General features: G+C 63.8%; 53 protein-coding genes, 3 tRNA genes, 3 rRNA genes and 1 pseudogene (2 of these 60 cut by a window edge). 14 read left to right on the top strand and 46 right to left on the bottom strand.

The genetic code is table 11. The features are described from left to right. Positions 1-362: the 5' portion of a LysR family transcriptional regulator gene (locus WJ35_RS01075; RefSeq protein ID WP_060238314.1), read on the bottom strand. 610 nt of this gene lie to the left of the window's left edge; the window shows 362 of its 972 coding nt (coding positions 1-362); it begins with the start codon at positions 360-362; its stop codon lies off the left edge, out of view. Between the two features lie 122 nt (positions 363-484). Here WJ35_RS01075 and WJ35_RS01070 point away from each other — a divergent pair, with 122 nt between their 5' ends. From WJ35_RS01070 to hemP, 3 genes are all read left to right on the top strand, one after another. Further along, entirely contained in the window at positions 485-1,357 is an 873-nt protein-coding gene (locus WJ35_RS01070) for a pirin family protein (RefSeq protein WP_069238624.1), read from the top strand. A 99-nt stretch (positions 1,358-1,456) separates the two neighbouring features. Continuing rightward, positions 1,457-1,939 carry an SRPBCC family protein gene (locus WJ35_RS01065; RefSeq protein ID WP_069238623.1) on the top strand — a complete coding sequence of 161 codons (483 nt, stop codon included), beginning with the start codon at positions 1,457-1,459 and terminating at the stop codon, positions 1,937-1,939. Positions 1,940-2,090: 151 nt separating this feature from the next. Next, positions 2,091-2,339 carry a hemin uptake protein HemP gene (gene hemP / locus WJ35_RS01060; protein WP_060238058.1) on the top strand — a complete coding sequence of 83 codons (249 nt, stop codon included), beginning with the start codon at positions 2,091-2,093 and terminating at the stop codon, positions 2,337-2,339. Between the two features lie 253 nt (positions 2,340-2,592). Here the strand turns inward: hemP and WJ35_RS01055 are convergent, their stop codons facing one another. From WJ35_RS01055 to uvrB, 5 genes are all read right to left on the bottom strand, one after another. Next, complete coding sequence (locus tag WJ35_RS01055) at positions 2,593-3,999, bottom strand: 4Fe-4S binding protein (RefSeq protein ID WP_010090022.1); 1,407 nt, start codon at positions 3,997-3,999, stop codon at positions 2,593-2,595. After that, positions 3,996-4,838, bottom strand: a complete 843-nt coding sequence (locus WJ35_RS01050) for an FTR1 family iron permease (protein ID WP_060238054.1) — start codon at positions 4,836-4,838, stop codon at positions 3,996-3,998. Before WJ35_RS01050 ends, WJ35_RS01055 begins: the two co-directional genes overlap by 4 nt. 56 nt (positions 4,839-4,894) lie before the next feature. Then, the gene (locus tag WJ35_RS01045) at positions 4,895-5,227 is read right to left on the bottom strand and encodes a cupredoxin domain-containing protein (RefSeq protein WP_060238047.1); all 333 of its coding nucleotides are present in this window, start codon (positions 5,225-5,227) and stop codon (positions 4,895-4,897) included. Positions 5,228-5,285: 58 nt separating this feature from the next. Next, positions 5,286-5,837 (bottom strand): iron transporter, encoded by a 552-nt coding sequence (locus WJ35_RS01040; RefSeq protein WP_029226248.1) that lies wholly within the window; start codon positions 5,835-5,837, stop codon positions 5,286-5,288. Positions 5,838-6,059: 222 nt separating this feature from the next. After that, positions 6,060-8,150: an excinuclease ABC subunit UvrB gene (gene uvrB, locus WJ35_RS01035; RefSeq protein ID WP_045567431.1), complete on the bottom strand. Its 2,091-nt coding sequence runs from the start codon at positions 8,148-8,150 to the stop codon at positions 6,060-6,062. A 245-nt stretch (positions 8,151-8,395) separates the two neighbouring features. On the opposite strand from uvrB, the gene WJ35_RS01030 reads away from it, so the two are divergent. Next, positions 8,396-9,595: an amino acid aminotransferase gene (locus tag WJ35_RS01030; RefSeq protein WP_069238622.1), complete on the top strand. Its 1,200-nt coding sequence runs from the start codon at positions 8,396-8,398 to the stop codon at positions 9,593-9,595. Positions 9,596-9,744: 149 nt separating this feature from the next. Here WJ35_RS01030 and WJ35_RS01025 read toward each other — a convergent pair whose 3' ends face one another. Then, on the bottom strand, positions 9,745-10,533 hold the full coding sequence (locus WJ35_RS01025) for a 3-hydroxybutyrate dehydrogenase (RefSeq protein ID WP_069238621.1): 789 nt from the start codon (positions 10,531-10,533) through the stop codon (positions 9,745-9,747). A 162-nt stretch (positions 10,534-10,695) separates the two neighbouring features. On the opposite strand from WJ35_RS01025, the gene WJ35_RS01020 reads away from it, so the two are divergent. Beyond that, positions 10,696-11,667: a potassium channel beta subunit family protein gene (locus WJ35_RS01020; protein WP_069238620.1), complete on the top strand. Its 972-nt coding sequence runs from the start codon at positions 10,696-10,698 to the stop codon at positions 11,665-11,667. Positions 11,668-11,808: 141 nt separating this feature from the next. Next, positions 11,809-12,654: a 23S rRNA (adenine(2030)-N(6))-methyltransferase RlmJ gene (locus tag WJ35_RS01015; protein ID WP_069238619.1), complete on the top strand. Its 846-nt coding sequence runs from the start codon at positions 11,809-11,811 to the stop codon at positions 12,652-12,654. Positions 12,655-12,668: 14 nt separating this feature from the next. Here the strand turns inward: WJ35_RS01015 and WJ35_RS01010 are convergent, their stop codons facing one another. The 8 genes from WJ35_RS01010 to WJ35_RS00980 all read right to left on the bottom strand — a co-directional run bounded on the left by WJ35_RS01010 (position 12,669) and on the right by WJ35_RS00980 (position 19,613). After that, entirely contained in the window at positions 12,669-13,043 is a 375-nt protein-coding gene (locus WJ35_RS01010; protein WP_011885503.1) for a hypothetical protein, read from the bottom strand. A gap of 115 nt (positions 13,044-13,158) precedes the next feature. Beyond that, positions 13,159-13,305 carry a DUF3563 family protein gene (locus WJ35_RS29335; RefSeq protein WP_010090032.1) on the bottom strand — a complete coding sequence of 49 codons (147 nt, stop codon included), beginning with the start codon at positions 13,303-13,305 and terminating at the stop codon, positions 13,159-13,161. A 215-nt stretch (positions 13,306-13,520) separates the two neighbouring features. Continuing rightward, positions 13,521-13,925, bottom strand: a complete 405-nt coding sequence (cueR, locus tag WJ35_RS01005) for a Cu(I)-responsive transcriptional regulator (protein ID WP_069238618.1) — start codon at positions 13,923-13,925, stop codon at positions 13,521-13,523. A 468-nt stretch (positions 13,926-14,393) separates the two neighbouring features. Beyond that, positions 14,394-14,506 (bottom strand): 5S ribosomal RNA (gene rrf / locus WJ35_RS01000). Between the two features lie 154 nt (positions 14,507-14,660). Then, a 23S ribosomal RNA gene (locus WJ35_RS00995) occupies positions 14,661-17,542 on the bottom strand. A 284-nt stretch (positions 17,543-17,826) separates the two neighbouring features. After that, a tRNA-Ala gene (locus tag WJ35_RS00990) sits at positions 17,827-17,902 on the bottom strand. A 38-nt stretch (positions 17,903-17,940) separates the two neighbouring features. Beyond that, a tRNA-Ile gene (locus tag WJ35_RS00985) sits at positions 17,941-18,017 on the bottom strand. Between the two features lie 63 nt (positions 18,018-18,080). Continuing rightward, a 16S ribosomal RNA gene (locus tag WJ35_RS00980) occupies positions 18,081-19,613 on the bottom strand. The 16S, 23S and 5S rRNA genes sit together here with 2 tRNA genes alongside, the layout of an rRNA operon. A gap of 565 nt (positions 19,614-20,178) precedes the next feature. Here WJ35_RS00980 and WJ35_RS00975 point away from each other — a divergent pair. From WJ35_RS00975 to WJ35_RS00960, 4 genes are all read left to right on the top strand, one after another. Next, on the top strand, positions 20,179-21,396 hold the full coding sequence (locus WJ35_RS00975; RefSeq protein WP_069238617.1) for a DUF2863 family protein: 1,218 nt from the start codon (positions 20,179-20,181) through the stop codon (positions 21,394-21,396). Positions 21,397-21,595: 199 nt separating this feature from the next. After that, positions 21,596-22,432 carry a response regulator transcription factor gene (locus WJ35_RS00970; RefSeq protein WP_069238616.1) on the top strand — a complete coding sequence of 279 codons (837 nt, stop codon included), beginning with the start codon at positions 21,596-21,598 and terminating at the stop codon, positions 22,430-22,432. A 75-nt stretch (positions 22,433-22,507) separates the two neighbouring features. Further along, positions 22,508-23,182 carry an energy-coupling factor ABC transporter permease gene (locus WJ35_RS00965; RefSeq protein WP_069238615.1) on the top strand — a complete coding sequence of 225 codons (675 nt, stop codon included), beginning with the start codon at positions 22,508-22,510 and terminating at the stop codon, positions 23,180-23,182. Between the two features lie 122 nt (positions 23,183-23,304). Further along, positions 23,305-23,961: a BspC domain-containing protein gene (locus WJ35_RS00960; RefSeq protein ID WP_080434793.1), complete on the top strand. Its 657-nt coding sequence runs from the start codon at positions 23,305-23,307 to the stop codon at positions 23,959-23,961. An 85-nt stretch (positions 23,962-24,046) separates the two neighbouring features. Here the strand turns inward: WJ35_RS00960 and WJ35_RS00955 are convergent, their stop codons facing one another. Both WJ35_RS00955 and yaaA read right to left on the bottom strand, forming a co-directional pair. Continuing rightward, positions 24,047-25,201: a M14 family metallopeptidase gene (locus tag WJ35_RS00955; RefSeq protein ID WP_060231898.1), complete on the bottom strand. Its 1,155-nt coding sequence runs from the start codon at positions 25,199-25,201 to the stop codon at positions 24,047-24,049. A gap of 55 nt (positions 25,202-25,256) precedes the next feature. After that, on the bottom strand, positions 25,257-26,039 hold the full coding sequence (gene yaaA / locus WJ35_RS00950; protein ID WP_010091218.1) for a peroxide stress protein YaaA: 783 nt from the start codon (positions 26,037-26,039) through the stop codon (positions 25,257-25,259). A gap of 57 nt (positions 26,040-26,096) precedes the next feature. On the opposite strand from yaaA, the gene WJ35_RS00945 reads away from it, so the two are divergent. Beyond that, positions 26,097-26,594, top strand: coding sequence for a putative toxin-antitoxin system toxin component, PIN family (locus WJ35_RS00945; protein ID WP_029226397.1), 498 nt, complete (start codon positions 26,097-26,099; stop codon positions 26,592-26,594). Between the two features lie 33 nt (positions 26,595-26,627). Continuing rightward, entirely contained in the window at positions 26,628-27,800 is a 1,173-nt protein-coding gene (locus WJ35_RS00940) for a pyridoxal phosphate-dependent aminotransferase (protein WP_069238614.1), read from the top strand. A gap of 41 nt (positions 27,801-27,841) precedes the next feature. Here WJ35_RS00940 and WJ35_RS00935 read toward each other — a convergent pair whose 3' ends face one another. Continuing rightward, positions 27,842-28,498 carry a glutathione S-transferase gene (locus tag WJ35_RS00935; RefSeq protein ID WP_069238613.1) on the bottom strand — a complete coding sequence of 219 codons (657 nt, stop codon included), beginning with the start codon at positions 28,496-28,498 and terminating at the stop codon, positions 27,842-27,844. Between the two features lie 200 nt (positions 28,499-28,698). Here WJ35_RS00935 and WJ35_RS00930 point away from each other — a divergent pair, with 200 nt between their 5' ends. Together WJ35_RS00930 and WJ35_RS00925 are read left to right on the top strand one after the other, a co-directional pair. Next, on the top strand, positions 28,699-29,490 hold the full coding sequence (locus WJ35_RS00930; RefSeq protein WP_060231907.1) for an oxepin-CoA hydrolase, alternative type: 792 nt from the start codon (positions 28,699-28,701) through the stop codon (positions 29,488-29,490). A gap of 138 nt (positions 29,491-29,628) precedes the next feature. After that, positions 29,629-30,321: a glutathione binding-like protein gene (locus tag WJ35_RS00925; protein WP_042586835.1), complete on the top strand. Its 693-nt coding sequence runs from the start codon at positions 29,629-29,631 to the stop codon at positions 30,319-30,321. A 45-nt stretch (positions 30,322-30,366) separates the two neighbouring features. Here WJ35_RS00925 and WJ35_RS00920 read toward each other — a convergent pair whose 3' ends face one another. The 28 genes and pseudogenes from WJ35_RS00920 to WJ35_RS00785 form a co-directional block, all read right to left on the bottom strand. Then, positions 30,367-30,843, bottom strand: a complete 477-nt coding sequence (locus WJ35_RS00920) for a MaoC family dehydratase (RefSeq protein WP_069238612.1) — start codon at positions 30,841-30,843, stop codon at positions 30,367-30,369. Further along, positions 30,840-31,301, bottom strand: a complete 462-nt coding sequence (locus WJ35_RS00915) for a MaoC family dehydratase (RefSeq protein WP_010091210.1) — start codon at positions 31,299-31,301, stop codon at positions 30,840-30,842. The genes WJ35_RS00920 and WJ35_RS00915 overlap by 4 nt, the downstream gene beginning before the upstream one ends. A gap of 43 nt (positions 31,302-31,344) precedes the next feature. Beyond that, positions 31,345-32,478, bottom strand: coding sequence for an acyl-CoA dehydrogenase family protein (locus tag WJ35_RS00910; RefSeq protein WP_069238611.1), 1,134 nt, complete (start codon positions 32,476-32,478; stop codon positions 31,345-31,347). A gap of 10 nt (positions 32,479-32,488) precedes the next feature. Beyond that, positions 32,489-33,685 (bottom strand): acyl-CoA dehydrogenase family protein, encoded by a 1,197-nt coding sequence (locus WJ35_RS00905; protein ID WP_060231916.1) that lies wholly within the window; start codon positions 33,683-33,685, stop codon positions 32,489-32,491. Positions 33,686-33,739: 54 nt separating this feature from the next. Beyond that, positions 33,740-34,162, bottom strand: coding sequence for a DUF1178 family protein (locus WJ35_RS00900; RefSeq protein ID WP_010091207.1), 423 nt, complete (start codon positions 34,160-34,162; stop codon positions 33,740-33,742). A 136-nt stretch (positions 34,163-34,298) separates the two neighbouring features. After that, positions 34,299-34,889 carry an NUDIX domain-containing protein gene (locus tag WJ35_RS00895; protein ID WP_042585910.1) on the bottom strand — a complete coding sequence of 197 codons (591 nt, stop codon included), beginning with the start codon at positions 34,887-34,889 and terminating at the stop codon, positions 34,299-34,301. A gap of 51 nt (positions 34,890-34,940) precedes the next feature. Beyond that, complete coding sequence (locus WJ35_RS00890) at positions 34,941-35,237, bottom strand: DUF2818 family protein (RefSeq protein ID WP_010091205.1); 297 nt, start codon at positions 35,235-35,237, stop codon at positions 34,941-34,943. Then, positions 35,237-36,691, bottom strand: coding sequence for an NADH-quinone oxidoreductase subunit NuoN (nuoN, locus tag WJ35_RS00885; protein WP_010091204.1), 1,455 nt, complete (start codon positions 36,689-36,691; stop codon positions 35,237-35,239). Before nuoN ends, WJ35_RS00890 begins: the two co-directional genes overlap by 1 nt. A 39-nt stretch (positions 36,692-36,730) precedes the next feature. Continuing rightward, positions 36,731-38,221: an NADH-quinone oxidoreductase subunit M gene (locus WJ35_RS00880; protein ID WP_060231918.1), complete on the bottom strand. Its 1,491-nt coding sequence runs from the start codon at positions 38,219-38,221 to the stop codon at positions 36,731-36,733. A 14-nt stretch (positions 38,222-38,235) separates the two neighbouring features. Then, positions 38,236-40,290 (bottom strand): NADH-quinone oxidoreductase subunit L, encoded by a 2,055-nt coding sequence (gene nuoL, locus WJ35_RS00875; protein ID WP_010091201.1) that lies wholly within the window; start codon positions 40,288-40,290, stop codon positions 38,236-38,238. Between the two features lie 17 nt (positions 40,291-40,307). Beyond that, on the bottom strand, positions 40,308-40,613 hold the full coding sequence (gene nuoK / locus WJ35_RS00870) for an NADH-quinone oxidoreductase subunit NuoK (RefSeq protein ID WP_004185739.1): 306 nt from the start codon (positions 40,611-40,613) through the stop codon (positions 40,308-40,310). A 17-nt stretch (positions 40,614-40,630) separates the two neighbouring features. Further along, positions 40,631-41,284 carry an NADH-quinone oxidoreductase subunit J gene (locus tag WJ35_RS00865; protein WP_010091200.1) on the bottom strand — a complete coding sequence of 218 codons (654 nt, stop codon included), beginning with the start codon at positions 41,282-41,284 and terminating at the stop codon, positions 40,631-40,633. A 114-nt stretch (positions 41,285-41,398) separates the two neighbouring features. Further along, the gene (nuoI, locus tag WJ35_RS00860; RefSeq protein ID WP_010091199.1) at positions 41,399-41,887 is read right to left on the bottom strand and encodes an NADH-quinone oxidoreductase subunit NuoI; all 489 of its coding nucleotides are present in this window, start codon (positions 41,885-41,887) and stop codon (positions 41,399-41,401) included. 15 nt (positions 41,888-41,902) lie between these two features. Further along, on the bottom strand, positions 41,903-42,967 hold the full coding sequence (nuoH, locus tag WJ35_RS00855; RefSeq protein ID WP_060231922.1) for an NADH-quinone oxidoreductase subunit NuoH: 1,065 nt from the start codon (positions 42,965-42,967) through the stop codon (positions 41,903-41,905). After that, positions 42,968-45,311, bottom strand: a pseudogene (gene nuoG / locus WJ35_RS00850) (NADH-quinone oxidoreductase subunit NuoG). A gap of 86 nt (positions 45,312-45,397) precedes the next feature. Beyond that, positions 45,398-46,720, bottom strand: a complete 1,323-nt coding sequence (gene nuoF, locus WJ35_RS00845; RefSeq protein ID WP_010091195.1) for an NADH-quinone oxidoreductase subunit NuoF — start codon at positions 46,718-46,720, stop codon at positions 45,398-45,400. Beyond that, positions 46,717-47,202 (bottom strand): NADH-quinone oxidoreductase subunit NuoE, encoded by a 486-nt coding sequence (gene nuoE, locus WJ35_RS00840; RefSeq protein WP_010091194.1) that lies wholly within the window; start codon positions 47,200-47,202, stop codon positions 46,717-46,719. Before nuoE ends, nuoF begins: the two co-directional genes overlap by 4 nt. Positions 47,203-47,380: 178 nt before the next feature. Further along, positions 47,381-48,634 (bottom strand): NADH-quinone oxidoreductase subunit D, encoded by a 1,254-nt coding sequence (locus WJ35_RS00835; RefSeq protein WP_010091193.1) that lies wholly within the window; start codon positions 48,632-48,634, stop codon positions 47,381-47,383. Positions 48,635-48,643: 9 nt separating this feature from the next. Beyond that, a complete protein-coding gene (locus tag WJ35_RS00830; protein WP_010091192.1) occupies positions 48,644-49,246 on the bottom strand; it encodes an NADH-quinone oxidoreductase subunit C in 603 nt (200 codons plus the stop codon). Positions 49,247-49,269: 23 nt separating this feature from the next. After that, complete coding sequence (locus WJ35_RS00825) at positions 49,270-49,749, bottom strand: NuoB/complex I 20 kDa subunit family protein (RefSeq protein WP_006398799.1); 480 nt, start codon at positions 49,747-49,749, stop codon at positions 49,270-49,272. Between the two features lie 62 nt (positions 49,750-49,811). Then, positions 49,812-50,171 carry an NADH-quinone oxidoreductase subunit A gene (locus tag WJ35_RS00820; protein WP_010091191.1) on the bottom strand — a complete coding sequence of 120 codons (360 nt, stop codon included), beginning with the start codon at positions 50,169-50,171 and terminating at the stop codon, positions 49,812-49,814. Positions 50,172-50,327: 156 nt separating this feature from the next. Beyond that, positions 50,328-50,412, bottom strand: a tRNA-Leu gene (locus tag WJ35_RS00815). A 111-nt stretch (positions 50,413-50,523) separates the two neighbouring features. Continuing rightward, positions 50,524-50,901, bottom strand: a complete 378-nt coding sequence (secG, locus tag WJ35_RS00810; protein WP_059726210.1) for a preprotein translocase subunit SecG — start codon at positions 50,899-50,901, stop codon at positions 50,524-50,526. A gap of 75 nt (positions 50,902-50,976) precedes the next feature. Then, entirely contained in the window at positions 50,977-51,732 is a 756-nt protein-coding gene (tpiA, locus tag WJ35_RS00805) for a triose-phosphate isomerase (protein WP_060231926.1), read from the bottom strand. A 153-nt stretch (positions 51,733-51,885) separates the two neighbouring features. Continuing rightward, positions 51,886-52,905 (bottom strand): NAD(P)H-quinone oxidoreductase, encoded by a 1,020-nt coding sequence (locus WJ35_RS00800; protein ID WP_060231929.1) that lies wholly within the window; start codon positions 52,903-52,905, stop codon positions 51,886-51,888. A 112-nt stretch (positions 52,906-53,017) separates the two neighbouring features. After that, complete coding sequence (gene pnp, locus WJ35_RS00795) at positions 53,018-55,165, bottom strand: polyribonucleotide nucleotidyltransferase (protein WP_060231932.1); 2,148 nt, start codon at positions 55,163-55,165, stop codon at positions 53,018-53,020. A 291-nt stretch (positions 55,166-55,456) separates the two neighbouring features. Continuing rightward, complete coding sequence (rpsO, locus tag WJ35_RS00790) at positions 55,457-55,726, bottom strand: 30S ribosomal protein S15 (protein ID WP_006398792.1); 270 nt, start codon at positions 55,724-55,726, stop codon at positions 55,457-55,459. 105 nt (positions 55,727-55,831) lie between these two features. Beyond that, on the bottom strand, positions 55,832-56,157 hold the 3' portion of the coding sequence (locus WJ35_RS00785; protein WP_069238610.1) for a branched-chain amino acid ABC transporter substrate-binding protein. Its footprint extends 934 nt past the window's final position; 326 of the gene's 1,260 nt are visible here — the last part of the coding sequence; its start codon lies beyond the right edge, outside the window — the gene reads right to left on this strand; its stop codon occupies positions 55,832-55,834.

Raw genomic sequence — 56,157 nt, 5'->3', positions numbered from 1 at the left:
CGATGCAGGAATTCGGGCAGGATCCGCGACAGCATCGTCTGCGACACCGTGACCGGCACGCTGACCCGCACCGAGCCGCGCGGCGACGCGCGCAACTGCTGCACCGCGTTCATCGCGGCCTGCGCCTCGGCGAGCATCGCCTGACAGTGCTGATAGAACAGCTCGCCCGCCTCGGTCAGCGCCAGCTTGCGGGTCGAGCGCTGCAGCAGGCGCACGCCCAGCGACGCCTCGAGCTCGGTCAGGCGCCGCGACAGGCGCGACTTCGAGATCCCCAGCACACGTTCGGCCGCCGAGAAGCCGCCGTGCTCGACGACCTGCGAAAAGTACATCAGGTCGTTCAGGTTATGTGCGTCGATATTCATGTCATCGTTCCAATTCCAGAACAATCCATTGCGGAGCACCGCAAATCGGACCGGAAAACGCCCAATATAATAGCGCCATGTTTCAAAAATAACGCTATTCCGATATCACCGAGGGCTACTGCATGACGACCGATCGCTCCCTTGACCGCACCTACCCCGCCCTTCGCACGACCGAAGGCGGCGGCTTCGTGGTCCACCGGCCGTTTCCGACCCGGCTGCTGATGGATTTCGATCCGTTCCTGCTGCTCGACGAAATGGGCCCGGTCGACTACGGCCCGGACGAGGCCAAAGGCGCGCCCGACCATCCGCATCGCGGCTTCGAGACCGTGACCTACGTGCTCGACGGACGCTTCCGGCACCGCGATTCCGCCGGTCACGCGGGCGCGCTCGGCCCGGGCGACGTGCAGTGGATGACGGCAGGCGCCGGCGTCGTGCACAGCGAGATGCCGGACCCGGCGTTCGCCCGCACCGGCGGCCGCTCGCACGGCTTCCAGCTGTGGGTCAACCTGCCGCGGCGCGACAAGCTGATCGCGCCGCGCTACCAGGAAATCGCCGCAGATCGCATTCCGCGCGCGAAGTCGCCGGACGGTCGTGTGGAAGTGCGCGTGATCGCCGGCGAAGCGTTCGGCGTCAAGGCGGCCATCGAGACGCGCACGCCGATCCTCTACCAGCATTTCACGCTCGAACCGGGCGCCACCGTCGCGCAGCCGGTGCCGGCAGGCTATCGCGTGTTCGCCTATGCGCTCGAAGGCACGGGCCGCTACGGCCCCGAGCGGCGGCCGGTCGAGGCGCGGCACATGATCGTCTACGGCGACGACGGCGACGCGGTCACATTCGAGGCCGGCGACACGCCGCTCGACCTGCTGCTGATCGGCGGCGTGCCGCTCAACGAGCCGGTCGTGCGCTACGGTCCCTTCGTGATGAGCACCGAGGATGAGATCCGCCAGGCCGTCGTCGATTACCAGACGGGCCGGATGGGCACGATTCACGCGTGACGCCGCGCGACGGGCCGCAGGCGCCGCGAAGCGATTCGTTTTGCGTCACAATAGGTTCTTGAACCACGTGGCGCCCGCCATTACCAGGAACCCGTCCCCTTGAACTTCGAACACCTGATCCAGATCAACGCCGACGATCCGGCCGTGCCCACCCTGACCCGCGACCAGCTGTGGGAAGGGCTCGTGCTGCGCGCCGAGCAGCCGCAACTGTTCGTGATCGGTCTCGACAGCTGCGTCGTCCACGAACGGACCGAGACGACGCTCGAGCGCGAACTGCACTTCGGCAACGCGACCGTGCGTGACCGCGTGACGTTCACGCCGAACCAGCAAGTCCGCTACGACATCCACGCGTCGGATGGCGAGATCGGCGGCTCGCTGACGATGACGATCGAGGAACGCGAAGACCAGCAGCTCTTCCTGCGTTTCGAATACCGCACGACGCTGGCTGTCAGCAACGACACCGAAGACGCGCGGCAGACCCACGAGATCGTCAAGGAAGCGTATCGCACGTCGGATATCGACACCGTGCGGCTGATTCGCGAATACGCACAGGGCCGCAAGGCGCCCGACCCGCTTCACTGATTCACCGGCTCATCGAGCGCGGCGGCCTGCGGGCCGCCTCTTTGGCTTTGTCTATCGAGCGACCCTTCCCGATCGCGAAAGAGTTCTTTTCAATGGGAATGGTTATCATTTAGAATTCATTCCATCGCATCGACATTGACCGATCAACCGAATGACCGACACCACTCGCTCGAGCACGCTGACCTTGCGTCGTACCACCGGCGCCCCGGGCGGCAGCCGCCAGAAGACGGCAGCGGTCACGACGCCGGCGAAGCCCGTCGTCGCAAGCCGCGACGCCAGCACGCGAGTCGTCAGCAGCGATACGTTGCTGCAGGGCCGCAGCCACGTCAGCATCGCGCACAACGGGGAAACCTATCAGTTGCGCGCCACGCGCCTCGGCAAGTTGATCCTGACGAAGTAGTACGCAGTACAGAGTATTGTGGGGACCACCTCCCTGAGAGGTGTTGGGCATTAGCCAGCGTAACGGCTTGCACGCGAGATCTAGACCCCTTCGTGCAAACACACTCAAGCAGCCGTTGCAGCAAGCCAAGCCACTTTTTTTGGTTCTCGCAGCAAAGACAAAAGCGACACGTCGAAGGACGTGTCGCTTTTTCATTTCATGCACGGCATGCGGCGCGGCGGTCTGCGCACACGCCTGATTCGGTCATCTTCGGTCAGAAACGCGCGAAGCCCCAGAACATCAGCCACCACGCGCTGTCGATGACGGCGAGCGCAACGGCAAACCACGCGAATGCCGCCGCGCGGCGCGGCCAGGCCGCATAACGCCCCGTCACCTGCCACGCCAGCCACGCGCTCCATGCGTTTGCCGCGACCAGGATCGCGATGCGCACGTCCGACGCCCAGCCGAGCGGCACGTGCTCTGCACGCAGCAGCGACAGCGTCGTCGCCGACAGGCCGAGGAACACGCCCGCACCCGCGATCGGAATCAGCGACTGCGCGAGATGGTGGACCCGCACGCGATCGAAACGGCCGAGCATCAGCGTCGCGCAGGCCAGCACGACGAGCAGCGCCGTGCCGTATACGAGCCCCGTGCCGACGATGTAGCTGACGATGAGCCCGCCGTCGAGCCACGAGAACACGTCGTTGCGTTCCGGATAGTGCGTGAGCAGGAACCACGGCGCATTGGTTTCGAGCGGCCACGTGATGTCGCGATCGATCAGCCAGCCCGCGAGCCATTGCTTGATCTGCACGAACCATGGGCTGACGGTCCAGTGGAACGCGCCGATCGCGACGCCGAGCAGGCCGTACAGGATCAGCGCGGTGTCCCACGGGTTCGCCTGTTGCGCGCCGAGCTTCACGACCTCCTCGGATGGCGAGCGCCACGACAGCGAGATCGCGTCGCGGTGCCCGCTGCAGCGGCCGCACATATGGCACGCCGCCGCGCCCTTCATGTTGCGCAACGGCACGAGCGGCGCGCAATTGATCGGAATCACGCGATGCCCGTGCTCGCCGTTCTTGTACGAACGGCGCCATGCGTCCTCGTCGACCTTGTAGCGCATCGGCGCGAGCCGCGCGAGCAGCCCGAACACGCCGTTGACCGGGCACAGGTACTTGCACCACACGCGCTTCTCGCGGCCGTACAGCACGCCGATCACGATCGCGCCGACGGTCGAGCCGCCGAGCACGAACAGCACCGCCAGCGGATACTGGTACACGCTGACCATCTGCCCGTAGATCGTCGTGAGCCCGAACGCGACGAACGGCCAGCCGCCCCACCGCATCCAGCGCGGAATCGCGCCGCCGCGGCCGAACTTGCTCGCGTATTCGGTGAGCGCGCCCTCCGGACACAGCACGCCGCACCAGACGCGGCCGAGCATCACCATCGACAGCAGCACGAACGGCCACCAGATGCCCCAGAACACGAATTGCGCGATGAGCGTGAGGTTGCTCCACAGATGCGCGGAATCGTCCGGCAGCGGCAGGATCGCCGGCACGAGAATCAGAAACGCATAGACGGCCACGACGCCCCACTGGACGCCGCGGATCAGCGCGCCGTGACGCTGCATCCATTGGCCGGCCCGGGCGAGCCAGCCCGGTCTTGCGCCGGCGACGGTACTCATGCGGCGCGCCCCGCGGCTGCGGCCGGACGCCGGCTCGCGCGCTTGAGCAGCAGCCAGACGGCCGCCCAGTACACCGCGTACGCGATCAGGTTCATCAGCGCCGGATGCGCGCGATAGCCGGTCAGCGTCGCGACCAGCGAACCGAACGTGCCGGAATCGTCGAGGATGGCCGACGTATCCCACACCTGCGACATGCCGAGCGGCAGGATTTCCTTGTCGATCAGCTTGTCGACGCCGGTCTGGAACAGGCCCGCGCCGAGGAACAGCAGCATCACTTCAGTGACGCGGAAGAAATGCCGCCACGAGAAGTACTTGCCGCCGAGCTGCAGCAGATAGAACGTCAGGAACGCGAGACCGAGACCGATCACGACCGCGAGCATCTGGCTGCCGTCGACATGGCCCGACTGGCCGAACCCGAGGCCGTACAGGAAAATCACCGTTTCGCTGCCTTCGCGCGCGATCGCGAACGCGACCAGCACCGCGACGCCCCACCAGTTCGAATCGCGCGTGCTCCGCTGCAGCGACTGCTCCATGTCGCGCTTCAGCGTGCGGCCGTGCTGGCGCATCCACAGCACCATCTGCACGATCAGCACGCACGCGATGAGCACCATCGCCGTCTGGAAATAGTCCTGCGCGTCGCCGGACAGCACCTCGGTGAACCCGACGAGCGCAGCGCCGAGCCCGACGGCCATCAGCAGCCCGACCGCGACGCCTGCCCACAGATACGGAATACCGCGACGCGCGTCGTCGTCGCCGTTCTTCAGCCACGCATAGAGAATGCCGACGACGAGCAGCGCCTCGACGCTCTCCCGCCAGACGATGAACAAGATCTGACCCATCGATACCTCCCCTGACATGCGGGACACGCAAACGCCCGCACGCAGACAAAACTGCATTACTTCGCGACGATCACGCCCTGCGCCTGCTGGTGGAAATCGTCGAAAAACTTGTATTCACCCGGCGAAAGCGGTGCGACGACCACGAACGAGTCGGCGCCCGGCGCGAGCACCTTCTCCTTGCGCAATTGCACGCTTTCGAATTCGGCTGCGCCCTTGCCGGTGTTCCTGATCTCGATCTTGAAGCGCTGGCCGGCCGGCACCTCGATGCGCGCCGGATTCAGCTTGCCGTCCGCCATCTCGAGCTTGAACGTCGGCAGATCGGCGGCCTGCGCGGCGCCGGCGAGCAACAGCGCGGCGGCCGCGGCGACGAATATCTGGGGGAATTTCATTCTGGGTTCTCTACGACGACGGCGCGCCCCCGAGGCGCGCCGTCCGTTATGCCACCGATCAGTAACCGCCCTTCTTGCCGATGCCGGCGAACGGGAAGTCGTATTCGAGCGTGATGGGCTTGAACCACTGGCCCACGCCGGTTTCCTTGTCGACGTGGCGGCCGAAGGCCATGTGGCCCGTCTGCATCGGCGCCTTGACGACCATCGTCAGGTGGTACTTGCCCGGGCCGTTCAGCTTCACGTTGTCGCCGTAGTGCGGGCCGTCGCTCGCGACCATGCCCATCAGGTCGCCTTCCGCCTTCCACTTCGCATCGCCCTGCTTCGTCAGCTTGTAGGTGACCTGCAGGTACGGCATCCAGTCGCCTTCGGCAAAGCCGGTCGGGTTGTTCTTGACCGCATGGATGTCGGCCTCGAGGTGGATGTCCGAATCCGATGCCTTGCGCATCATCCCTTCCGGATCCATCGTGATCGGCTGCAGGTATACGGCGCCGATTTCCATCCCGCCCTGGATCTGCTGCTTGCCGATCGGATATTCGGCGGCGGATGCCGACATGGCGGCCAGCGCCGCCGCTACCGCAACCGAAGTGCGGATGAACGAAGAACCCAACATGGACACTCCTTGTTTTTATCTGACACAAGTGATGCGGCCGCCCGGCTGGCCGGCCCACCGACGAACACTAACGCGATGAAGAACGTTAATGCGAACAATTCTCAATAATGGCGAAGTTTAGCACCGAACGCGCACGGGGACAAACCGGCAACCGCGTAAAACCCTGATACGACAAGGCTTACAGGCAGGTTACCGGCCGTCTTTGGTAACAGTTGGAGAGATTTACCGGACGCCGCTCACGTGGTCGCCGACATTCGCGCCGAACACGCGCTCGCGCAACAGCGCAAGCTGGTCGCGCGTGGCTGCCGCCTTTTCGAACTCGAGGTTCTTCGCGTAATCGGCCATCTGCTTCTCGAGGCGCTTGATTTCCTTCGCGATCTGCTTCTCGGACATGTCCTCGAACTTCGCGCGCTGCTGCGCTTCCTTCAGTTCCGCGCGCGCGTCGTCGGCGTTGTAGACGCCGTCGATGATGTCCTTGATGCGCTTCACGACGCCGCGCGGCGTGATGCCCATCTGCTCGTTGTACGCGATCTGCTTCGCGCGGCGCCGCTCGGTTTCGCCGATCGCGCGCTTCATCGATTCGGTCATCGTGTCCGCGTAGAGAATCGCCTTGCCGTTCACGTTGCGCGCCGCGCGGCCGATCGTCTGGATCAGCGAGCGCTCGGCGCGCAGGAAGCCTTCCTTGTCCGCGTCGAGGATCGCGACGAGCGACACTTCCGGAATGTCGAGCCCTTCGCGCAGCAGGTTGATCCCGACCAGCACGTCGAACGTGCCGAGCCGCAGGTCGCGGATGATCTCGACGCGCTCGACCGTGTCGATGTCGCTGTGCAGGTAGCGCACCTTGACGCCGTGATCGGCGAGGAATTCGGTGAGCTGCTCGGCCATCCGCTTGGTCAGCACGGTGATCAGCACGCGCTCCTCGGCCTTCACGCGCGCGTTGATCTCGGTCAGCACGTCATCGACCTGCGAGCTCGCCGGCCGCACCTCGATCTCCGGATCGACGAGCCCGGTCGGCCGCACGACCTGCTCCGCGATCTGCCCGGTCACGCGCTTCTCGTAGTCGGCCGGCGTCGCCGACACGAAGACCACCTGGCGCATCTTGCGCTCGAACTCGTGGAACTTGAGCGGCCGGTTGTCGAGCGCCGACGGCAGCCGGAACCCGTAGTTGACGAGGTTCTCCTTGCGCGCGCGGTCGCCGTTGTACATGCCGTTCAGCTGGCCGATCAGCACGTGCGACTCGTCGAGCAGCATCAGCGCGTCGGGCGGCAGGTAGTCGACGAGCGTCGGCGGCGGCTCGCCCGGCGCCGCGCCGGAAAAGTGCCGCGAGTAGTTCTCGATGCCCTTGCAGAAACCGAGCTCCTGCAGCATCTCGAGGTCGAACCGGGTGCGCTGCTCGAGGCGCTGCGCCTCGACGAGCTTGTTGTCGGCGTGGAAGAACTCGAGGCGTTCCCGCAGCTCGTCCTTGATCGTCTCGACCGCGCGCATCACCGTGTCGCGCGGCGTCACGTAGTGCGACGACGGATACACGGTGAAGCGTGGAATCTTCTGCCGCACGCGGCCCGTCAGCGGGTCGAACAGCTGCAGCGTCTCGACCTCGTCGTCGAACAGCTCGACGCGCACGGCCATCTCCGCGTGCTCGGCCGGGAAGATGTCGATCGTGTCGCCGCGCACGCGGAACGTGCCGCGCTGGAAATCCTGCTCGTTGCGCGTGTACTGCATCGCGATCAGCCGTGCGATCACTTCGCGCTGGCCGAGCTTGTCGCCCGTGCGCAGCGTCAGGATCATCTGGTGGTATTCGGACGGGTTGCCGATACCGTAGATCGCCGACACCGTCGCGACGATCACCACGTCGCGACGCTCCATCAGGCTCTTCGTCGCCGACAGCCGCATCTGCTCGATGTGCTCGTTGATCGACGAGTCCTTCTCGATGAACAGGTCGCGCTGCGGCACGTACGCTTCCGGCTGGTAGTAGTCGTAGTACGACACGAAGTACTCGACCGCATTGCGCGGGAAGAACTCGCGGAACTCCGCGTAGAGCTGCGCGGCGAGCGTCTTGTTCGGCGCGAACACGATCGCCGGGCGGCCGAGCCGCGCGATCGTGTTCGCCATCGTGTAGGTCTTGCCGGAACCGGTCACGCCGAGCAGCGTCTGGAACGAGAGGCCGTCCTCGATGCCTTCGACGAGCGTCGCGATCGCGGTCGGCTGGTCGCCGGCAGGCGGATACGGTTGATACAGCTGGAACGGCGACCCTTCGAAGGTCACGAATTTCGATTCGTCGAGCGCGTCGCCGACGTCGGCATGATGTTCGGACATGGAATGCGGCCGGAACCAGGACAAAAGAACATTCTAGCGCTTCGCGCACGCGCGGACTGCTGCCGGCTCCTGACGCGCGCGGACGGCAGCCGATTGCCGATCGGCGCGTCACGATGCAAAAAATAGCCGCGAATTCGCTACAATGTCGAACTGCTGCGCTTTCGGCGTCGTGCCTGTCCGCGCGCGGCCTGCCGCGCCCCCGCCCGATGAAAGCCTGACCCTCTTTTCACTACTGCCGAACCATCATGTCGCTCTTCTCCGCTGTCCAGCTTGCTCCCCGCGACCCGATCCTGGGCCTGAACGAAGCCTTCAACGCCGATACCCGCTCGACCAAGGTCAATCTCGGCGTCGGCGTGTACACGAACGAGGAAGGCAAGATTCCGCTGCTGCGCGCGGTCCGTGAAGCGGAGAAGGCACGCGTCGACGCCGGCCTGCCGCGCGGCTACCTGCCGATCGACGGCATTGCCGCATACGACGCCGCCGTGCAGAAGCTGCTGCTCGGCAACGATTCGCCGCTGATCGCGGCGGGCCGCGTGGTCACGGCCCAGGCACTGGGCGGCACGGGTGCGCTGAAGATCGGCGCCGACTTCCTGCGCACGTTGAACCCGAACGTGAAGGTCGCGATCAGCGATCCGAGCTGGGAAAACCACCGCGCGCTGTTCGAAGCGGCCGGCTTCGAAGTCGTCGCGTACCCGTACTACGACGCGAAGACCAACGGCGTGAACTTCGAAGGCATGCTGTCGGCGCTGAACGGCTACGAGCCGGGCACGATCGTCGTGCTGCACGCGTGCTGCCACAACCCGACCGGCGTGGACCTGAACGACGCGCAATGGCAGCAGATCGTCGACGTGGTCAAGGCGCGCAACCTCGTGCCGTTCCTCGATATCGCATACCAGGGCTTCGGCGACAGCATCGACGCCGATGCGGCCGCCGTGCGACTGTTCGCCGCAGCCGACCTGAACGCATTCGTGTCGTCGTCGTTCTCGAAGTCGTTCTCGCTGTATGGCGAGCGTGTCGGCGCGCTGTCGATCATCACGTCGAGCAAGGACGAAGGCGCGCGCGTGCTGTCGCAGCTCAAGCGCGTGATCCGCACGAACTACTCGAACCCGCCGACGCACGGTGGCGCGGTGGTTGCCGCGGTGCTCGCGTCGCCGGAACTGCACGCATCGTGGGTGCAGGAACTCGGCGAAATGCGCGACCGCATCCGCGCGATGCGCAATGGTCTCGTCGAGCGCCTGAAGGCGAGCGGCGTCGACCGCGACTTCAGCTTCATCAATGCGCAACGCGGGATGTTCTCGTACTCGGGCCTGACGTCGGCACAAGTCGACCGTCTGCGCGACGAGTTCGGCATCTACGCGGTCGGCACGGGCCGGATCTGCGTCGCCGCGCTGAACACGCGCAACCTCGACGCGGTCGCGAACGCCATCGCCGCGGTGCTGAAGTAAGTCGGCGGCGGCAAGGCGGCCGTCATCGCCGCCTGCTGCCGACTGCGCCGAAACGCAAAACGCGCTCCATGGAGCGCGTTTTTTTGTGCCGTCGCATATGCGCTGCGCGCGGGAGCGCCGCTACGGCCCGCGCCGTGGCGGCCGCCACGTCACTGCATGAACCACCCATGGCTGACGACGACGGACTGGCCGGTCAGCGCAGCGCTCGGGAACGCCGACAGGAACAGCACCGTCTGCGCGACGTCCTGCACCGTCGTGAACACGCCGTCCACCGTGTTGCCGAGCATCACCTTCTTCACCACTTCGTCTTCGCTGATCCCGAGTTCCTTCGCCTGCTCCGGAATCTGCTTGTCGACGAGCGGCGTGCGCACGAAGCCCGGGCACACGACGTGCGAGCGCACGTTGTGCTTCGCGCCCTCCTTCGCCAGCACGCGCGCGAGCCCCAGCAGCCCATGCTTGGCCGTCACGTACGCGGACTTCAGCGGCGACGCCTCGTGCGAGTGCACCGAGCCCATGTAGATCACGACGCCGCCGCGATCGTCCTTGTACATGTGCTTGAGCGCCGCCTTGGTGGTCAGGAACGCACCGTCGACGTGGATCGCCTGCATCTTCTTCCAGTCGGCGAACGAATAGTTCTCGATCGGGTTGACGATCTGGATGCCCGCGTTCGACACGAGGATGTCGATCGAGCCGAACGTTTCGGCCACCTTGTCGATGCCGCTGTTGACGGCGTCCTCGTTGGTCACGTCCATCGCGACGCCGATCGCCTTGCCGCCCGCCTGCCTGATTTCCTCGGCCACGGCGTTCGCGCCGTCCTGGTTCAGGTCGGCGATCGCCACCGCCGCGCCCGCCTTCGCCAGCTCCCGCGCGATTTCCTTGCCGATGCCGCTTGCGGCGCCCGTGACGACTGCGGTCTTGCCATTCAGGTCTGCTGCCATGTCCGTCTCCTTACGTTACCCGTTCGAAAAATCGCGCGCCGCAGCAGCAGCCGTCATAGCCTGTCCGTGCGGGCGAGCCAGCCGCTATTGTGCACGATCGGTCCCGCCGTTCGCGCGCAAAACGCCTAAGCTTAAGGTCGGTTACGACTCGCGGAGGTTGGTATGCACTATCGACGACTCGGCCGCGCCGGGCTGCAGATCAGCGAGCTCTCGCTCGGCTCATGGGTCACGTACGGCAACCAGGTGGACCAGCGCGCGGCGCGCGAGTGCCTTGCGGCGGCACGCGATGCCGGCGTCAATTTCTTCGACAATGCCGAGGTCTATGCCGGCGGCGCGTCCGAGGAGATCATGGGCCACGCGCTCAAGTCGCTCGGCTGGCCGCGCGTCAGCTATGTCGTATCGACGAAGTTCTTCTGGGGGCTCGCAGAGGCGCCGAACCAATACCACACGCTGAACCGGAAGTATCTGCTGAACGCGATCGACGGGTCGCTGCAACGGCTGCAGCTCGACTACGTCGATCTTGTCTACTGTCACCGTCCGGACCCGCAGACGCCGATCGAGGAAACCGTCTGGGCGATGAGCGACATGATCGCGCGCGGCAAGGCGCTGTACTGGGGCACGTCCGAATGGAGCGCGGACGAGATCCGCGCGGCGTGCGAGATCGCCGAACGGCATCACCTGCGCAAGCCGGTCGTCGAGCAACCGCAATACAACCTGTTCCATCGCACGCGGGTCGAGCAGGAATATGCACGCCTCTACGACGATTACGGCCTCGGTCTCACGACCTGGAGCCCGCTGGCATCGGGCCTCCTGACCGGCAAGTATCGACACGGAGTGCCGCCCGGCAGCCGCGCGCAAGTGCAGGGCTACGACTGGCTGCGCGAGAGGCTGACCGACCGGGCCCGAAACGATATCGTCGAAAAGCTTGGCCGTGTCGCCGCGGAGCTCGGCTGCAGCGTCGGCCAGTTGGCGATCGCGTGGGTGCTCGCCAACCCGCACGTGAGCTCGGTCATCACCGGTGCGTCGCGGATCGAGCAGATCGCGGACAACATGCGCGCGCTCGACGTCGTGGCAAAGCTGACGCCGGACGTCCTGCAGCGCATCGAGGATCTGGTCGGCAACGCGTACGAATAACAGGAGACCGTCGGCCACTCGCGTACAATACGCGGCCGCATCGACGCCCGCCTCGCCAGCAGCGCCTGGCCGACAGCACCTGGTCGGCGGTACCCGATCAACAGGTTTTCATCGATTCACTTCCGTTCCAGGCAGCCCGCCATGCTCAGTTATCGTCACGGTTTTCACGCAGGCAATCACGCAGACGTGCTCAAGCACGCCGTCGTCGTCCAGCTGCTTCGCTATCTGAACAAGAAAGACAAATCGTACTGGTATGTCGATACGCACGCGGGCGCGGGCGTGTATTCGCTCCGCGAAGGCTATGCGGCCAAGACCTCTGAATTCGACACCGGGATCGGTCGCCTGTGGAACGACAAGAATCTGCCGCCGGTGCTGGCCGAGTATCTCGATGAAGTACGGGCGCTGAACGACGACGGCGAATTGCGCTACTACCCTGGCTCGCCGTATCTTGCCTGGCGGCTGATGCGCGAACAGGATCGGATGCGGCTGTTCGAGATGCACAGCACCGAAATCGACGTGCTGCGCCACAATTTTCGTGACGCTGGCCGGCGCGCGATGATCTTTTCGGGCGACGGATTCGAGGGCATCAAGGCGTTGCTGCCGCCCGCGCCGCGTCGCGCGCTCGTGCTGATCGACCCGTCCTACGAGGACAAGAAGGATTACGCGCGCACGCTGGCATGCGTCACGGAATGCCTGAAGCGATTCGCGACAGGATGCTATGCGATCTGGTACCCGCAGGTTGCGAGAATGGAGTCGCAGCGTTTTCCGGAACAGCTCAAGCGTCTGCAGCCGAACAATTGGCTGCATTTGACGTTGACGGTGTCGAATCCGCCGGCGGACGGACTCGGGCTGTATGGCAGCGGGATGTTCATCCTGAATCCGCCGTACACGCTCGCGCAAAGCATGAAAGAAGTGCTGCCGTATCTCGTCGAACGCCTGGGACAGGACAGTGGCGCGCGGTATCAGATCGAACACCGCGGCAATTGAACGCGTGGGCCGCCTCAGGGCTGCGGTCTCGGCGCCGGGCGCGGCTGATTCGCCGGCCCGACGTTCCAGCCGGGCACGTTGATATAGGGCGCAACGAATAGCGGCACCGACGAATTCGCGCCTTGTCCTGCCGGCGCGCGTATGCCGGCGGGCTCGACGATCGGCTCCGACGACAGCGGCGCCGTTTGCAGCACCAGGCCACCCTTGCCATCGACGATTCCGCGTTGCGTGTCGAGAATCAACGCCTGGGACGCAGACGAAGCGGCGGCGCCGGCGGCCACCGCATGGATGAGCACCGCAGCGCCCAGACCGAGACGCGCGCGGGAAGCAAGGTGACGCACATCAGGATGCCAGCGCATGATCGTTTTTCCGGTGAAAAGCAGGTCCATACCATAGCGCCCCGCTGACGATTCCGCCAGATCCGCGGCGCAAAAAAGACAAAGCCCCGTCGATACGGGGCTTGCTTTTCATTCGGCGCCACGCGGCACCGGACAACTGCTTCGATTACAGCGAGTAGCCATTCGTTTCCAGCGAGCGGATACGATGCTCGAGCTGGACGATGTCCGACGACGTCGCGAGATAGGCCTCACGGCGCTCGCGCTCTGCGGATTCGAACCAGGTGCTCAGCTTTTCAACGATGTAGGCAATCATGATGTTCTCCAAGGAAGGGGGAACCCTGGCGAATCAGACTTCAGGGGTTTCCCGTATAGGGTTATCCCTGATTATAGCGATGCCGCACCAAGATGCTAGTGAAATGCGTACATGGCTGCCATTCCAATTTGGAATGGATCGTGAGGCGACATTCGTAATGCATTGATTTTTCTACGAATTGGCTTCTGGGTCTTTCGCGACCTGGAAGACATGCACTAATCTGGTTCGCCTACCGGTTCGGCCAGACGCGCCAAAATCGGGCATTCGGGTCGCCCGTCACCGTGACAGTGCGCGGCCAGGTCGACCAGCGTATTGCGCATGTCGGTCAATTCCGCGATGCGCTCGTCGAGTTCGGCGACGTGTCCAAGCGCAATCGACTTCACCTCGGCACTGGCGCGAGATCGGTCTTGCCAGAGCGTCAGCAACTTGCGGATATCTTCGACGAGAAAGCCGAGCCGCCGCGCCTGTCTGATGAAACGCAGCGTATGGATTTCGTCCGGACCGTAGAGCCTGTAACCGGCATCGCTCCGCTTGCTGGGTGCGAGAAGACCGACCTGCTCGTAATAGCGGATCATTTTTGTGCTGACGCCTGATTCACGCGATGCGTCGCCAATATTCATTGCCCCGCCCTGTTTCGATTCAAGGTAACGCCGATGGCAGCGACCATCGATCCTATTTCCATCGTATCAAATTGCATGACGGCACTCCGGCGATGGGGAGACAGCGGTTGGCGGGATGATAGTCACTGCCATAATCGCCGTGCGGGGCTGTGGCGCCCAGTAGGAGATCGTTGGCGCGTGGCCGCCGGACATGCATCGCAGATATCGCCAGCTTGATGCATCGCGCGTTCCGGCGATGAGCAGTTCCGCGGCAGCGTGACGATCAGGGGATATGGGCCGACTCGTCGTGAACCTGGTGAGCAGCGTGGCTTCTAGCGAGTCGGTCCTGGGCACATCACCAAGCTATCGCAAACCGACCGGGTTCGTTCGATCCCGCCGACTCGAGCCGATGCAACTGGCCGAGTGCTCTTTCTGCCGCGCCAATGCAAAAACCCCCGCCTGTTCAGGCGGGGGTTCTCGGCTTAGGGAGCCTGACGATTACCTACTTTCACACGGGAATCCGCACTATCATCGGCGTAGAGTCGTTTCACGGTCCTGTTCGGGATGGGAAGGGGTGGGACCGACTCGCTATGGTCATCAGGCAAAGAGGGTTGTTCTGCTGGCGTGGCCAACAGAACCAATCTTGGAAGAAGCAGTAATTTAGGTTGTGTGTATCACACACGAGAATCCAACATGTCGCTCCGGATCGCGGCCAGTGCTTTCGCACGGCGCCGATCTACAAGGCAGACTTGTTATAGGATCAAGCCTTACGGGCAATTAGTATCAGTTAGCTGAACGCATTACTGCGCTTACACACCTGACCTATCAACGTCCTGGTCTCGAACGACCCTTCAAGGGGATCTAGTCCCCAGGGATATCTCATCTTAAGGCGAGTTTCCCGCTTAGATGCTTTCAGCGGTTATCTCTTCCGAACATAGCTACCCGGCGATGCCACTGGCGTGACAACCGGTACACCAGAGGTTCGTCCACTCCGGTCCTCTCGTACTAGGAGCAGCCCCCTTCAAATATCCAACGCCCACGGCAGATAGGGACCAAACTGTCTCACGACGTTTTAAACCCAGCTCACGTACCTCTTTAAATGGCGAACAGCCATACCCTTGGGACCGGCTACAGCCCCAGGATGAGATGAGCCGACATCGAGGTGCCAAACACCGCCGTCGATATGAACTCTTGGGCGGTATCAGCCTGTTATCCCCAGAGTACCTTTTATCCGTTGAGCGATGGCCCTTCCATACAGAACCACCGGATCACTATGACCTGCTTTCGCACCTGCTCGACTTGTCGGTCTCGCAGTTAAGCACGCTTATGCCATTGCACTATCAGCACGATTTCCGACCGTACCTAGCGTACCTTCGTACTCCTCCGTTACGCTTTGGGAGGAGACCGCCCCAGTCAAACTGCCTACCATGCACTGTCCCCGACCCGGATCACGGGCCAAGGTTAGAACCTCAAACAAACCAGGGTGGTATTTCAAGGACGGCTCCACCGAAACTAGCGTTCCGGTTTCATAGCCTCCCACCTATCCTACACAGATCGGTTCAAAGTCCAATGCAAAGCTACAGTAAAGGTTCATGGGGTCTTTCCGTCTAGCCGCGGGTAGATTGCATCATCACAAACACTTCAACTTCGCTGAGTCTCGGGAGGAGACAGTGTGGCCATCGTTACGCCATTCGTGCAGGTCGGAACTTACCCGACAAGGAATTTCGCTACCTTAGGACCGTTATAGTTACGGCCGCCGTTTACCGGGACTTCAATCAAGAGCTTGCACCCCATCATTTAATCTTCCGGCACCGGGCAGGCGTCACACCCTATACGTCCACTTTCGTGTTTGCAGAGTGCTGTGTTTTTATTAAACAGTCGCAGCCACCAGTTTATTGCAACCCCTTCACCCTCCTGGCGCAGGCCAGTCAAGCTACAAGGGCGTACCTTATCCCGAAGTTACGGTACCAATTTGCCGAGTTCCTTCTCCCGAGTTCTCTCAAGCGCCTTAGAATACTCATCTCGCCCACCTGTGTCGGTTTGCGGTACGGTCATCGTTAGACTGAAGCTTAGAGGCTTTTCTTGGAACCACTTCCAATTGCTTCGCTCCCGAAGGAGCTCGCGCCACACCCTTGAATTACGCACCCGGATTTGCCTAAGTGCCTTCTCCAATGCAGCGACCGGGACTTCCAACACCCGGACAACCTTCCGCGATCCGTCCCCCCATCGCATCTAACAATGGTGCAGGAATATTGACCTGCTTCCCATCAGCTACGCATTTCTGCCTCGCCTTAGGGGCCGACTCACCCTACGCCGATGAACGTTGCGTAGGAAACCTTGGGCTTACGGCGAGGGGGCCTTTCACCCCCTTTATCGCTACTCATGTCAGCATTCGCACTTCCGATACCTCCAGCACCCTTTACAAGGCACCTTCGCAGGCTTACGGAACGCTCTCCTACCATGCGAGCAAAGCTCGCATCCGCAGCTTCGGTATATAGCTTAGCCCCGTTACATCTTCCGCGCAGGACGACTCGATCAGTGAGCTATTACGCTTTCTTTAAAGGGTGGCTGCTTCTAAGCCAACCTCCTGACTGTTTTAGCCTTCCCACTTCGTTTCCCACTTAGCTATATTTGGGGACCTTAGCTGGCGGTCTGGGTTGTTTCCCTCTTGACACCGGACGTTAGCACCCGATGTCTGTCTCCCGTGATTGCACTCTTCGGTATTCGGAGTTTGCTATGGCGGGGTAATCTGCAATAGACCCCCCAACCATGACAGTGCTCTACCCCCGAAGGTGAGACACGAGGCACTACCTAAATAGTTTTCGGAGAGAACCAGCTATTTCCAGGTTTGTTTAGCCTTTCACCCCTATCCACAGCTCATCCCCTAACTTTTCAACGTTAGTGGGTTCGGACCTCCAGTACGTGTTACCGCACCTTCATCCTGGCCATGGATAGATCACCTGGTTTCGGGTCTACGCCCAGCAACTGAACGCCCTATTCGGACTCGCTTTCGCTACGCCTGCCCTATACGGTTAAGCTTGCTACTGAACGTAAGTCGCTGACCCATTATACAAAAGGTACGCCGTCACCCCTTACGAGGCTCCGACTGTTTGTATGCATGCGGTTTCAGGATCTATTTCACTCCCCTCCCGGGGTTCTTTTCGCCTTTCCCTCACGGTACTGGTTCACTATCGGTCGATCACGAGTATTTAGCCTTGGAGGATGGTCCCCCCATCTTCAGACAGGATTTCACGTGTCCCGCCCTACTTGTCGCACACCTAGTTCTTTCATACTGTTTTCGCCTACAGGGCTATCACCTGCTATGGCCGCACTTTCCAGAGCGTTCGGCTAACAATACAAATAAAGAGTGCAAGGCTCATCCCATTTCGCTCGCCACTACTTTGGGAATCTCGGTTGATTTCTTTTCCTGCGGTTACTTAGATGTTTCAGTTCACCGCGTTCGCTTCTCTGGACCTATGTATTCAGTCCAGGATGACCCAAAAGGGCCGGGTTTCCCCATTCGGACATCTACGGATCAAAGCTCGTTTGCCAGCTCCCCGTAGCTTTTCGCAGGCTACCGCGTCCTTCATCGCCTGTGATCGCCAAGGCATCCACCACATGCACTTGTTCGCTTGACCCTATAACGAGTCTGTCTCATCGACAGTCGCTACAGGTTGAGTTCTCGCGTTGTGCCGTATTCCAATTGAGCCGAACATGAAGTTCGAATCATCTTGAGATACATCGATACAATCACAACCCGGATAGTTTTCACGTCCATCTCGAGACGCTTCCGCTATCCAAATTACTTACTTCTTCCAGATTGTTAAAGAACGACAGCCGATATGGTGTTACTCATATCACTCTGACTGGCTCAATCGCCAATGACAAAAGCTCGACGCGTCGAACGCTTGTCATTGAGGATTGGTGGAGGCAGACGGGATCGAACCGACGACCCCCTGCTTGCAAAGCAGGTGCTCTCCCAGCTGAGCTATGCCCCCATGAGTACAGATGCCTCAGGGTGTTACCGCCAGACAAATGGTGGGTCTGGTTGGATTCGAACCAACGACCCCCGCCTTATCAAGACGGTGCTCTAACCGACTGAGCTACAGACCCCTGAGTCTGTCTTTAAATTTACAGCCGATAAGCGTGAGCGCTCAACTTTGCGATAAGCTCTGGAAAGGAGGTGATCCAGCCGCACCTTCCGATACGGCTACCTTGTTACGACTTCACCCCAGTCATGAATCCTACCGTGGTGACCGTCCTCCTTGCGGTTAGACTAGCCACTTCTGGTAAAACCCACTCCCATGGTGTGACGGGCGGTGTGTACAAGACCCGGGAACGTATTCACCGCGGCATGCTGATCCGCGATTACTAGCGATTCCAGCTTCATGCACTCGAGTTGCAGAGTGCAATCCGGACTACGATCGGTTTTCTGGGATTAGCTCCCCCTCGCGGGTTGGCAACCCTCTGTTCCGACCATTGTATGACGTGTGAAGCCCTACCCATAAGGGCCATGAGGACTTGACGTCATCCCCACCTTCCTCCGGTTTGTCACCGGCAGTCTCCTTAGAGTGCTCTTGCGTAGCAACTAAGGACAAGGGTTGCGCTCGTTGCGGGACTTAACCCAACATCTCACGACACGAGCTGACGACAGCCATGCAGCACCTGTGCGCCGGTTCTCTTTCGAGCACTCCCGAATCTCTTCAGGATTCCGACCATGTCAAGGGTAGGTAAGGTTTTTCGCGTTGCATCGAATTAATCCACATCATCCACCGCTTGTGCGGGTCCCCGTCAATTCCTTTGAGTTTTAATCTTGCGACCGTACTCCCCAGGCGGTCAACTTCACGCGTTAGCTACGTTACTAAGGAAATGAATCCCCAACAACTAGTTGACATCGTTTAGGGCGTGGACTACCAGGGTATCTAATCCTGTTTGCTCCCCACGCTTTCGTGCATGAGCGTCAGTATTGGCCCAGGGGGCTGCCTTCGCCATCGGTATTCCTCCACATCTCTACGCATTTCACTGCTACACGTGGAATTCTACCCCCCTCTGCCATACTCTAGCCTGCCAGTCACCAATGCAGTTCCCAGGTTGAGCCCGGGGATTTCACATCGGTCTTAGCAAACCGCCTGCGCACGCTTTACGCCCAGTAATTCCGATTAACGCTTGCACCCTACGTATTACCGCGGCTGCTGGCACGTAGTTAGCCGGTGCTTATTCTTCCGGTACCGTCATCCCCCGACTGTATTAGAGCCAAGGATTTCTTTCCGGACAAAAGTGCTTTACAACCCGAAGGCCTTCTTCACACACGCGGCATTGCTGGATCAGGCTTTCGCCCATTGTCCAAAATTCCCCACTGCTGCCTCCCGTAGGAGTCTGGGCCGTGTCTCAGTCCCAGTGTGGCTGGTCGTCCTCTCAGACCAGCTACTGATCGTCGCCTTGGTAGGCCTTTACCCCACCAACTAGCTAATCAGCCATCGGCCAACCCTATAGCGCGAGGCCCGAAGGTCCCCCGCTTTCATCCATAGATCGTATGCGGTATTAATCCGGCTTTCGCCGGGCTATCCCCCACTACAGGACATGTTCCGATGTATTACTCACCCGTTCGCCACTCGCCACCAGGTGCAAGCACCCGTGCTGCCGTTCGACTTGCATGTGTAAGGCATGCCGCCAGCGTTCAATCTGAGCCAGGATCAAACTCTTCAGTTTAAACCTGTTACTGTTTTCGGTTCCGTTAAGAACCGGTCGCTCACTCAAAGCTGACAGGTATATGAATCTCTTCATAAACCTGACTTACTTTAGTGTGAGACTCTTGATACTTTTGCCTATCCGATCTGACGATCGGCTCGCTTCGATCAAGCGCCCACACTTATCGGCTGTTAATTTTTAAAGAACGTTGCTGCGAGAAAAGCGTCTTTCCCAGCAGCGCTGCGTTGTCAGCAGCAGAGAAGAGAGATTATGAACCGTCTTTCTTCACTCGTCAACAACTTTTTGAACTGCTTCGTTGTGACGGTGAGGGGTTCAGCTTCGTGTGCACCTGGGTCACCACATCCACCCAACCGCACCGCTTCCCTTCTTCCTTCCGCGCCGCGTTTCCGGTAGCGCGAAAGAGGCGTAATTCTATGCAGCTCACGGCAATCGCGCAAGGGGTTTGACGAACTTTTCTTCGTCTTCCCGGCGCCGGCCCGGAGGCATGCCCGGGCACGATGGCGCTTAAGGTGCGAAGAACGGACTAGAATATGAGGTTCTTCGCCCCTTTCTATACGAATTTAATATGCGCCAGCGAATCGCCAAACGTCTTCCTCCCGATGCCGACAAACTGGTCGGCCTGTCGCTTGCGCTCTTCGCCTCCGGCAGCCGCATCGAGGATCGCTTCTGGGAAGCGAAGCTCGACGCGCTACTCGCCAAGATCGTTCGCAATGGCAACCAGACCACGCTCGATGCGGCCCTCGACCATCTCCAGCAGAATCATCCGGATGCATACGGCGCGCTTGCCGACATGGCCGAGACGCACAGCGAGTCGATGGTGATCGAACACGACGGCCAACCGCACGATGCGCTGCTGATCGCAGTGCCCGTGCTGGCGTGGACGCGCTACGTGATCCCGTCGGGGCCGCTGAAGGCGGACACCGCCGAAGCCCTGCGCACGCATCTGCAGGCGCACGTCCTCGCCAACGGCACGCTCGTCGGGCTTGCCCCGTTCCTCTACAGCATCGACCAGTTGCCGCGGCATCACGTCGAAACCTACCGCCTCGCCCAACAACTCGCGCATGCCGCGCTCGGCCAGCACGCCGCCAAGCTCAACTTCGGCGACCTGCCCGAGACTTCGCCGATCCTGGCCGATCCGCGCTTCCTGCTTGCCGTCGTGGCCGCCCCGGCGGGCGCCCCGCTGTTCCGCTGGCAAGAGGAAGAGCACGGCTCCCGGATCGAACGCGGCCAGTGCCTCGAGCAATGGACTGCACAAGGCGGTCCGAACCTCGCAATCGCCCTGCCCGGATGTGAATTCGAATGCCTGCTTCCGGACGCGTACTATTCGGCCTGCCGCGATGCCGACGAAAGGATTCGCCCGCACACGGTCCGAACGGCGATTCGTTATCTTTTTGACACACTTGGTGCAGCGCCGCAGGAACTGCGCGCGGTGGTCGCCGGCTTCGGCGAACGTCGTATCGACGAGTACCGCGTGGGCTTTACGCGAAGGGCGAGCAACGACGTGATCTACGGCGTCGTCTGGCCGCTTTACGGCCGTGAGAATGGGGATGTAGCGACCGATAACGGCGCGCTCGAAGGCGACGTGCCGATCGACGGGCCGCTCGAGGAAATCGTCAGCCTGCTGAAGGAGTGCGGCGTGACGGACGTTCGCCGGCATGCGGGCCGCTTCGAACCGGAATATTGCGACGACTGCGGCGTGCCGCTCTATGCGGATCCGCTCGGCGAAATCGTCCATGCGGAAATGCCGGAAGACGCCTCTCCCGCCCAGCCGCACTTTCACTGAACCACGCCGCGGGCCACCTGCCCGAAGCCGCTCCGGTTTCTGCCGGAGCGGCTTTTTTTCGCACCGGCGCGCCTTCCCGTCCAAATTTCAGACTTCTCCTAAGCCTTTCAGCCAAGCAGACATCGTGTAAGGTCTTTGTCACTATCGGATCGAAGACATGCCGACGGCGGATCAACGACTCATCTCATGGAGGTTGGATATGCGGTTCCTGGTGCTGAACTCAGACGCCGAACGGCGTGACGGACTGAAGGTGCTGCTACGACAGATCGACCGTCACGCCACCATCAACGATGCGCCCGACGGTTTCCAGGCGCGTCGGCTGCTGCGCACCGAGCGCTTCGACCTGGTCGCGATCAACTGGCCGGATGTCGGCCGCCACGGTGAGTTGCAGGCGCTCTGCAGCGCGTGCTCGCCGACGCCCGTTGCGGTGATGGTCGACGAGTCGACGCCGGCAGCCATCCAGCGGTTCTACGACTACGGCGTCACCGGCGTGATCCCTCGCTCGACACGGCCGCACCTGATCGTCCGCGCATTCGAAATGGTGCTGCTCGGCGGACATTACATTCCCCCCATCGCGCTGAGCCTGCTGCCCTCGCCTGCCGGGACACGCAACGACACCCATTTCCAGACGCTCGCCGGCACGTTGCCGCGCCGCCCGCCGAGCGGGCTGCTATCGCCGCGGCAAGCGCAGATCATGCGTTTCGTCCACATGGGCAACACCAACAAGATGATCGCGCGCACGCTCGGCATCAGCGAAGGCACCGTGAAGATCCACCTCGCGAGCATTTTCCAGCAACTTGGCGCGACCAATCGCGCCGCCGCGGTCGCGATCTACAACGGCTGGCTGTCTCCGCACCTCGAGGTGTTGCTGGCCAACCGCGACCGGGCCGGCAAACCCGCCATCGGCGAGCGCGGCCCGATTCCGCTGCGCAAGCACCGGAACGATCGCCGCTATCCGTCGCCCGCGGCGAACGCCGGCCCCCACGATCTGCCGATCGCAGCCGAGCCGAGCGTACGGTTTCGGCGCGAGCGTTAGTCGGACAGTATCGATATTGCGACGGTCGGCATTCGCGAATTCCCAGCTTTGATGTTCAACGAGTAATATGGACGCATGGGTTTTCTCTTCACACCGCTTCCGCTATGGGTTGGCGTCGGTGGCTGGATCGCCGCCGCGGCCCTGCTCGCGCTGGCGATCTGGAAGCGCCCGTTCGTCCGTCTCCAGGATGCGACGCTCCAGCACGTATGGCTCGCGCTCATCACGGCGATCACGGTGCTCTGGGCGTCGAACGCCTGGCTCGAAGACGGACTCGTCATGCACCTGCTCGGCGCGACCCTGCTCGTCACATTATTCGACTGGACACTCGCGCTGATCGCGATGGGCGTGGTCACGTGCATCGCCGCAGTGGTCTTCGATGCGCCATGGCAAGGCATCGGCCTCACTTATCTGGTGTACGGCGCGCTGCCCGTCGCCGTGTCCGCGGTGCTGCAGCGCGCCGCGCTCGCGTGGCTGCCGCACAATCTGTCATCGTTCATTACCGGCCAGGGGTTTCTGTCGCCCGCCATCACGATCGTCGCGGTCGCCGCCGCAGCGGCCGGGGTGCAGCTCGCACTCGCGGACGGCACCGCCATCGTCATTCCGTCCGGCTATCTGTGGAACACGGCCTTGCTCGCGCTCGGCGAAGCATGGTTCACCGGCATGGCGACAGCCCTCATCGCCGTCTATCGCCCTGCCTGGGTCACGACTTTCGACGTCCGGCGCTATCGTCTCGGCGGCCCGCGCGCGTAAACGGCACGCGCCGTGCGCCGGGTCGTATTGCGCAGCGCGGCAGAGTACGGCATCTAAGGCCGCACAACTTTTTTACGCTAAGATTGAACTCCGGTTCTTCATCGGGCATCTATACGTGCCCGATGTCTTATTTGCTCCTCACCAATAACCAGATGGACAGCTCACCCGCCCCGCTCCGAATTCTCAGAGCGTTCGGCAAGCTGGCAGCCTGTGTCGCCGGTCTGTCGCTTGCACTTCCGGCGCCGGTCTTCGCCGACCTCCTCGACCAGCGCTCCGAACTGATCAACAAATTCGTCAACGAGATGCATGCCGATCCGCTCGTCGCGGACTGCGCGGCCCACGGCAGCTTCATCGCCAGCACGTCGTCGGCCTTCGATCGCGTCGAATTCCCGCCCAGTGCGTTCGACAGCGGCAAAGCGACGATCACGCCGTGGAACGACGCGTTCGACCAAGGCAAGCAGCGCGTCAAGGTCGACAACATCGTCACCGTCGACGGGCTCGGCATTCACAACGACGGCAGCGACTCGACACCGCTGAAATTCCGTTGCGGATATGTCGGCCAGCAGATGCTCGCGTTCGGCTGGAACGATCCGGTTCCGCCGCTCAAGCCACGTGCCGAACGGCCTGCGCCGTCGAAGAAGAGCTTCAAAGGCAAGTCGGCGAAGGGCAAGACCAAGGCGAAAGCATCCGGCCGCACCGCCAAGAAGGCTTCGGCAACGAAGCGATCCACGCCCCAGAAGAAGGCCGTGAAGAAGAAATCAACGGCTAAGAAGTCCTGACACGACGGGCGACAACGGCCAAGCGAAAAAAAGCCGGGACATCCAGTGATGCCCCGGCTTTCTTATTGCCCCGCCGAAAACGCGCTTACGCGAACGTCTCGATGTGTCGCAGGATCGCGGCCAGCATCGCCGCGCCGAGCGCCGCGCTGCGTTCGCCGTTCCAGCCGACGCGCTCGTCGGGCAGGTTCGCGTTGTCCTTGAACGGCATCTCGAGCGTCAACGACAGGCATCCGAACCGGTGCCCGATGTACTTCGACGCGAGCTTGAGCGCATCCTCCTTGTACTTGCTCGCCGCGTAGCCGTGCTCGTCCTGAAAGTCCGGGCTCGCAACCTTGAACGCGTCGATGAACGCCGTCTGCTCGATCCCTTGCTGCTCGGTGAAGCTCGGCAGCATTTCCGAGCCCGCGACGAACACGTACGGCAGATCCTCGTCGCCGTGGATGTCGAAGAACAGATCGCAGCCGGTCGCGTGAATCGCTTCGCGCACGACCCGCACCTCGGGGCTGCGCGCGGCATCCGGCTCCATCCATTCGCGATTCAGGTTCGCGCCGGCGGCGTTGGTCCGCAGGTTGCCGTGCGCGCTGCCGTCGGGATTCATGTTCGGCACGATGTAGAACGTCGCACGGTCGTAAAGCTTGCGCGCGACCGGATCGCCCGCCCAGTCGCCCCAACCGGCAAGACGCTTGACGAGCCCCTCGACGAACCACTCGGCCATCGTCTCGCCCGGATGCTGGCGCGCAATGATCCACACCTTCTTCTTCGGCGCGCCCTCCGTGTCCGGCGCGCCGAGCGTCAGCAGCGACATCGGCCGCCCTTCGACGGTCCGGCCGAGCTCGGTCACGCTCGCCTGCGGCAATTGCTGAACCGCGCCGAGAAACGCCGCATGACGCTCTTCCGAGTACGGCTCGAAATACGCGTAATAGATGCTGTCGAACTCGGGCGTATGGTCGATCGTCATCGTCTTGCCGTCGAACGTCGTCGGCACGCGGAACCAGTCGACCCGGTCGTAGCTCGCGACCGCGCTGTAGTTGCGCCAGCCCGACGGATACGCGCATTCGGCCGCGTTCTCGAACGTCATCACGCAACGCTCGCCGCGCACGCCCGTCACGCGGTAGTAGAACCACTGCGCGAATTCCGCCTGATTGTCGCCGCGCACGCGCAGACGGATCGCGTCCGGCCGCTCGCACGACACGACGTCGATCGCGCCGGCGTCGAAATTACTGGTGATCGAAAGGGTCATCGTCTCTCCTGTCCCATGCAAGGCTGCGCCGGCGGTCTCGTGAACCGCCCGCAGGTCACTCGCCGACTCGCCGGCGATATACGTAAGTCGAATCGTTCGATGCGGCTTCGTCGAACGCATAGCCTTCCGCCGCGAAATCCCTCAGCGCCTGCGGTTCGGCGATCCGGTTCTCGACGACATAGCGGGCCATCAGGCCGCGCGCGCGCTTCGCATGGAAGCTGATGATCTTGTAGCGGCCGCCCTTCCAGTCCTCGAACACCGGCGTGACGACCGGCGCGGCCAGCAGCTTCGGCTTGACCGACTTGAAATACTCGGTCGACGCGCAGTTGACCAGCACCCGCGACGCGCCGCTGCGGGTTTCCAGCTGCGCGTTCAACGCGCGGGTGATCCGGTCGCCCCAGAACGCATAGAGATCCTTGCCGCGCCCGTTCGCGAAGCGCGTGCCCATCTCGAGCCGGTACGGCTGCAACAGGTCGAGCGGGCGCAGCAGCCCGTACAGTCCCGACAGCACGCGCACGTGCTGCTGCGCGTAATCGAGGTCCGCCGCCGACAGCGACTTCGCGTCGAAGCCTTCGTACACGTCGCCGTTGAACGCGAGCACCGCCTGCTTCGCGTTCGCGGGCGAGAACGCCGGCGACCAGTCCGCGTAGCGCTGGAAGTTCAGGCGCGCGAGCGGATCGGAGATGTCCATCAGCGTCGCGATGTCCTGCGGCGACAGCTTGCGCAGCCCGTCGATCAACTCCGACGCGTCGTCGACGAACGCAGGCTCGGTGTAGGTCGCGACATGGGCAGGGGTGTCGTAGTCGAGGGATTTCGCGGGAGAGAGAACGATTATCATAGAGGCTCGCTGGCACGCCGTGCCGTGCGGTCAGACGAAAACCACCGATTGTAACGAATGCCCAGCTCCCCCGCCCCGCGCGCCGCATGTCGCGTCGTGCTCGATTCGAACGTCTGGATCGACATCCTCGTCTTCGACGATCCCGCCACGCGCCCGATCCGGGCCGCGCTAGAGCGCGGCGCGCTCGTCGCGCTGATCGACGGCCGCTGCCTGACCGAGCTCGAGCACGTGCTCGACTATCCGCAGTTTCAGGCGCGCGCGGTCGACAAGGCGGCCGCGCTCGCAACCGTCGCCCGCCTCGCGCAAAGGGTCGAACCGCCGCCGGTCGCCGCCGACGCGCCGCCACTGCCGAAATGCAAGGATCGCGACGATCAGAAGTTTCTCGAACTGGCGCGCGCCGCGCAAGCCGAGTGGCTCGTGTCGAAGGACCGGGCGCTGCTCAAGCTCGCGAAGCGCACCGCGCGCGACTTCGGCTTCCGGATCGCCCAGCCCGCGCCGTTCACCGACGCGTGCACGCTCGACGTCGCCATCGCCGACGCGGCCACGCCGGCCTGAGCCGCCGGCGCCCTTCACTTCCGACAGCCACCGATGAACGCTCCCTCCGACATGCCAACGACTCCCGTTTTCCCCTCGCGTCTGCCGAACGTCGGCACGACGATCTTCACGGTCATGAGCGCGCTTGCCGCCGAGAAAGGCGCCGTCAACCTCGGCCAGGGCTTCCCGGACTTCGATTGCGACCCGCGGATCGTCGACGCGGTCGCCGCCGCGATGCGCGACGGCCACAACCAGTATCCGCCGATGGCCGGCGTCGCGCCGCTGCGCGAAGCGATCGCCGACAAGATCGCGCAGGTGTACGGCCGCCGCTACGATCCGGCGACCGAGATCACGGTGACGGCCGGCGCGACGCAGGCGCTGCTCACCGCGATCCTGTGCGCGGTGCACCCGGGTGACGAGGTGATCGTCGTCGAGCCGACCTACGACAGCTACCTGCCGTCGATCGAACTCGCGGGCGGCAAGCCGGTATTCATCACGCTGGAAGCGCCGGACTACGCGATCCCGTTCGATCGCCTCGCGGCCGCGATCACGCCGAAGACGCGGATGATCCTGATCAACACGCCGCACAATCCGACCGGCACCGTGTGGCGCGAAGCGGACATGCGCAAGCTCGAGGAGATCGTGCGCGGCACCAACCTGCTGATCCTGTCGGACGAGGTGTACGAGCACATGGTGTACGACGGCGCGCGCCATGAAAGCGTCGCGCGCTATCCGGAGCTGGCCGCGCGCAGCTTCATCGTGTCCAGCTTCGGCAAGACCTATCACGTGACGGGCTGGAAGGTCGGCTACGTGGCCGCGCCCGCCGCGCTCAGCGCGGAGTTCCGCAAGGTCCATCAGTTCAACGTATTCACGGTGAATACGCCGATGCAGTTCGGGCTCGCCGACTACCTGCGCGACCCGGCGCCGTACCTGACGCTCGCCGGCTTCTACCAGGACAAGCGCGACTTCTTCCGCGCCGGCCTCGAACGCACGCGGTTCAAGCTGCTGCCGTGCTCGGGCACGTATTTCCAGTGCGTCGACTATTCGGCAATCAGCGACCTGCCCGAAGCGGAATTCTCGAAGTGGCTCACGACGGAAATCGGCGTCGCGGCGATCCCGGTGTCGGCGTTCTATCACGCGCCGCATGAATCGGGCGTCGTGCGCTTCTGCTTCGCGAAGCAGGAGCGCACGCTCGCGTCCGCACTGGAACGGCTGGCGCGCCTGTAACCGGGGCGCCGCCGCGAGCCGCGCGGGCGGCCGGGCCGTGCTTACGAACGCGCGAGGTTTGCCGCTTCAACGTACGCCTTGCGGTCGGCGGCCACGCGCTGCGCGGCGGGCCGTGCGCCGACCAGCTTCGCGTGCGCCTTCCAGTCGATGCCCGCTTCGAGCAGGAAATCGCGGCCGTAGACCGTCTTCGTCGCCATGCCGATGACCGGCAGGTGGATCGACGCGGCGATGTCCGCGAGACCGAACGAATCGCCGAGCACGTAGGGCGAAAAGCGCGTCATCGTCTTGAACGCGTCGATCGCGCGCGGCAGGCGCTTCTCGACGTGCGCCTTCATCCCGTCGCTGACCTTCCCGCCGAAAAACGCTTCCGTATAGACCTCGCGCGCGGTCCATTCGAGATACAGCTCGAGCGTCTCGACGAGCTCACGCACCTTCGCCGCCGCAAACGGGTCGGACGGGAAAATCGGCTTGTCCGGATAGCGCGCCGCCAGATATTCGATGATCACCTGCGATTCGAACAGCGCGCCCTGTTCGGTCTTCAGGAACGGAATCTTGCCGAGCGGCGTATCGGCGAGTACAGCCGGATCACTGATCGGCAGGCCGCACGGCGCTTCCTCGAACGGAATGCCGTACTCGAGCAGGACGAACTTCACCTTGTTGTAGTAGTTGGACAACGGAATACCGCACAGCTGTAGCATCGGAGTCTCCTTCCTCGCGGGATGTGGCCGGGCCGGTGCCCGGCGCATCGGGATTCGTCGTGCTGAAAAGCACGTTCGTGCTAGTCTAAGGCAGTTTCAATTCTGTCACGACTTCGCTGCCTCCGCAGCCGCGACATCATCGCCTGTCCGTGCAGCGAATGCGGCATCGCAGCCGCGCCATTCGATGGAGACACACTCGCATGAGTGCTGAACTGCTGGCGTCACGCCCGTCCGACAGCGAATCGACGCTCGTCCTCACGCTGTCCAATCCCGGCGCGCGCAACGCGCTGCATCCCGACATGTATGCGGCGGGCATCGAAGCGCTCGCCACCGCCGAGCGCGATCCCGCGATTCGCGCGGTCGTGCTCACCGGCGCCGACCGCTTCTTCTGCGCGGGCGGCAACCTGAACCGGCTGCTCGACAACCGCTCGAAGGACCCATCCCATCAGGCCGACAGCATCGACCTGCTCGGTGCGTGGGTCGCCGCGATCCACGCGTCGACGAAGCCCGTCATCGCGGCGGTCGAAGGGGCCGCGGCCGGCGCCGGCTTCTCGCTCGCGCTCGCCTGCGACCTGATCGTCGCCGCGCACGATGCGAAGTTCGTGATGTCGTATGCGCGCGTCGGCCTGACGCCGGACGGCGGCGGCTCGTGGTTCCTCGCCCGCGCGCTGCCGCGCGCGCTCGCGGCCGAGATTCTGTTCGAAGGCAAGCCCGTCGCGGCCGAGCGCCTGCATGCGCTCGGCGTCGTCAACCGCCTCGCCGCGCCCGGCGCCGCACTCGCCGACGCGCTGGCCTGGGCCGACGCGCTCGCGAACATCTCGCCGAATGCGCTGACGCGCATCAAGGCGCTGCTCGACGACGCGGCCGCGCAGCCGCTCGACGCGCATCTCGTCACCGAACGCGACCATTTCGTCGCGTCCCTGTATCACGCGGATGCGCTCGAAGGCATCACCGCGTTTCTCGACAAACGCGCGGCGCGCTACAAACGCTGATCACGAAATTTGCGCTCGCACGCTGCGTCGAACGGCGCGCGGCGGCCGCCGGCAGCCTGCGTCGATCCGTGCTCTAATGACCGCCTGTCGCGGCGCCCCGGCGGCGCCGCTATCGCGGACGCATTGAAGGAGGTGACGATGATCGACGTCTACAGCTGGGCGACCCCGAACGGCCACAAGGTGCACATCCTGCTCGAGGAAACCGGCCTCGAATATCGCGTGCACCCGATCGATATCGGCGCGGGCGACCAGTTCCAGCCGGATTTCCTGAAGATCAGCCCGAACAACAAGATTCCCGCGATCGTCGATGCGGACGGCCCCGGCGGCAAGCCGATCGCGCTGTTCGAGTCGGGCGCGATCCTGATCTATCTCGCGGAAAAGACCGGCCGGTTCCTGCCGGCGGACCCTGCCGCGCGCTACGCGACGCTGCAATGGCTGATGTTCCAGATGGGCGGCATCGGCCCGATGCTCGGGCAGGCGCATCACTTTCGCCTCTACGCGCCGGAGAAGATCGACTACGCGGTCAACCGCTATACGAACGAAGCGCACCGCCTCTACAACGTGATGGACAAGCGGCTCGGCGAAACCGCGTATCTCGCCGGCGACGACTACACGATCGCCGACATCGCGACGTTCCCGTGGACGCGCTCGTGGCAGAACCAGGGGATCGAGCTCGACGAATTCCCGAACGTGAAGCGCTGGCATGAGGCGATCGCCGCGCGGCCGGCGGTGCAGCGCGGCGTCGAGGTGCTGGCGTCGCTGCGCAAGGCGCTGCAGGACGACAAGGCGCGCGAGGTGCTGTTCGGCGCAACGCAGTACGCGAAGCACTGAACGACGCGCCTCGTGCGACGCTGCGGCACCGGCGATGCCGCAGCGTCAGAAGTAGTGCAGCGTGATGAATTCCGCCGCGCAGACGAGCATCGGCGCATCGGCTTGCTCGACCTGCATCGACACCCGCCACGTCACCTGCACGCCGCCCTGCGCGGCGTCGGCTGCTTCCTTCACGGCGAACAGCGCACGCACGCGCGCGCCGACCGGCACCGGCCTCACGAAGCGCACGCGGTTCAGTCCGTAGTTCACGCCCATCTTCTGCTCGAAACGCATCGCGTCGGTCATCAACACGGGAATCAGCGACAGCGTCAGGAAACCGTGCGCAACCGGACCGCCGAACGGCGATTCGCGTCGCGCACGCTCGGGATCGACGTGAATCCACTGATGATCGCCCGTCGCGTCGGCGAACCCGTCGACGCGGTGCTGGTCGACGACGATCCATCCGCTTGCGAGCGGCGCTTCGCCGACGCGCGCCGTCAGCGCCTGCGCCGATGCGATCAGCGGCAAGGCCTCCGCCGTCACGCGCTCGCTCCGGCCGGATCGCGCAGCCCGAAGATCACCTTCGAACGCACGGTGATCACCGTCTCGCCGCCGCCGTTGACGCCGATCCACTCGGTCGTCACGATGCCGCGATCGGGCTTGCTCGCCGACACGCGCTTGTCGTGGATCTTCTGGTACATCGTGATCGTGTCGCCGACGCGCACCGGCTTCAGCCAGCGGATCTCGTCGATGCCCGGCGAACCCATGCTGGTCGAGCCCGGCAGCACGTTGCGCACCAGCATGCCCATGAACACCGAGCAGGTATGCCAGCCGCTCGCGACGAGACCGCCGAACGGCGAGGCTTCCGCCGCCGCCTCGTCCATGTGAAACGGCTGCGGGTCGTAGCGCCCGGCGAACGTCTTGATGTCGTCCGCCTCGAACGTGTAGCGACCGACTTCGGTCGTGGCGCCGACCACCAGATCTTCGTAACTGATACCCACTCTGTCTCTCCTTGGTTTGCGCGCACACGCGCCGTATTTGCCGCTACGCCGCGTCGGCCTGCATGAACTCAGGCAGCGCCGCGATGCGTGCGAGATGGTGATCGGTGTCGCCGAGCGTCGTCTCGATGATCGACAGGCGCTTGAACAGATGCGCAGCCGCCACCTCGTTGGTCACGCCCATCCCGCCGTGCAACTGTACCGCCTGCTGGCCGACGAAGCGCGCGGCCTGCCCGACGCGCGCCTTCGCGGCCGACACGGCCTTGCGCCGCGCATCGGCATCGTCGCTCGCGTAGCGCACCGCGGCAAGATAGGTCAGCGAACGCGCCTGCTCCGCGTGGATCAGCATGTCGACCATCCGGTGCTGCAGCGCCTGGAAACGCGCGATCGGCACGCCGAACTGCTCGCGCGTCTTCGTGTATTCGACGGTGGCGCGGTTCAGTTCGTCGAGCGCGCCGACCGCCTCGGCGCACAGCAGCACGGTCGCGTAGTCGGCGATCCGCTCGAGCGCCGCCGCATCGCGTTCGCCCCCCGCGAGCCGGCGCGCGGGCGTGTCGTTGAGCCGGATCGTCGCCGCGCGCTGGCCGTCGATCGTCCGGTAATCGGTGAGCGTCACGCCCGCGGCGTCGCGCTCGACGACGAACAGGCCGATACCGCCGCCGTCGACGCGCGCGGGCACGATCCACACATCCGCTTGCGCGCCGTGCTGCACGATCGACTTGGTGCCGCTCAGCCGGCACGCGCCGCCCTGCTCGTGCGCATGCGTACCGAGCTCGTACAGCTCGTAGCGCGCGTGCAGCTCGTGGAATGCGACGGCCAGCCGCTTGTGCCCCTGCGCGACCGCTTCCAGCAGCGCGGCATCGTCGCCGCTGCCCGAGCCCGCGACCCGCAACGCCTCGACGCCGACCGCCGTTGCCCAGTACGGCTCGACGACGAGCGCGCGGCCGAGCGCCTGCAGCGCGACCAGCATGTCGATCGCGCTCCCGCCGAAGCCGCCCTGCGCGTCCGGCACCGGCAGCGCGGTCAGCCCCAGTTCCGTGAACGCCTGCCATTGCGTGTCCGACACGCCGGCTTCGCTGCGCACGATCGCCTGGCGCGTTTCGAAGCCGTATTGCTCGTCGAGATAACGACGCAGCGCGTCGGCGAATTGCTGCTGCTCGTCGGTAAAGGTGAAGTCCATGTGCCGCTCCTCACAATCCGAGAATCATCTGCGCGATGATGTTCTTCTGAATTTCGTTCGAGCCGCCGTAGATCGACGTCTTGCGGAAGTTGAAGTAGTACGCGGCAAGCGGCGCGGCATCGTCGTCGCCCGCCACGCTGTGCGCGCGCTCGCCCTCGAGGAACGGCACGTCGAACGGCGCCGCCTGCGGGCCGATCGCGTCGAACATCAGCTCGGTGAGCGCCTGCTGCACCTCGGTGCCCTTGATCTTCAGCATCGACGCTTCCGGGCCCGGCCCCTTGCCGCTCGTCTCGCGGCTGACGACGCGCAGCACCGTCACCTCGAGCGCCATCAGCTCGACTTCGAGCGATGCGACCTTCGCGGCGAACACCGGATCGGCGAGCAGCGGCTTGCCGTTCTTCCGCTGGTTCAGCGCGATCCGTTTCAGGAACGCGAGTTCCCGTTTCGAGTTGCCGACGCGCGCGATGCCCGCCCGCTCATGACCGAGCAGGTATTTCGCGTAGGTCCAGCCGCGGTTCTCGTCGCCGACGAGGTTCTCGACCGGCACCTCGACGTCCTCGAAGAACACCTCGTTGACTTCGTGATCCTCGTCGAGCGTGATGATCGGCCGCACGGTGATGCCGGGCGTCTTCATGTCGATCAGCAGGAACGAGATGCCTTCCTGCTTCTTTGCGGCCGGATCGGTGCGCACGAGGCAGAACATCATGTCGGCGTGCTGGCCGAGCGTCGTCCAGGTCTTCTGTCCGTTGACGACGTAATGGTCGCCCTGACGCTCCGCGCGCGTGCGCAGCGATGCGAGATCCGAGCCGGAGCCCGGCTCCGAATAGCCCTGGCACCACCAGTCCGAGCCGTCCAGGATGCGGGGCAGATAGCGGCGTTTCTGCGCGTCGCTGCCGTATTTCATCAGCACCGGGGCCACCATCGACACGCCGAACGGCAGCACGGTCGGCGCGCCGATCCGCGCGCATTCGTCGTCCCAGATATGCCGCTGCGTCGCGTTCCAGCCCGGCCCGCCGTATTCGGTCGGCCAGGCAGGCGCGGACCAGCCGCGCTGGCCGAGAATCCGGTGCCAGCTCGCGTAGTCTTCGCGGTTGAGTCGTTTGTGATCGAGAACCTTGGCGCGCAGCGCGTAAGGCAGGTTCGCCTCGAGCCAGGCGCGAATGTCGGCGCGGAACGCGTCGTCGGCGGGGGAATAATCCAGATCCATGCGAAAAGTCTCCTCGCCGCGGCCGTCCGGCCCGGCGAGGACACGCCGCGCACGTTATTGCAGCGTTTCCTTCAGCGCGCCGGGAATCGGCAGCGGCATCACGTCGATGCCTTCTTCGACCAAGGCTTGCGCGTCCTCGGGCGTCGTGACGCCCCGAATGCTGCGCACCGGCGCTTCGTTGTAATGGATGCGCCGCGCTTCCTCGGCGAAGCGCTCGCCCACGTTCTCGGTCTTCTCCAGCACCTCGCGCAGTGCGCGCATCACCTGCGCCTGCAACGCGCGCGGATCGGCCGGCTTCGCCTGCGTCGCGCCCGACAGGTTCAGGCGCGGCGCGGACGGCATGCGGCTGACCTCGGTCACCCCGCACACCGGACATTCGACCAGCTTGCGAGACAACTGCGCTTCGAATTCATCGGCGGAAGCGAACCAGCCTTCGAACCGATGACCATGCGGGCACTGTAAATCGAGGACCTTCATGCTGAATCAGGGCGTTTGACGAGTGTAGCGCAAAAAGAATTTTTGTGAACGATCGTGCTAAACCGACGCCCGCTGCTGCGGGCGCACGATGTGATTGAATTGTAGCGCGGCGCCTGTCGCGTCGCTGGCGCCGCCGTCAGGGCGTCAGCACCGGGCCGAGCGGCCACGTGCCGGACAGCGCCTTGTCGAGCCACATCGTGCCGATGATCGTCTTCACGTCGGTGATCTGGCCGGTCCGCACCCATTCGAGCAGGTCGGGCAGCGTCGCGGTGAAGGTCTCGAGGAATTCGCCGTCGTCGAGCTTGCGCTCGCCGGCCGTCAGGCCGCGCGCGAGGTACAGGTCGATGAACTCGGTGGAATAGGAAATGATCGGATGGATGCGCGTCAGGAACACGTATTCGCGCGCGGTATAGCCGGTTTCCTCGCGCAGTTCGCGCACCGCGCAGGCGAGCGCCCCTTCGTTCGGATCGAGCTTGCCGGCCGGAAACTCGGCCATCACCTTGCCGATCGGGTAGCGATACTGGCTTTCCATCAGCACGCGACCGTCGTCGAACAGCGGAATCACCATCACCGCGCCCGGATGCTGGACGTATTCGCGCGTCGCATGCTTGCCGTCGGGCAGGCGCACGGTGTCACGCTTGAGCTTGAGGAACGCGCCGTCGAAAATCGCCTCGCTTTCGAGGCAGGTTTCGGTCAGTGCGGCGTCGTGATTGGGCAATTCGGCCATCGGCGGCTCCGGGGTTGAGCGCGACGGCCGTGGGGAGCGGACCCTGGGCCGTCAGCGTCGTTTGACGAGATACTGGAACGTGAAGCCGGGAAACGCGAACACGACGAAGAGACTGAACGTGATCGCGTAAAACTGCCAGCCTTGTTCGAAACGGTTGCCGGCGCGCGATTCGAGCCAGAAGCCGAGCGCGCCGACCACGAAGTACAGCACGATCAGCTCGCCGATCCGCACCCACGCGCTCTTCTTCGCCGCGCCGAGCGGTACGACGGCGAAGAGGCGTTGGTTCAGGAACGGCAGGTTGGCGCCCGCGAGCGCCAACAGCACGATAAACCAGCCGGCTGCCGACATTACAGCGGCAGCGTGTGACGAATCGCCTGCAGGCAGGCCGTCAGCAGCGGGCTCGGGATCAGGCCGAGCACGACGACCGCGACGCCGTTCAGCACCAGGATCGTACGCTTGCAGAAATCGCCGGTGATCGGGGTCGAGTCCTGCGGCGCATCGAAGTAGATCAGCTTGACGATGCGCAGGTAGTAGAACGCGCCGAACAGCGACGTGATCACGGCCAGCACGGCGAGCCACGTGAGGCCGGCGTTGACCGTCGCCTCGAGCACCGCGAGCTTCGCGTAGAAGCCGACGGTCGGCGGGATGCCGGCGAGCGAGAACATCATCACCATCATCACGAACGCGAACACCGGGCTGCGCTTGTTGAGGCCCTTGAAGTCGTCGATCGTTTCCGCCTCGAAATCGCGGCGCGCGAGCAGCATCACCACGCCGAACGAGCCGAGCGTCGTGATCAGGTAGACGATCGCGTAGAACATCGCCGAGCTGTACGCGCTCGCCGGCGCCGTCGCGTCGCCCTTCACGATGCCCGCGAGCAGGCCGAGCAGCACGAAGCCCATGTTCGAGATCGCCGAGTACGCGAGCATCCGCTTGATGTTGCGCTGGACGATACCGGTGATGTTGCCGATGATCAGCGACAGCGCGGCCAGGATCACGAGCGCCATCTGCCAGTTCTGCGCGAGCGGCAGCAGGCCCATCACCAGGAAGCGCAGACCCCACGCGAACGCGGCAACCTTCGGGCCGCCGCCGACGAACAGCGTCATCGCGGTCGGTGCGCCCTGGTAGACGTCCGGCACCCACATGTGGAACGGCACGGCGCCGAGCTTGAACGCGATGCCGGCGACGATGAAGATCACGCCGAACATCAGCACGGCAGCGTCGGTGTTGCCGCCGACCGCCTTGTACACCTCGGCCAGATCGAGCGAGCCGGTCGCGCCGTAGAGCATCGAGATGCCGTACAGCACGAAGCCCGACGCGAGGGCGCCCAGCACGTAGTACTTCATCGCGGCTTCGCTCGACTGCGCGGCGTCGCGGCGCAGCGCGATGACCGCGTACAGCGACAGCGACATCAGCTCGAGGCCGAGGTACAGCGTCAGGAAGTTGTTGCCCGACACCATGACCAGCTGGCCGAGCAGCGAGAACATGCCGAGCAGGAACACGTCGCCGCGGAACATGTCGCGGTCTTCGAGGTACTTGCGCGAATACACGAGCGTAACCGCGAAGCCGATCGACACGACCGCCTTCATCATGCTCGCGAACGAGTCGACGACGACCATCCGCGAGAAGAAGTAGTACTGCTGCGGGTCGAGCGCCTGCACCGCGAACCACACACCGGCGACCACCGACGACACCACCGCGATCAGATAGGTCAGGCGGCGGCCGGCCGCGCCGGTAAAGGTGTCGTTCAGCCATGCGACGACGATGGCGGCCATCACCAGCGCGTCAGGCAACAGGACATTCATAGGAGCGTTTTGCATGATCTTGATTTCCTCCGCTCGCGATTACTGGGCCAGCGGCAGCTTCGACTGCGCGACGTGGGAGAGGAGGTTTTCCACGGAGACGTGCATCACGTCGGTGAAGGGCTTCGGATACAGGCCCATCAGCATCGTGAACGCGGCAAGCACGGCCAGCATCACGAACTCGCGGCGGTTGATGTCCGTCAGCTTCGCGACGTGGTCGTTCGCGACCGCGCCGAAATACACGCGCTTGTACATCCACAGCGTGTAGGCTGCGCCGAGGATCAGCGTGAACGCCGCGCCGAACGCGATCCAGAAGTTGTACTGGACCGCCGCGAGAATCACCATGAACTCGCCGACGAAACCCGACGTGCCCGGCAGGCCGCAGTTGGCCATCGAGAACAGCATCGCGAACGCCGCGAACTTCGGCATCACGTTCACCACGCCGCCGTAGTCGGCGATCTGGCGCGAGTGCAGGCGGTCGTACAGCACGCCGATGCACAGGAACATCGCGCCCGACACGAAGCCGTGCGAGATCATCTGCACGATCGCGCCTTCGACGCCGATCTGGTTGAAGATGAAGAAGCCGAGCGTGACGAAGCCCATGTGCGCGATCGACGAATACGCGACCAGCTTCTTCATGTCGGCCTGCACCATCGCGACGAGGCCGATGTAGATCACCGCGATCAGCGACAGCGTGATCACGACGGGCGCCAGGAAGTGGCTCGCATCGGGCGTGATCGGCAGCGAGAAGCGCAGGAAACCGTACGCGCCGAGCTTCAGCATGATCGCCGCCAGCACGACCGAGCCGCCCGTCGGCGCTTCCACGTGCGCGTCCGGCAGCCAGGTGTGCACCGGCCACATCGGCACCTTCACCGCGAACGCGAGGAAGAATGCGATGAACAGCATGATCTGCGGCGTCATCGCGATCTTCGCGTTCTGCCACGTCGTCAGGTCGAACGAATGCGTTTCCGTGTACAGGTAGATCAGCGCGACCAGCATCAGCAGCGAGCCGGCGAGCGTGTACAGGAAGAACTTGAACGCCGCGTACACGCGGTTCGGGCCGCCCCACACCCCGATGATGATGTACATCGGGATCAGCGTCGCCTCGAAGAACACGTAGAACAGCAGGCCGTCGGCCGCCGAGAACACGCCGACCATGATCCCCGACAGGATCAGGAATGCCGACAGGTACTGCGCCACGTGCTCGGTGATCACTTCCCAGCCCGCGATCACGACGATCACGGTGATCAGCGCGGTCAGCACGACGAACCACATCGAGATGCCGTCGACGCCGAGGTGATACGTGATGTTGAAGCGCTCGATCCAGGTCGATTGCTCGACGAACTGCAGCGCGGCCGTGCTCGAATCGAAATCGGTGATCAGCGGCACCGTCACCGCGAGGCCGAGCAGCGAGCCGATCAGCGCGACCCAGCGGGCCGGCCCCGGATTTTTGTCGTTACCCACCGCGAGCACGAGGAGGCCGAAAACGATCGGCAGCCAGATCGCGGTACTGAGAATCGGAAAAGAGTGCATTAGTCGTCCCCGCCTTATTTGCCGCCGAGCGTTACAAACAGGGTCAGGAGCCCCAGCATGCCGATGATCATGGCGAACGCGTAGTGATAGATGTAACCGGATTGGAGGAAGCGGATCACGCCGGCGAACCACGCGACGAACCGGGCGCTGCCGTTGACGAGGCCGTCGATCACCACGACATCGCCCTCTTTCCACAGGCCGCGGCCGATCGCCACCGAACCGCGGGCGAACACCACCTCGTTGATCTTGTCCATGTAGTACTTGTTGTCGAGCAGCGTGTAGATCGGGCCGAACGCGCGGCGGATCACGGCAGGCAGCTCAGGACGCTTCAGGTACAGGAACCATGCGGTTGCAACGCCGGCGATCGCGAGCCAGAGCGGCAGCGTCGTCAGCGAGTGCAGGCCCATCGCGGCCCAGCCGTGGAACTCCTTGCCGAGTTCCTCGAGGCCCGGGTGGTTCTCGCCGATGAAGATCACCTTGTCGAACGCGACGCCATGCTCGAAGAAGCTGCCGTACAGCATCGGGCCGATCGCGATCGCACCGATGACGACCGACGGAATCGCGAGCAGCACGAGCGGCAGCCACACGACCCACGGGGTTTCGTGCGGTTCGTGCGCGTGATCGTCGTGACCATGGCCGTGGCCGTGATCGTCGTGGCCGTGCGCGGCCGCCATGCCCATCGGCGATTCCGGATGCTTCGGCTTGCGGAAGCGCTCTTCGCCGTGGAACACCAGGAAGTACATGCGGAACGAGTACAGCGCCGTGACGAACACGCTCGCGACGACCGCGAAATACGCGAAGCCCGAGCCCGCGAGATGCGATTCCTTCACGGCCTCGATGATCGAATCCTTCGAGTAGAAGCCCGAGAAGAATGGCGTGCCGATCAGCGCGAGCGAGCCGAGCAGCGACGTGATCCACGTGATCGGCATGTACTTGCGCAGGCCGCCCATGTTGCGGATGTCCTGGTCGTGGTGCATGCCGATGATCACCGAGCCCGCGCCGAGGAACAGCAGCGCCTTGAAGAACGCGTGCGTCATCAGGTGGAACAGCGCGACCGGATACGCGGACACGCCGAGCGCGACCGTCATGTAGCCGAGCTGCGACAGCGTCGAATAAGCGACGACGCGCTTGATGTCGTTCTGGATGATGCCGAGGAAGCCCATGAACAGCGCCGTGATCGCGCCGATCACCGTGACGAACGACAGCGCGGTGTCCGACAGCTCGAACAGCGGCGACATGCGCGACACCATGAAGATGCCGGCCGTCACCATCGTCGCCGCGTGAATCAGCGCCGAGATCGGGGTCGGGCCTTCCATCGAATCCGGCAGCCACACGTGCAGCGGGAATTGCGCGGATTTACCCATCGCGCCGATGAACAGGCAGATGCAGGCAACCGTCAGCAGGCCCCAGTCGGTGCCCGGGAAGTGCAGGCTCGCGAGCTCCGCGCGCTTCGCGAACACTTCGCCGTAGTTCATCGAGCCGGCGAACGCGAGCAGCAGGCCGATGCCGAGCAGGAAGCCGAAGTCGCCGACGCGGTTCACGAGAAACGCCTTCATGTTCGCGTAGATCGCGCTCTCACGCGTGAAGTAGAAGCCGATCAGCAGGTACGACACGAGACCCACCGCTTCCCAGCCGAAGAACAGCTGCAGGAAGTTGTTGCTCATGACGAGCATCAGCATCGAGAACGTGAACAGCGAGATGTACGAGAAGAAGCGCTGGTAGCCGTCTTCCTCCGACATGTAGCCGATCGTGTAGATGTGCACCATCAGCGACACGAAGGTCACGACGACCATCATCATCGCGGTCATCGAATCGACGAGGAAGCCGACTTCGAGCTTCAGCGAGCCGACGCGCATCCATTCGTAGATGGTCGCGTTGAAGCTCGCGCCGCCCATCACGTCGACGAAGACTTTCGCGGACAGGAGGAACGCGATCAATACGCCGAGGATCGTGATCCGGTGTGCGCCCTTGCGCCCGACTGCGTTCCCGAACAGCCCCGCAATCAGCGAGCCGGCCAGCGGAGCGAGCGGAACCGCCAGCAGCAGGTTTTCATTGAGTGTCGTTGACATAACAGCGTTGCCTGAAATTAACCTTTGAGCTGATCGAGATCCTCGACATTGATCGTGTCGAGCTTACGGAACAGGGTCACCAGAATCGCGAGGCCGATCGCGGCTTCCGCAGCGGCGACCGTCAGCACGAAGAACACGAAGATCTGGCCGTGCACGTCGCCGAGGTAATGCGAGAACGCGACGAAGTTGGTGTTCACCGCGAGCAGCATCAGCTCGATCGCCATCAGGATGATGATGATGTTGCGGCGGTTCAGGAAAATCCCGACGATCGCGATCGCAAACAGGATCGCGCCGAGCACGAGGTAGTGAGCAAGGGTCAACATGTTTTTCTCTCCTCCGCTTAGCCGTTGGCGCTCGTGCCGGCTTCGCTCTGGGCCGTCTCGGGCTGCGGCTTGTCCGCTTCCATCTTCACGAGGCGCACGCGATCGTCGCGACGCACCTTGACCTGGTCGGACACGCGCTGACGCTTGCTGTCCTTGCCCTTGCGCTCGGTCAGCGCCACCGCCGCGATGATCGCGACGAGCAGCACGAGGCCCGCGATTTCGAACGCGAAGATGTAGTCGGTGTAGATGACCTTGCCGATCAGGCGGGTATTCGGCCAGGTCGCCATCGCGCCCTGCGCCATCGCGCGCACCGGCGCTTCGGTCGCGCCGTAGCCGTGCCACAGAACCAGCGCCGTCTCGACGACGATGATCGCGCCGACGACGGTCGCCATCGGCACGAACTTCTTGAAGTCGCGTCGCAGGAAGTCGATGTTGATGTCGAGCATCATCACGACGAACAGGAACAGCACCATCACGGCGCCCACGTAGACCAGCACCAGCAGGATCGCGAGGAACTCCGCTTCCAGCAGCATCCAGATCGCGGCGGCGTTGAAGAACGCCAGCACAAGGAAAAGCGCAGACGCCACCGGGTTGCGCGAAGTGATCACCTTCAGCCCTGATACCACCAGGAGCAGCGCGAAGATGTAGAACAGTACGGTCGTGAATTCCATGATTACCGGTTCATCGTTAGGCCATAGTCAGGCGCGGCTTGCGGAACGCTCTCGCGAGCCGCACCCGTCGCGGCGGCTCGGCCCGTACATGCCGGGCCGGCACTGCAAACACAATCAACGATACGGCGCGTCGGCAGCCTTCGCCGCGGCGATGTCCTTCTCGTAGCGATCGCCCACCGCGAGCAGCATTTCCTTCGTGAAATACAGGTCGCCGCGCTTTTCGCCGTGATATTCGAGAATCTGCGTCTCGACGATCGAATCGACCGGGCAGCTCTCTTCGCAGAAACCGCAGAAGATGCACTTCGTCAGGTCGATGTCGTAGCGCGTGGTGCGGCGCGTGTTGTCCGCGCGCGTTTCCGATTCGATCGTGATCGCCATCGCCGGGCACACCGCTTCGCACAGCTTGCACGCGATGCAGCGCTCTTCGCCGTTCTCGTAGCGGCGCAGCGCGTGCAGCCCGCGAAAGCGCGGCGAGATCGGCGTCTTCTCTTCCGGGAACTGCACGGTGAACTTGCGCCGGAACGCGTAACGCCCGGTCAGCGCAAGCCCCTTCAGCAGCTCGGTCAGGAAGAAGGTCTTAAAGAAATGTTGGATTGCCGTCATGATTTCGTCCGACCTTTATTTCCAGATGTTGAGCGGCGACACGATCCAGAAGCCGACCACGACCACCCAGATCACGGTCACCGGCAGGAACACCTTCCAGCCCAGACGCATGATCTGGTCGTAACGGTAACGCGGGAACGTCGCACGAACCCAGATGAACACCGACAGCAGCGCGAAGACTTTCAGCACCAGCCAGAAGATGCCCGGGATGAACGACAGGAATTCGAACGGCGCGTCCCAGCCGCCCAGGAACATCGTCGCGGCGAGCGCCGAGATCACGATCATGTTGATGTACTCGGCGAGGAAGAACAGCGCGAACGCCATGCCCGAGTAATCGATCATGTGACCGGCGACGATCTCCGACTCCCCTTCCACCACGTCGAACGGGTGACGGTTCGTTTCGGCGATGCCCGAGATGAAGTAGACGACGAACGCCGGCAACAGCGGCAGCCAGTTCCACGACAGGAAGTTGACGCCGTGGCCCGCGAAGAAGCCGTGCTGCTGCGAGCCGACGATTTCCGACAGGTTCAGGCTGCCGGCCGTCATCAGCACGAGCACCAGCGCGAAGCCCATCGAGATTTCGTACGAGACCATCTGTGCCGCCGCGCGCATCGCGCCGAGGAACGCGTACTTCGAGTTCGACGCCCAGCCGGCGAGGATCACCGCGTACACGCCGATCGACGAGATCGCCATTGCGTACAGCAGGCCCGCGTTCACGTTCGCGAGCACCGCTTCCGCCTGGAACGGGATCACCGCCCACACCGCGAACGCCGGCACCACGGTCATGATCGGCGCGATCAGGTACAGCCATTTGCTTGCCGCGGTCGGCTGAATCACTTCCTTGAGCAGCAGCTTCAGCACGTCGGCGATCGGCTGCAGCAGGCCGGCGGGCCCGACGCGGTTCGGTCCGAGACGCACGTGGATCCAGCCGATCAGCTTGCGTTCCCACAGAATCAGGTACGCCACGCACAGCAGAATCACGACGGAGACGACGAGGATGCGCACAACCGCCCACACCGTCGGCCACGCGACGCCGAGAAGCTCGGCTCCGCCCGAGTTGATCGTATCGAACAAGCTCATTTACGCCTTCTCCACCACCAGTTCACCGGACAGGCTGCCGAGCGCTGCGCCGGCAGGCGTCGCCGCCGACACGCGGACGACCGTCTCCGCAAGATTCTCGTCACGCACGGCCGGCAACTGCACCGCACGCTCGCCCTGGCGCACGCGCACCGCGTCGCCTTCCTTCAAGCCCAGCTTGTCGAACAGCGCAGCCGGCAGGCCGGCGGCGTTCGCCGCCTTCGCCGCGGCCGTCAGGTGCAGCGCACCCGCGCGGCGCACCAGTGCGTCGGCGTGATAGATCGGCACGTCGGCGAGGCGCTCGAAGCTGCCGTTCGCCGCCGGACGGAGCCGCCGGAGCCACGACACGTGCCGGCGCGACCGACGTCCTGTTCGACAGGCGGCCCGCGACACCGGCGTCGCCGAGCGCCGCGAGACGCACCTCTTCCGCCGTCTCGTATTCGAAGTTCGGCAGGCCGAGCAGGCTGCCCAGCACGCGCAGTACCTTCCATGCCGGACGCGTGTCGCCGAGCGGGCGCACGACGCCGTTGAAGCCCTGCACCGTGCCTTCCGCGTTGACGAACGTGCCGGACGTTTCGGTGAACGGCGCGATCGGCAGCAGGACGTCCGCGTAGTCAAGGCCGTGCTTGAACGGCGACATCACGACGACCATTTCCGCCTGGTTCAGCGCGGCCAGCGCCTGCGCCGGGTCGACGGTGTCGAATTCCGGCTCGACGTTGAGCAGCACGTAGCCCTTGCGCGGCTGCGCGAACGCTTCGCGCGCATTCAGGCCGCCTTCGCCCGGCAGCGCGTTGACAGCGTGCGCGCCGACCGTGTTCGCCGCTTCGGTCAGGAAGCCGAACGTAGCGCCGGTGTTGTCGGCGATCCACTGTGCGATCGCGTGGATCCGGGCAAATTGCGGATGACGGACGGCAGCGTTGCCGAGCAGCACCGCGCGGCGCTCGCCGTTCGCGAGCGACTGCGCGACCTGCTGGGCCGCCGGCGACGCCGTGACGCCCGCGAGCGTGTCCGGCAGCGCGACGCCGCGCAGCTGCGCGACCGCGGTCGCCACACCGGCCAGTTCGTCGAGCCATGCCGACGGCGCGGCGACGATGCGTTGCGCGGTCGGAATCAGCGCGTCGTCGCCCGTCGCATGCAGGAAGTGGAGCTTCGCGCCGTTCTTCGCGGCCTGACGCAGGCGCGCGGCGAACAGCGGATGGTCGCGGCGCAGGAACGAGCCGACGACGAACGCGGCGCTCAGGTTCGACAGTTCGGCGATCGGCATGCCGAGCCACGGCGCGCCTTGCACCGGCGCCGAGAAATCGAGCTGGCGCAGGCGGAAGTCGACGTTCGGCGTCTTCAGTTCGTTCGCGAGCTGCTTCACGAGGAACAGCTCCTCAGCGGTGCTGTGCGCGCTCGCGAGCATCGCCAGCGCATTCGCGCCGTGATCCGCGCTGATGCCCTTCAGGCCCTTCGCGACGTATTCGAGCGCGGTCTGCCAGTCGGTCTCGATCCACTGGCCGCCCTGCTTCAGCATCGGCTTGGTCAGGCGCTCGTCGCTGTTGAGGCCTTCGTACGAGAAACGGTCCTTGTCCGAGATCCAGCACTCGTTGATCGCTTCGTTCTCGAACGGCAGCACGCGCATCACGCGATTGTTCTTGACCTGCACGACGAGGTTCGCGCCGACGGAATCGTGCGGGCTCACCGACTTGCGGCGCGACAGTTCCCACGTGCGGGCGCTGTAGCGGAACGGCTTGCTGGTCAGCGCGCCGACCGGGCACAGGTCGATCATGTTGCCCGACAGCTCGGAGTCGACCGTCTTGCCGACAAACGTCGTGATTTCCGAGTGCTCGCCGCGGCCCAGCATGCCGAACTCCATCACGCCGGCGATTTCCTGGCCGAAGCGCACGCAGCGCGTGCAGTGGATGCAGCGCGACATTTCTTCCATCGAGATCAGCGGGCCCACGTTCTTGTGGAACACCACGCGCTTCTCTTCGCTGTAGCGCGACGACGACTTGCCGTAGCCGACCGCGAGATCCTGCAGCTGGCATTCGCCGCCCTGGTCGCAGATCGGGCAATCGAGCGGATGGTTGATGAGGAGGAATTCCATCACCGACTGCTGCGCCTTCACCGCCTTGTCCGACTGGGTGCGGACGATCATGCCGGCCGACACGGGGGTCGCGCAGGCAGGCACGGCCTTCGGCATCTTCTCGACTTCGACGAGACACATCCGGCAGTTGGCCGCAACCGACAGTTTCTTGTGATAGCAGAAGTGAGGAATGTACGTATCCGCCTTGTGCGCAGCCTGGATCACCATGCTGCCTTCAGGCACCTCGACCTTCTTGCCGTCTATTTCAAGTTCAACCATGATGGTGAATGGTCCTTAACCTATTTCCGCTCGTTCGCGCATTTGCCCGACCGTGCGCTCAAATTCCGCAACCGGGGTGTTTCGCTTCAGGCCGCCGCAGCCGAAGCCACATGCGGCGTGTGACCGCCGACCATGCAATGCTTGTGCTCGACGTGGTACGCGAATTCGTCCCAGTAGTGCTTGAGCATCCCGCGCACCGGCATCGCCGCCGCATCGCCGAGCGCGCAGATCGTGCGGCCCATGATGTTCTCGGCGACCGAGTTCAGCAGGTCCAGATCTTCCTGGCGGCCTTCGCCGTGCTCGATGCGATTCACGACGCGATACAGCCAGCCGGTGCCTTCACGGCACGGCGTGCACTGGCCGCACGATTCCTCGTAGTAGAAGTACGACAGGCGCAGCAGCGAGCGCACCATGCAACGCGTCTCGTCCATCACGATCACCGCGCCGGAGCCGAGCATCGAGCCCGCCTTCGCGATCGAGTCGTAGTCCATGTCGGTCTGCATCATGATGTCGCCCGGGATCACCGGCGCGGACGAGCCGCCCGGAATCACGGCCTTGATCTTCTTGCCGCCGCGCATCCCGCCGGCAAGCTCCATCAGCGTCGCGAACGGCGTGCCGAGCGGCACTTCATAGTTGCCCGGACGCTCGACGTCGCCCGACACCGAGAAGATCTTCGTGCCGCCGTTGTTCGGCTTGCCCAGCTCGGCGTAGGCCTGCGGGCCGACCGTCAGCAGGAACGGCACCGCGGCGAACGTCTCGGTGTTGTTGATCGTGGTCGGCTTGCCGTACACGCCGAAGCTCGCCGGGAACGGCGGCTTGAAGCGCGGCTGGCCCTTCTTGCCTTCGAGCGACTCGAGCAGCGCCGTTTCCTCGCCGCAGATGTACGCGCCGTAACCGTGGTGCGCATGCAGCTGGAACGAGAATTCCGAACCCATGATGTTGTTGCCGAGGAACCCGGCTGCGCGCGCTTCCTCGAGCGCGGCCTCGAAGCGTCGATACACTTCGAAAATCTCGCCGTGGATGTAGTTGTAGCCGACGGTGATGCCCATCGCGTAAGCGCCGATGGCCATGCCTTCGATCAGCGCGTGCGGGTTCCAGCGCAGGATGTCGCGATCCTTGAACGTGCCCGGCTCGCCTTCGTCCGAGTTGCAGACGAGGTACTTCTGCCCCGGGAACTGACGCGGCATGAAGCTCCACTTCAGGCCGGTCGGGAAGCCCGCGCCGCCGCGGCCGCGCAGGCCCGACGCCTTGACGTCGGCGATCACCTGCTCGGGCGGGATCTTTTCTTCGAGAATGCGGCGCAGCTGCTTGTAGCCGCCGCGCGCAACGTAGTCTTCGAGATGCCAGTTCTCGCCGTTCAGACCGGCGAGGATCAGCGGTTTGATGTGGCGGTCGTGAAGGGACGTCATTTCGAGAGCTCCTCAAGCAGCTGGTCGATCTTCTCGCGGCTCATGAAGCTGCACATTTTGTGATTGTTCACCAGCAGCACCGGCGCATCGCCGCACGCGCCCATGCATTCGCCTTCCTTCAGCGTGAACTTGCCGTCCGGCGTCGTCTCGCCGAAATCGATGCCGAGCTTCTGCTTCAGGTAGTCGGCCGTCGCTTCCGCGCCGCCGTGCGGACCAAGCTGGCACGGCAGGTTCGTGCAGAGCGTGATCTTGTGCTTGCCGACCGGCTTGAGCTCGTACATCGTGTAGAACGTCGCGACTTCCTGCACGGCGACGGCCGGCATGCCGAGATAGTCCGCGACGAACTGCATCAGTTCGGGCGACAGCCAGCCGTGCTCTTCCTGGGCAACGGCCAACGCCGACATCACGGCGGACTGTTTCTGATCGGCGGGATACTTCGCGATCGCTCGATCGATTTCTTTCAGGCCTTCAGCTGAGATCATTTTCAGACACGACTCTTTCAATTCCTACCGAACGAACAACCTGCCGCACGGCATGCGTGGGGCAGACCTGGCGCTCACTGTTTTGACAGCTTGCGAAGCCGCGCCGGTTCAGCGCATATCGCATGTGACTTCGCGTGTGACTTACTGCTCGCCGCCCGCCTCGCGGGCGGCGCAACCATTAGCGATCGATCTCGCCGAACACGATGTCCTGTGTACCGATGATCGTGACGGCGTCGGCGATCATGTGACCGCGCGCCATTTCGTCGAGCGACGCCAGATGCGCGAAGCCCGGTGCGCGAATCTTCAGGCGGTACGGCTTGTTCGCGCCGTCCGACACGAGGTAGATGCCGAATTCGCCCTTCGGGTGCTCGACCGCCGCATACGCCTCGCCTTCCGGCACGTGAAAACCTTCGGTGAAGAGCTTGAAATGGTGGATCAAGTCCTCCATGTTGGTCTTCATGCCGACGCGCGACGGCGGCGCAACCTTGTGATTGTCCGTCATCACAGGGCCCGGATTCTTGCGGAGCCACTCAATACATTGTTTCGCGATGCGGACCGATTGACGCATTTCCTCGACACGCACCAGGTAGCGGTCGTAGCAGTCGCCGTTCACGCCGACCGGGATGTCGAAGTCGAGGCGGTCGTACACTTCGTACGGCTGCTTCTTGCGCAGGTCCCACGCGATGCCCGAGCCGCGCAGCATCGGGCCCGTCAGGCCCATCTGCAGCGCACGCTCCGGGCTGACGACGCCGATCCCGACGAGACGCTGCTTCCAGATCCGGTTGTCGGTCAGGAGCGTTTCGTATTCATCGACGCACTTCGGGAAGCGCGTGAAGAAATCGTCGATGAAGTCGAGCACCGAGCCCTGGCGCGCCTCGTTCATCTTCGCGAGCGCCTTCTCGTTGCGGATCTTGGACGCCTTGTATTGCGGCATTGCGTCAGGCAGATCGCGATAGACGCCGCCCGGACGGTAGTACGCCGCGTGCATCCGGGCGCCGGACACCGCTTCGTACACGTCCATCAGGTCTTCACGCTCGCGGAACGCGTAGAGGAACACCGCCATCGCGCCGACGTCGAGCGCGTGCGCGCCGATCCACATCAGGTGGTTCAGCACGCGCGTGATTTCGTCGAACAGCACGCGGATGTACTGCGCGCGCTCCGGCACGTCGATGCCGAGCAGCTTCTCGATCGCGAGCACGTAGCCGTGCTCGTTGACCATCATCGACACGTAATCGAGACGGTCCATGTACGGCACGGACTGGATGAAGGTCTTGGATTCCGCGAGCTTTTCGGTCGCGCGGTGCAGCAGGCCGATATGCGGATCGGCACGCTGGATGACTTCGCCGTCGAGCTCGAGCACGAGGCGCAGCACGCCGTGCGCTGCCGGGTGCTGCGGGCCGAAGTTGAGCGTGTAGTTCTTGATGTCTGCCATGACGCCCTCTTAATGTTTCAGACCGCCATAGCGATCCTCGCGGATCACGCGCGGCGTGATTTCGCGCGGCTCGATCGTCACCGGCTGGTAGACGACCCGCTTCTCTTCCGGGTCGTAGCGCATTTCGACGTAGCCCGACACCGGGAAGTCCTTGCGGAACGGATGGCCGATGAAGCCGTAGTCGGTCAGGATGCGGCGCAGGTCCGGGTGGCCTTCGAACACGATGCCGTACAGGTCGAACGCTTCACGCTCGTACCAGTTCGCGGAGGTCCAGATGTCGACGACCGACGGCACGATCGGCAGATCGTCGTCCGGCGCGAACACGCGCACGCGCAGGCGCCAGTTGTTCGTCACCGACAGCAGGTGCGACACGGCCGCGAAACGCGGGCCGTCGTACGCGCCGTCGCCGTACGTCTGGTAGTCGAGGCCGCACAGGTCGATCAGCTGCTCGAAACGGAGCTTCGGATCGTCGCGCAGCGTCGTTGCGACTTCGAGGTAATCACTCGCCTTCACGACGAGCGTCAGTTCACCGACTGCTTCGGTGAGGCTCACCACGCGCGCGCCGAGCGCGGCTTCGAGGTTCGCCTTGAGGGTCTCGATTTTGCTTGCCATATTGAGGGGACGCTCGGGGCTTTTTATTGACGGGCGATGGTATTGGTGCGACGGATCTTTGCCTGCAGCTGGATCACGCCGTAGACCAGCGCCTCGGCGGTGGGCGGACAGCCCGGCACGTAGACGTCGACCGGAACGATCCGGTCGCAGCCCCGGACCACCGAATACGAGTAGTGGTAGTAGCCGCCACCGTTCGCGCACGACCCCATCGAGATCACCCAGCGCGGCTCGGCCATCTGGTCGTAGACGCGGCGCAGCGCGGGCGCCATCTTGTTGCAGAGCGTGCCGGCGACGATCATCACGTCCGACTGGCGCGGACTCGGGCGGAACACGACCCCGAACCGGTCCAGATCGTAGCGGGCCGCGCCCGCATGCATCATCTCGACGGCGCAACACGCAAGCCCGAACGTCATCGGCCACAGCGAGCCGGTACGCGTCCAGTTGATCAGCTTGTCAGCCGTAGTGGTGACAAACCCTTCCTTCAAGACCCCTTCGATACTCATTTGCTTTCCACTCCAGACGGGCGACCGAGCGTGGCCACCCATGCAAACCGGCGATTAGCCCATCACTCCCAGTCGAGGCCGCCTTTCTTCCAGATATAGGCAAAGCCCAGCAGGAATTCGAGCAGAAAAATCATCATTGCGATGAACCCGGGCCAGCCGATGTCGCGCAGCGCGACGCCCCACGGAAACAGGAACGCGGTCTCGAGGTCGAAGATGATGAACAGGATGGCGACGAGATAGTACCGGACATCGAACTTCATCCGCGCATCTTCGAAGGCTTCGAAGCCGCACTCGTACGGCGCATTCTTTTCGACGTCGGGCCTGTTGGGACCGAGAAGCTTGCCGATGCTGACCAGCGCTATACCTAAACCAGTGCCCACGAGAAGGAACAACAAGACGGGGTAATAGGCTGCGAGGTTCAAGGCAATCCTCTATCGGTTAGTTCTGAGCGTCCGGAGAATAACATTCATCCGGCGGAAGGGATCATTTCGGACTGCATGCGATCGCAAGACAACCGCAAGTCGCACCCCAGAAATGAAAAATGCCAGCCCCTAGAAGCGGCTGGCATTGAGTAACTTTGGTGCCGACGGCGAGACTCGAACTCGCACAGCTTTCGCCACTACCCCCTCAAGATAGCGTGTCTACCAATTTCACCACGTCGGCACTGCATGCAACTCGGGTTGTAACTGCTATTTCCCGCGAATCGCTTCAAGACTTAAATTCTAACCTGACTTTCAGAATTGTTCAACGCACAATCGAAAAAAATTTATCTTTTTATTTCGGGACGTCCTGACCCGGCGCGTGCGCGGCCGAACCTGCAGCCGCGGACGCCGCAACAGCAGGCGCGGACGCGGCCGGCGCCGATGCTGGCGCGGTCGCCGCAGCGCCGAGAACGCCGGCCGACGGCGTCGACTTGTACGATCCGAGGTACGTCAGCGCCAGCGTCGCAACGAAGAAAATCGTCGCGAGCACCCCAGTCGTGCGCGACAGGAAGTTCGCCGATCCCGTCGCGCCGAACAGGCTGCCCGACGCGCCGCTGCCGAACGCCGCGCCCATGTCGGCGCCCTTGCCGTGCTGGAGCAGCACCAGACCAATCACACCGAGCGCAGACAGCACCTGCACCACAATAATCAGCGTTTTCAAATACAGCATCTCACCCACCCGAGCTTGTATCGGGCGACCGGCTCGCGCCAGCCGCCGTCATGGTTCAATACGATCCGGGCCCGCTCAACGCGCGGCCCGGCAGATCGCCAGAAAATCTTCCGCCTTCAGCGACGCGCCGCCGATCAGGCCGCCGTCGATGTCCGGTTGTGCGAACAGTTCTTCCGCATTGTCCGGCTTCACGCTGCCGCCGTACAGCACCGACACGTCCGCCGCACCCTTCGCCGCGAGCCGCGCGCGCAGGAATGCATGCACCTGCTGCGCCTGCGCCGACGTCGCGCTCTTGCCGGTACCGATCGCCCAGACGGGCTCGTACGCGACAACGATGCGCACGGCCTCGTCGGCCGTCAGCACCGCAAGCACGGCGTCGAGCTGCGCGCCGACGACCTGCTCGGTCGCGCCCGCCTCACGCTCGTCGAGCGTCTCGCCGACACACACGACGGGCGTCAGCCCGGCCGCGAGCGCACGCTGCGCCTTCGCCGCAACCGTCTCGCTGCTTTCGCCGTGATAGGCGCGACGCTCCGAATGGCCGACAATCGCATAGCGCGCACCGAATTCCGCGACCATCGCCGCGGCCACTTCACCGGTAAACGCGCCCTGCTCGTGCGCGGATACGTCCTGGGCGCCCCACGCGATACGGCCGCCGTCGAGCTGCCCCTGAACCTGCGCGAGGTACGGGAACGGCACGCACACGCCGATCGCCGTTTCCGCCGCGACCGAGCCTGCACCCTGCACCACTTCGTTCAGCAACGCCTGGTTGCCGGCCAGCCGGCCGTGCATCTTCCAGTTGCCGATCACCCGCTTCGTTCTCTGTTTCGACATCGTGTTTGTCTCGTCATCGACAGGCCGGCGACCGGCCGTCAGGTTTGATCTGGCGAAGCAAACCCGCAATTTTACTGCGCAGCGCTTGAACCGGTCAAACCGCGCATGTCAAGCACGGCCGGCCAGTGTGGTTGGCGAGGCGCGGCCGGCCGGTCAGCTGTTCGCACCCCAATCGAGCATGATCTTGCCGATATGCTCGCCGCTTTCCATCAGCGCATGCGCCTGCGCGGCCTCCGCGGCCGGCAGCACGCGGTAGATCACCGGCTTGATGCGACCCTCGCCGAACAGCGGCCACACGCGCGCCTTCAGTTGCGCGGCGATGCGCGCCTTGAACTCCACCGGACGCGGACGCAGCGTCGAGCCCGTCACCGTCAGCCGGCGGCGCAGGATCTCGTTCAGGTTGATCTCGGCCTTCGCGCCGCCGAGCAGCGCGATCAGCACGAGGCGGCCGCCATCCGCGAGCGCGGACAGCTCGCGCGGCACGTACGCGCCCGCGACCATGTCGAGAATCACATCGACGCCGCGATCGTGCGTCAGCGACTTCACGACCTCGACGAAATCCTCGGTCTTGTAGTTGATCGCGCGCTCCGCGCCGAGCGCTTCGCACGCGCGGCACTTGTCGGCGCTGCCCGCCGTCGCGAACACGCGGAAACCGAGTGCGTGCGCGAGCTGGATCGCCGTCACGCCGATGCCGCTCGAGCCGCCCTGCACGAGCAGCGTCTCCTGCTCGCCGCCCTCGCCCGCGCCGAGCAGTGCACGGTCGAACACGTTGCTCCACACCGTGAAGTACGTCTCCGGCAGCGACGCGGCCTCGATGTCCGTCAGGCCATCCGGCACCGGCAGGCACTGCGGCAGCGGCGCCACCGCATATTCGGCATAGCCGCCGCCCGCCAGCAACGCGCACACGCGGTCGCCGAGCTTCAGGCCGAACGGATTGAGCGCGGGATCGGACAGATCGCCGCCGACGATCTCGCCCGCGACCTCGAGGCCCGGCAGATCCGACGCACCCGGCGGCGGCGCATACGCGCCCTTGCGCTGGAACACGTCCGGACGGTTGACGCCGGAGGCCGTCACCTTGATCAGCACTTCGCCGCGCTGCGGCTCGGGGCGCGGACGCTCGGCGAGCTTCAGGACGTCGGGGGCGCCGAATTCGGTGATTTCGATGGCTTTCATGAGCTTTGCTCCGGGATCGGGATCGGATTGCGCGTCTGTTACACGCGTCCGATCCTACAGAAAAAACGGCCGGCGCGCTTTCGCGCAGCCGGCCGTTCGTATGCCCGTCCGCTTACTGCTGCGGCGGCGTATCCGTTTGCGACGCTGCGGCCGCTTCGTTCAGGAGCGCCTTCGCCGACAGGCGCACGCGCCCCTTCTCGTCCGTCTGGATCACCTTGACCTTGACCTGCTGACCTTCCTTCAGGTAGTCGTTGATGTCCTTCACGCGCTCGTTGACGATTTCCGAGATGTGCAGCAGGCCGTCCTTGCCCGGCAGCAGGTTCACGATCGCGCCGAAATCGAGCAGCTTCAGCACCGTGCCTTCGTACACCTGGCCGACTTCGATCTCGGCCGTGATGTTCTCGATGCGCTTCTTCGCTTCGGCCATGCCTTCGCTGTTCGTGCTCGCGATCGTCACGACGCCGTCGTCCGAGATGTCGATCGTCGTGCCGGTCTCTTCGGTCAGCGCGCGGATCACCGAACCGCCCTTGCCGATCACGTCGCGGATCTTTTCCGGGTTGATCTTGATCGTGATCATGCGCGGTGCGAATTCCGACAGCTGCGTGTTCGCGCCGGAGACCGCCGCCGTCATCTTGCCGAGGATGTGCATGCGGCCTTCCTTCGCCTGCGCGAGCGCGACCTGCATGATTTCCTTCGTGATGCCCTGGATCTTGATGTCCATCTGCAGCGCGGTCACGCCTTGCTCGGTGCCCGCGACCTTGAAGTCCATGTCGCCGAGGTGATCTTCGTCGCCGAGGATGTCGGTCAGCACCGCGAACTTGTTGCCTTCGAGGATCAGGCCCATCGCGATGCCCGCGACGTGCGCCTTCATCGGCACGCCGGCGTCCATCAGCGCGAGGCAGCCGCCGCACACCGACGCCATCGACGACGAACCGTTCGACTCGGTGATTTCCGACACGACGCGGATCGAGTAGCCGAATTCGTCGGCGCTCGGCAGGCACTTGACCAGCGCGCGCTTCGCGAGGCGGCCGTGGCCGATTTCGCGACGCTTCGGCGAGCCGACGCGGCCCGTTTCGCCGGTCGCGAACGGGGGCATGTTGTAGTGGAGCATGAAGCGCTCGCGGTATTCGCCTTCGAGCGCGTCGATGATCTGCTCGTCACCCTTCGTGCCGAGCGTCGCGACGACGAGCGCCTGCGTTTCGCCGCGCGTGAACAGCGCCGAGCCGTGGGTGCGCGGCAGCACGCCGGTGCGGATCTCGATCGGGCGCACGGTGCGCGTGTCGCGGCCGTCGATGCGCGGCTCGCCGTTCAGGATCTGCGAACGAACGATCTTCGCCTCGATGTCGAACAGCACGTTGCCGACCGTGGCCTTGTCGGCCGCGACCGTACCGGCCGCCAGCGCGTCTTCCTCGAGCTTTGCCGAGGTTGCCGCGTAGACTTCCTTCAGCTTCGCCGAGCGCGCCTGCTTGTCGCGGAGCTGGTAAGCGGCGAGCAGGTCGTTCTGCGCCAGCTCGGTCACGCGTGCGATCAGCGCCTCGTTCTTCGGCGCCGGCTGCCAGTCCCACTCGGGCTTGCCGCCGTCGCGCACCAGATCGTGGATCGCGTCGATCGCGATCTGCATCTGCTCGTGGCCGAACACCACGGCGCCCAGCATCACATCTTCCGACAGCTGGTCGGCTTCCGACTCGACCATCAGCACCGCACGTTCCGTACCCGCGACGACGAGGTCGAGGCTCGACGCCTTGATCTGGTCACGCGTCGGGTTCAGCACGTACGCGTTGTCGATGTAGGCCACGCGCGCCGCGCCGACCGGGCCGTTGAACGGCAGGCCCGACACGGCGAGCGCCGCCGATGCGCCGATCAGCGCCGGGATGTCCGCCGGGATGTCCGGGTTCACGGACAGCACGTGGATCACGACCTGCACTTCGTTGTAGAAGCCTTCCGGGAACAGCGGGCGCAGCGGACGGTCGATCAGGCGCGACGTCAGCGTCTCGTGCTCCGAAGGACGGCCTTCGCGGCGGAAGAAGCCGCCCGGAATCTTGCCGGCCGAGTAGGTCTTTTCGATGTAGTCGACGGTCAGCGGGAAGAAATCCTGGCCCGGCTTCGCCGACTTCGCGCCGACGACGGTCGCGAGCACGACGGTGTCTTCGACGTCGACGATCACGGCGCCGCTCGCCTGGCGGGCGATTTCACCGGTTTCGAGGCGCACCTTGTGCTGGCCCCACTGGAATTCCTTCACGACCTTGTTGAACATGGACATGGTTGCTCCTTTGGATTCGTTCATGACATTCGCCGCGCCGGCGGACCGTTGCGGCGGCGTCCCGGCCGATTCACCCGGAGCAAGGTGTGTTTTTTATGCCATTCCAGCGCGGCGCGCATGCAGCGCCGCGCTGGAATGACACAAATCCTGACCCCGGTATCGGCCGTTCGGGCAGCCCGGCGCTGGACGGCCGGACGACCCGCGGTGCGCGCGACGCTACGCACCGTGCAAAAACAAAATGCCTGTATCAGCGCACTGACACAGGCATCTTGATGGCGGCAATCGCGCCGATTACTTACGCAGACCCAGCTTCTCGATCAGTGCGCGGTAACGGTCGGCATCCTTGCCCTTGAGGTAGTCGAGCAGCTTGCGGCGGCGGCTCACCATGCGCAGCAGGCCGCGGCGGCTGTGGTGATCCTTCGCATGGGTCTTGAAGTGACCCGTGAGTTCCACGATGCGTGCGGTCAGCAGTGCGACCTGCACTTCGGGCGAACCCGTGTCATTGGTGCCACGTGCGAACTGAGCAACGACTTCCGACTTCTTGATATCTGCGACAGACATTTGATTTCCTTTCTAACTGAACAGGCGGACACGGAAGAATGGCCGTGCCGTGATTACAACCGGCCCGCATTCTAGCACAACTCCGCAACGATCCGAACCGCTTTGTCACGGACGCGTCATCGTGCACGTCGACGGCGCGTCCGTCTGCGGCGGCGGGACCGCCAGCACCGTGCGAAAGCCGTAGGCCGAACCCTCGTTGTCGAAGCGCACGCCCGGCGTGCCGGCCTTGTCCATTTCCATCACGTAAAGGGGCTGGATCAACTGGTGGTCCTGCGCGCGCATCCGCGACGCGTGGAAGCCGTTATCGAACGACAGGCCCTCGAGCGCGCGCGCGACCGCCACCGGATCGGCCGAGCCGGCGCGGCTCATGGCCGCCGCCACCATCTCGATCATCAGGCTCATCCGCAGCACCGGGTAATCGTCCTGCGCGG

The sequence above is a fragment of the Burkholderia ubonensis genome (assembly GCF_001718695.1).
Classification (GTDB): domain Bacteria; phylum Pseudomonadota; class Gammaproteobacteria; order Burkholderiales; family Burkholderiaceae; genus Burkholderia; species Burkholderia ubonensis_B.
Note: the sequence above shows the minus strand (reverse complement) of the source record. Positions and strands in the feature narration are given on the sequence as shown.

Bases quoted from the DNA above. Each gene is read 5' to 3' on its own strand.
- WJ35_RS01070 (WP_069238624.1), top strand. From the start codon at position 485: ATGACGACCGATCGCTCCCTTGACCGCACCTACCCCGCCCTTCGCACG.
- hemP (WP_060238058.1), top strand. From the start codon at position 2,091: ATGACCGACACCACTCGCTCGAGCACGCTGACCTTGCGTCGTACCACC.
- WJ35_RS01055 (WP_010090022.1), bottom strand. From the start codon at position 3,999: ATGAGTACCGTCGCCGGCGCAAGACCGGGCTGGCTCGCCCGGGCCGGC.
- WJ35_RS01050 (WP_060238054.1), bottom strand. From the start codon at position 4,838: ATGGGTCAGATCTTGTTCATCGTCTGGCGGGAGAGCGTCGAGGCGCTG.
- WJ35_RS01045 (WP_060238047.1), bottom strand. From the start codon at position 5,227: ATGAAATTCCCCCAGATATTCGTCGCCGCGGCCGCCGCGCTGTTGCTC.
- WJ35_RS01040 (WP_029226248.1), bottom strand. From the start codon at position 5,837: ATGTTGGGTTCTTCGTTCATCCGCACTTCGGTTGCGGTAGCGGCGGCG.
- uvrB (WP_045567431.1), bottom strand. From the start codon at position 8,150: ATGTCCGAACATCATGCCGACGTCGGCGACGCGCTCGACGAATCGAAA.
- WJ35_RS01030 (WP_069238622.1), top strand. From the start codon at position 8,396: ATGTCGCTCTTCTCCGCTGTCCAGCTTGCTCCCCGCGACCCGATCCTG.
- WJ35_RS01025 (WP_069238621.1), bottom strand. From the start codon at position 10,533: ATGGCAGCAGACCTGAATGGCAAGACCGCAGTCGTCACGGGCGCCGCA.
- WJ35_RS01020 (WP_069238620.1), top strand. From the start codon at position 10,696: ATGCACTATCGACGACTCGGCCGCGCCGGGCTGCAGATCAGCGAGCTC.
- WJ35_RS01015 (WP_069238619.1), top strand. From the start codon at position 11,809: ATGCTCAGTTATCGTCACGGTTTTCACGCAGGCAATCACGCAGACGTG.
- WJ35_RS01010 (WP_011885503.1), bottom strand. From the start codon at position 13,043: ATGGACCTGCTTTTCACCGGAAAAACGATCATGCGCTGGCATCCTGAT.
- WJ35_RS29335 (WP_010090032.1), bottom strand. From the start codon at position 13,305: ATGATTGCCTACATCGTTGAAAAGCTGAGCACCTGGTTCGAATCCGCA.
- cueR (WP_069238618.1), bottom strand. From the start codon at position 13,925: ATGAATATTGGCGACGCATCGCGTGAATCAGGCGTCAGCACAAAAATG.
- WJ35_RS00975 (WP_069238617.1), top strand. From the start codon at position 20,179: ATGCGCCAGCGAATCGCCAAACGTCTTCCTCCCGATGCCGACAAACTG.
- WJ35_RS00970 (WP_069238616.1), top strand. From the start codon at position 21,596: ATGCGGTTCCTGGTGCTGAACTCAGACGCCGAACGGCGTGACGGACTG.
- WJ35_RS00965 (WP_069238615.1), top strand. From the start codon at position 22,508: ATGGGTTTTCTCTTCACACCGCTTCCGCTATGGGTTGGCGTCGGTGGC.
- WJ35_RS00960 (WP_080434793.1), top strand. From the start codon at position 23,305: ATGTCTTATTTGCTCCTCACCAATAACCAGATGGACAGCTCACCCGCC.
- WJ35_RS00955 (WP_060231898.1), bottom strand. From the start codon at position 25,201: ATGACCCTTTCGATCACCAGTAATTTCGACGCCGGCGCGATCGACGTC.
- yaaA (WP_010091218.1), bottom strand. From the start codon at position 26,039: ATGATAATCGTTCTCTCTCCCGCGAAATCCCTCGACTACGACACCCCT.
- WJ35_RS00945 (WP_029226397.1), top strand. From the start codon at position 26,097: ATGCCCAGCTCCCCCGCCCCGCGCGCCGCATGTCGCGTCGTGCTCGAT.
- WJ35_RS00940 (WP_069238614.1), top strand. From the start codon at position 26,628: ATGAACGCTCCCTCCGACATGCCAACGACTCCCGTTTTCCCCTCGCGT.
- WJ35_RS00935 (WP_069238613.1), bottom strand. From the start codon at position 28,498: ATGCTACAGCTGTGCGGTATTCCGTTGTCCAACTACTACAACAAGGTG.
- WJ35_RS00930 (WP_060231907.1), top strand. From the start codon at position 28,699: ATGAGTGCTGAACTGCTGGCGTCACGCCCGTCCGACAGCGAATCGACG.
- WJ35_RS00925 (WP_042586835.1), top strand. From the start codon at position 29,629: ATGATCGACGTCTACAGCTGGGCGACCCCGAACGGCCACAAGGTGCAC.
- WJ35_RS00910 (WP_069238611.1), bottom strand. From the start codon at position 32,478: ATGGACTTCACCTTTACCGACGAGCAGCAGCAATTCGCCGACGCGCTG.
- WJ35_RS00905 (WP_060231916.1), bottom strand. From the start codon at position 33,685: ATGGATCTGGATTATTCCCCCGCCGACGACGCGTTCCGCGCCGACATT.
- WJ35_RS00900 (WP_010091207.1), bottom strand. From the start codon at position 34,162: ATGAAGGTCCTCGATTTACAGTGCCCGCATGGTCATCGGTTCGAAGGC.
- WJ35_RS00895 (WP_042585910.1), bottom strand. From the start codon at position 34,889: ATGGCCGAATTGCCCAATCACGACGCCGCACTGACCGAAACCTGCCTC.
- WJ35_RS00890 (WP_010091205.1), bottom strand. From the start codon at position 35,237: ATGTCGGCAGCCGGCTGGTTTATCGTGCTGTTGGCGCTCGCGGGCGCC.
- nuoN (WP_010091204.1), bottom strand. From the start codon at position 36,691: ATGAATGTCCTGTTGCCTGACGCGCTGGTGATGGCCGCCATCGTCGTC.
- WJ35_RS00880 (WP_060231918.1), bottom strand. From the start codon at position 38,221: ATGCACTCTTTTCCGATTCTCAGTACCGCGATCTGGCTGCCGATCGTT.
- nuoL (WP_010091201.1), bottom strand. From the start codon at position 40,290: ATGTCAACGACACTCAATGAAAACCTGCTGCTGGCGGTTCCGCTCGCT.
- nuoK (WP_004185739.1), bottom strand. From the start codon at position 40,613: ATGTTGACCCTTGCTCACTACCTCGTGCTCGGCGCGATCCTGTTTGCG.
- WJ35_RS00865 (WP_010091200.1), bottom strand. From the start codon at position 41,284: ATGGAATTCACGACCGTACTGTTCTACATCTTCGCGCTGCTCCTGGTG.
- nuoI (WP_010091199.1), bottom strand. From the start codon at position 41,887: ATGACGGCAATCCAACATTTCTTTAAGACCTTCTTCCTGACCGAGCTG.
- nuoH (WP_060231922.1), bottom strand. From the start codon at position 42,967: ATGAGCTTGTTCGATACGATCAACTCGGGCGGAGCCGAGCTTCTCGGC.
- nuoF (WP_010091195.1), bottom strand. From the start codon at position 46,720: ATGACGTCCCTTCACGACCGCCACATCAAACCGCTGATCCTCGCCGGT.
- nuoE (WP_010091194.1), bottom strand. From the start codon at position 47,202: ATGATCTCAGCTGAAGGCCTGAAAGAAATCGATCGAGCGATCGCGAAG.
- WJ35_RS00835 (WP_010091193.1), bottom strand. From the start codon at position 48,634: ATGGCAGACATCAAGAACTACACGCTCAACTTCGGCCCGCAGCACCCG.
- WJ35_RS00830 (WP_010091192.1), bottom strand. From the start codon at position 49,246: ATGGCAAGCAAAATCGAGACCCTCAAGGCGAACCTCGAAGCCGCGCTC.
- WJ35_RS00825 (WP_006398799.1), bottom strand. From the start codon at position 49,749: ATGAGTATCGAAGGGGTCTTGAAGGAAGGGTTTGTCACCACTACGGCT.
- secG (WP_059726210.1), bottom strand. From the start codon at position 50,901: ATGCTGTATTTGAAAACGCTGATTATTGTGGTGCAGGTGCTGTCTGCG.
- tpiA (WP_060231926.1), bottom strand. From the start codon at position 51,732: ATGTCGAAACAGAGAACGAAGCGGGTGATCGGCAACTGGAAGATGCAC.
- WJ35_RS00800 (WP_060231929.1), bottom strand. From the start codon at position 52,905: ATGAAAGCCATCGAAATCACCGAATTCGGCGCCCCCGACGTCCTGAAG.
- pnp (WP_060231932.1), bottom strand. From the start codon at position 55,165: ATGTCCATGTTCAACAAGGTCGTGAAGGAATTCCAGTGGGGCCAGCAC.
- rpsO (WP_006398792.1), bottom strand. From the start codon at position 55,726: ATGTCTGTCGCAGATATCAAGAAGTCGGAAGTCGTTGCTCAGTTCGCA.